The sequence below is a fragment of the Peptostreptococcus anaerobius 653-L genome, assembly GCF_000178095.1.
GTDB classification, from domain to species: domain Bacteria; phylum Bacillota; class Clostridia; order Peptostreptococcales; family Peptostreptococcaceae; genus Peptostreptococcus; species Peptostreptococcus anaerobius.
Window position 1 is genome coordinate 1 of the sequence record NZ_ADJN01000056.1, and the last position, 51,636, is coordinate 51,636.

At 36.5% G+C, this 51,636-nt stretch carries 44 protein-coding genes and 2 riboswitches; of the genes, 5 read left to right on the forward strand and 39 right to left on the reverse strand.

The genetic code is table 11. The annotated features are described in order from the left end of the window. Positions 1-785 precede the first annotated feature (785 nt). The 3 genes from pflB to HMPREF0631_RS06345 all read left to right on the forward strand — a co-directional run bounded on the left by pflB (position 786) and on the right by HMPREF0631_RS06345 (position 4,778). Positions 786-3,017, forward strand: coding sequence for a formate C-acetyltransferase (gene pflB, locus HMPREF0631_RS06335; RefSeq protein WP_002843988.1), 2,232 nt, complete (start codon positions 786-788; stop codon positions 3,015-3,017). Between the two features lie 72 nt (positions 3,018-3,089). Beyond that, complete coding sequence (pflA, locus tag HMPREF0631_RS06340; RefSeq protein ID WP_002843982.1) at positions 3,090-3,821, forward strand: pyruvate formate-lyase-activating protein; 732 nt, start codon at positions 3,090-3,092, stop codon at positions 3,819-3,821. Positions 3,822-3,842: 21 nt separating this feature from the next. Further along, positions 3,843-4,778, forward strand: a complete 936-nt coding sequence (locus HMPREF0631_RS06345; RefSeq protein WP_002843985.1) for a site-specific integrase — start codon at positions 3,843-3,845, stop codon at positions 4,776-4,778. Positions 4,779-4,872: 94 nt separating this feature from the next. Here the strand turns inward: HMPREF0631_RS06345 and HMPREF0631_RS06350 are convergent, their stop codons facing one another. From HMPREF0631_RS06350 to HMPREF0631_RS06510, 34 genes are all read right to left on the reverse strand, one after another. Then, on the reverse strand, positions 4,873-5,190 hold the full coding sequence (locus tag HMPREF0631_RS06350) for an AAA family ATPase (RefSeq protein WP_330360459.1): 318 nt from the start codon (positions 5,188-5,190) through the stop codon (positions 4,873-4,875). Further along, positions 5,159-5,554 carry a restriction endonuclease subunit S gene (locus HMPREF0631_RS06355; protein WP_002844012.1) on the reverse strand — a complete coding sequence of 132 codons (396 nt, stop codon included), beginning with the start codon at positions 5,552-5,554 and terminating at the stop codon, positions 5,159-5,161. The genes HMPREF0631_RS06350 and HMPREF0631_RS06355 overlap by 32 nt, the downstream gene beginning before the upstream one ends. 194 nt (positions 5,555-5,748) lie before the next feature. Further along, entirely contained in the window at positions 5,749-6,246 is a 498-nt protein-coding gene (locus tag HMPREF0631_RS06360; protein ID WP_330360460.1) for a restriction endonuclease subunit S, read from the reverse strand. Positions 6,247-6,366: 120 nt separating this feature from the next. Then, positions 6,367-7,974 (reverse strand): type I restriction-modification system subunit M, encoded by a 1,608-nt coding sequence (locus HMPREF0631_RS06365; protein WP_002843979.1) that lies wholly within the window; start codon positions 7,972-7,974, stop codon positions 6,367-6,369. Between the two features lie 23 nt (positions 7,975-7,997). Next, complete coding sequence (locus tag HMPREF0631_RS06370; RefSeq protein WP_002843998.1) at positions 7,998-9,203, reverse strand: restriction endonuclease subunit S; 1,206 nt, start codon at positions 9,201-9,203, stop codon at positions 7,998-8,000. Between the two features lie 5 nt (positions 9,204-9,208). Next, complete coding sequence (gene fic, locus HMPREF0631_RS06375; RefSeq protein WP_002843975.1) at positions 9,209-9,823, reverse strand: protein adenylyltransferase Fic; 615 nt, start codon at positions 9,821-9,823, stop codon at positions 9,209-9,211. Then, positions 9,824-13,102: a type I restriction endonuclease subunit R gene (locus HMPREF0631_RS06380; RefSeq protein ID WP_002843989.1), complete on the reverse strand. Its 3,279-nt coding sequence runs from the start codon at positions 13,100-13,102 to the stop codon at positions 9,824-9,826. It lies immediately after the preceding gene. Positions 13,103-13,225: 123 nt separating this feature from the next. Beyond that, positions 13,226-13,810, reverse strand: a complete 585-nt coding sequence (locus HMPREF0631_RS06385; RefSeq protein WP_002844016.1) for a restriction endonuclease subunit S domain-containing protein — start codon at positions 13,808-13,810, stop codon at positions 13,226-13,228. A 329-nt stretch (positions 13,811-14,139) separates the two neighbouring features. Next, entirely contained in the window at positions 14,140-15,153 is a 1,014-nt protein-coding gene (gene nrdF, locus HMPREF0631_RS06390) for a class 1b ribonucleoside-diphosphate reductase subunit beta (protein ID WP_002843991.1), read from the reverse strand. Positions 15,154-15,167: 14 nt separating this feature from the next. Then, positions 15,168-17,282: a class 1b ribonucleoside-diphosphate reductase subunit alpha gene (gene nrdE, locus HMPREF0631_RS06395; RefSeq protein ID WP_002843995.1), complete on the reverse strand. Its 2,115-nt coding sequence runs from the start codon at positions 17,280-17,282 to the stop codon at positions 15,168-15,170. A 357-nt stretch (positions 17,283-17,639) separates the two neighbouring features. Continuing rightward, positions 17,640-20,012 (reverse strand): L,D-transpeptidase family protein, encoded by a 2,373-nt coding sequence (locus HMPREF0631_RS06400; RefSeq protein WP_002843984.1) that lies wholly within the window; start codon positions 20,010-20,012, stop codon positions 17,640-17,642. A 309-nt stretch (positions 20,013-20,321) separates the two neighbouring features. Further along, positions 20,322-20,555 carry a D-alanine--poly(phosphoribitol) ligase subunit DltC gene (gene dltC, locus HMPREF0631_RS06405; RefSeq protein ID WP_002844013.1) on the reverse strand — a complete coding sequence of 78 codons (234 nt, stop codon included), beginning with the start codon at positions 20,553-20,555 and terminating at the stop codon, positions 20,322-20,324. 76 nt (positions 20,556-20,631) lie between these two features. Beyond that, complete coding sequence (gene dltB / locus HMPREF0631_RS06410; RefSeq protein ID WP_002844007.1) at positions 20,632-21,822, reverse strand: D-alanyl-lipoteichoic acid biosynthesis protein DltB; 1,191 nt, start codon at positions 21,820-21,822, stop codon at positions 20,632-20,634. Positions 21,823-21,831: 9 nt separating this feature from the next. Then, complete coding sequence (gene dltA, locus HMPREF0631_RS06415) at positions 21,832-23,415, reverse strand: D-alanine--poly(phosphoribitol) ligase subunit DltA (protein ID WP_002843986.1); 1,584 nt, start codon at positions 23,413-23,415, stop codon at positions 21,832-21,834. An 8-nt stretch (positions 23,416-23,423) separates the two neighbouring features. After that, positions 23,424-23,546, reverse strand: a complete 123-nt coding sequence (locus HMPREF0631_RS10300) for a hypothetical protein (protein WP_002843997.1) — start codon at positions 23,544-23,546, stop codon at positions 23,424-23,426. A gap of 85 nt (positions 23,547-23,631) precedes the next feature. Then, complete coding sequence (dltD, locus tag HMPREF0631_RS06420) at positions 23,632-24,837, reverse strand: D-alanyl-lipoteichoic acid biosynthesis protein DltD (protein WP_002843980.1); 1,206 nt, start codon at positions 24,835-24,837, stop codon at positions 23,632-23,634. A 212-nt stretch (positions 24,838-25,049) separates the two neighbouring features. After that, positions 25,050-26,228, reverse strand: coding sequence for a class I SAM-dependent methyltransferase (locus HMPREF0631_RS06425; protein WP_002844020.1), 1,179 nt, complete (start codon positions 26,226-26,228; stop codon positions 25,050-25,052). A gap of 152 nt (positions 26,229-26,380) precedes the next feature. Beyond that, positions 26,381-26,680 carry an MTH1187 family thiamine-binding protein gene (locus HMPREF0631_RS06430; RefSeq protein ID WP_002844003.1) on the reverse strand — a complete coding sequence of 100 codons (300 nt, stop codon included), beginning with the start codon at positions 26,678-26,680 and terminating at the stop codon, positions 26,381-26,383. Positions 26,681-26,729: 49 nt separating this feature from the next. Then, positions 26,730-27,278, reverse strand: coding sequence for a hypothetical protein (locus HMPREF0631_RS06435; protein ID WP_002844006.1), 549 nt, complete (start codon positions 27,276-27,278; stop codon positions 26,730-26,732). Positions 27,279-27,467: 189 nt separating this feature from the next. Continuing rightward, positions 27,468-28,763 carry a branched-chain amino acid transport system II carrier protein gene (brnQ, locus tag HMPREF0631_RS06440; protein ID WP_002844017.1) on the reverse strand — a complete coding sequence of 432 codons (1,296 nt, stop codon included), beginning with the start codon at positions 28,761-28,763 and terminating at the stop codon, positions 27,468-27,470. A 700-nt stretch (positions 28,764-29,463) separates the two neighbouring features. Beyond that, positions 29,464-31,443: a C39 family peptidase gene (locus HMPREF0631_RS06445; protein ID WP_002844001.1), complete on the reverse strand. Its 1,980-nt coding sequence runs from the start codon at positions 31,441-31,443 to the stop codon at positions 29,464-29,466. Positions 31,444-31,507: 64 nt separating this feature from the next. After that, positions 31,508-31,945 (reverse strand): RrF2 family transcriptional regulator, encoded by a 438-nt coding sequence (locus HMPREF0631_RS06450; protein ID WP_002843999.1) that lies wholly within the window; start codon positions 31,943-31,945, stop codon positions 31,508-31,510. A gap of 275 nt (positions 31,946-32,220) precedes the next feature. After that, on the reverse strand, positions 32,221-33,531 hold the full coding sequence (thiC, locus tag HMPREF0631_RS06455) for a phosphomethylpyrimidine synthase ThiC (protein WP_002843993.1): 1,311 nt from the start codon (positions 33,529-33,531) through the stop codon (positions 32,221-32,223). A gap of 119 nt (positions 33,532-33,650) precedes the next feature. Continuing rightward, positions 33,651-34,280: a thiamine phosphate synthase gene (gene thiE, locus HMPREF0631_RS06460; RefSeq protein ID WP_002844004.1), complete on the reverse strand. Its 630-nt coding sequence runs from the start codon at positions 34,278-34,280 to the stop codon at positions 33,651-33,653. Between the two features lie 48 nt (positions 34,281-34,328). After that, positions 34,329-35,159 (reverse strand): bifunctional hydroxymethylpyrimidine kinase/phosphomethylpyrimidine kinase, encoded by an 831-nt coding sequence (gene thiD, locus HMPREF0631_RS06465; RefSeq protein ID WP_002844022.1) that lies wholly within the window; start codon positions 35,157-35,159, stop codon positions 34,329-34,331. Positions 35,160-35,265: 106 nt separating this feature from the next. Continuing rightward, a riboswitch (TPP riboswitch) is annotated at positions 35,266-35,371 on the reverse strand. 126 nt (positions 35,372-35,497) lie between these two features. Further along, positions 35,498-36,424 carry an AEC family transporter gene (locus tag HMPREF0631_RS06470; RefSeq protein WP_002844008.1) on the reverse strand — a complete coding sequence of 309 codons (927 nt, stop codon included), beginning with the start codon at positions 36,422-36,424 and terminating at the stop codon, positions 35,498-35,500. Between the two features lie 108 nt (positions 36,425-36,532). Continuing rightward, positions 36,533-37,117, reverse strand: a complete 585-nt coding sequence (locus tag HMPREF0631_RS06475) for an ATP-binding cassette domain-containing protein (RefSeq protein ID WP_002843990.1) — start codon at positions 37,115-37,117, stop codon at positions 36,533-36,535. 40 nt (positions 37,118-37,157) lie between these two features. After that, entirely contained in the window at positions 37,158-37,946 is a 789-nt protein-coding gene (locus HMPREF0631_RS06480; protein ID WP_002843994.1) for an ABC transporter permease, read from the reverse strand. Continuing rightward, positions 37,918-38,916 carry an ABC transporter substrate-binding protein gene (locus HMPREF0631_RS06485; protein ID WP_002843976.1) on the reverse strand — a complete coding sequence of 333 codons (999 nt, stop codon included), beginning with the start codon at positions 38,914-38,916 and terminating at the stop codon, positions 37,918-37,920. Before HMPREF0631_RS06485 ends, HMPREF0631_RS06480 begins: the two co-directional genes overlap by 29 nt. Positions 38,917-39,087: 171 nt before the next feature. Then, positions 39,088-39,651, reverse strand: coding sequence for an alkyl hydroperoxide reductase subunit C (gene ahpC, locus HMPREF0631_RS06490; protein ID WP_002843996.1), 564 nt, complete (start codon positions 39,649-39,651; stop codon positions 39,088-39,090). A 168-nt stretch (positions 39,652-39,819) separates the two neighbouring features. Next, positions 39,820-41,274 carry a PH domain-containing protein gene (locus HMPREF0631_RS06495; protein WP_002844011.1) on the reverse strand — a complete coding sequence of 485 codons (1,455 nt, stop codon included), beginning with the start codon at positions 41,272-41,274 and terminating at the stop codon, positions 39,820-39,822. A gap of 69 nt (positions 41,275-41,343) precedes the next feature. Then, entirely contained in the window at positions 41,344-41,736 is a 393-nt protein-coding gene (locus tag HMPREF0631_RS06500; protein ID WP_002843974.1) for a GntR family transcriptional regulator, read from the reverse strand. A 371-nt stretch (positions 41,737-42,107) separates the two neighbouring features. Then, complete coding sequence (locus tag HMPREF0631_RS06505) at positions 42,108-42,680, reverse strand: xanthine phosphoribosyltransferase (protein WP_002844015.1); 573 nt, start codon at positions 42,678-42,680, stop codon at positions 42,108-42,110. Between the two features lie 21 nt (positions 42,681-42,701). Beyond that, positions 42,702-44,030 (reverse strand): nucleobase:cation symporter-2 family protein, encoded by a 1,329-nt coding sequence (locus HMPREF0631_RS06510; protein ID WP_002844002.1) that lies wholly within the window; start codon positions 44,028-44,030, stop codon positions 42,702-42,704. Positions 44,031-44,097: 67 nt separating this feature from the next. Continuing rightward, positions 44,098-44,194: riboswitch (purine riboswitch) on the reverse strand. 355 nt (positions 44,195-44,549) lie between these two features. Here HMPREF0631_RS06510 and HMPREF0631_RS06515 point away from each other — a divergent pair. Both HMPREF0631_RS06515 and HMPREF0631_RS06520 read left to right on the forward strand, forming a co-directional pair. Further along, positions 44,550-45,260 carry a YwaF family protein gene (locus HMPREF0631_RS06515; RefSeq protein WP_002843978.1) on the forward strand — a complete coding sequence of 237 codons (711 nt, stop codon included), beginning with the start codon at positions 44,550-44,552 and terminating at the stop codon, positions 45,258-45,260. Positions 45,261-45,270: 10 nt separating this feature from the next. After that, positions 45,271-45,891 carry an ECF transporter S component gene (locus HMPREF0631_RS06520; RefSeq protein WP_002844014.1) on the forward strand — a complete coding sequence of 207 codons (621 nt, stop codon included), beginning with the start codon at positions 45,271-45,273 and terminating at the stop codon, positions 45,889-45,891. Positions 45,892-45,979: 88 nt separating this feature from the next. On the opposite strand, the gene HMPREF0631_RS06525 is transcribed toward HMPREF0631_RS06520, so the two are convergent. The 5 genes from HMPREF0631_RS06525 to glpK all read right to left on the reverse strand — a co-directional run bounded on the left by HMPREF0631_RS06525 (position 45,980) and on the right by glpK (position 51,533). Continuing rightward, the gene (locus HMPREF0631_RS06525) at positions 45,980-46,651 is read right to left on the reverse strand and encodes a Crp/Fnr family transcriptional regulator (RefSeq protein ID WP_002843987.1); all 672 of its coding nucleotides are present in this window, start codon (positions 46,649-46,651) and stop codon (positions 45,980-45,982) included. A gap of 145 nt (positions 46,652-46,796) precedes the next feature. After that, entirely contained in the window at positions 46,797-47,162 is a 366-nt protein-coding gene (locus tag HMPREF0631_RS06530; protein WP_002844000.1) for a DUF1667 domain-containing protein, read from the reverse strand. Continuing rightward, the gene (locus tag HMPREF0631_RS06535; RefSeq protein WP_002843983.1) at positions 47,152-48,411 is read right to left on the reverse strand and encodes an NAD(P)/FAD-dependent oxidoreductase; all 1,260 of its coding nucleotides are present in this window, start codon (positions 48,409-48,411) and stop codon (positions 47,152-47,154) included. The genes HMPREF0631_RS06530 and HMPREF0631_RS06535 overlap by 11 nt, the downstream gene beginning before the upstream one ends. An 8-nt stretch (positions 48,412-48,419) precedes the next feature. Beyond that, the gene (locus HMPREF0631_RS06540) at positions 48,420-49,853 is read right to left on the reverse strand and encodes an NAD(P)/FAD-dependent oxidoreductase (RefSeq protein ID WP_002843977.1); all 1,434 of its coding nucleotides are present in this window, start codon (positions 49,851-49,853) and stop codon (positions 48,420-48,422) included. Between the two features lie 174 nt (positions 49,854-50,027). Next, positions 50,028-51,533 carry a glycerol kinase GlpK gene (gene glpK / locus HMPREF0631_RS06545; RefSeq protein WP_002844018.1) on the reverse strand — a complete coding sequence of 502 codons (1,506 nt, stop codon included), beginning with the start codon at positions 51,531-51,533 and terminating at the stop codon, positions 50,028-50,030. Between the last annotated feature and the right edge of the window lie 103 nt (positions 51,534-51,636).

The following is a 51,636-nucleotide window of genomic DNA, read 5'->3' on the forward strand; positions in this document are numbered from 1 at the left end:
ATCGTCTCACCTGACGACTTATTAATAATAACATATTCATTTCATAATGTCAATATGTTTTTTAAAGTTTTTTAAAGTTTTCCAACCGATACATCGGCACTCTGAAAAATCTTTTCTAAAAGCAAACTTGCTTCTTAACTTTTTAATATCACCGTGTATTACAGTCCTTATATACACTGTATCTCTCAGCGACAAGTAATACTATACACTCTTTTTTATATAAAGGTCAATAGTTTTTTACTAGTTTTTTTGCATATACAAATTGTAGATATATTTAAAATTTTCTAACTTTATTTTTAGATAAAAATTCTATTGAACTTTACATATTTGAATGTTATTATAAATATGAAAACTATAGATAATAATTATTAATAGGAAATGATTATTATCATGATTAATATTGTATACAATAAACAGTATGCATTTTATATATCTCGCTACATATTTATATAGATATTAGCTATGCTATCTATTCATCTTATGTAAATTATATAGAATCCCTTTTATATTTGTAAAAGTGTAGCTTTACATCCTTTTATATTTGTAAAAGTATAACTTTGCATTTATAGGTATACCCTGCATATTATTCTTTTCAGATGACAAATAGCTTGCTATATGGCGATTAGAGATTGCCTGAAAATAAGACTATAAGAGTCTTACATGATAAACAACTTAGTTTATACTAGTTGCCAAGATAAAATAACTTCTCTATACACAAACTTGGCAATTTAATATAAAACCACAACAAACACACTAATATACTTTTATTTAAGGAGGTTATTATTATGACTGCTTGGAAAGATTTTAAAAAAGGAAACTGGTCTGAAAACATTGATGTACTAGACTTCATCAACCTAAACTACTCTCAGTACGAAGGTGACGCTGAATTCTTGGAAGGGCCTACTGAAAACACAAAGAAACTTTGGGATGAATTAACATTCCTATTTAAAAAAGAAAGAGATAATGGTGGCACTCTTGATGTAGACGTGGATACAATATCAGGTATCGATGCCTATGCTCCAGGATATATAGATAAGGACCTAGAAAAAATCGTTGGTCTACAGACAGATGCTCCTCTTAAGAGAGCTATAATGCCTTATGGTGGTATAAGAATGGTAGAAAATTCTTGTGACGCTTATGGATTCAAGCTAAATCCAGAAATCAAAGAAATCTTCACTAAATATAGAAAGACTCACAACCAGGGTGTGTTCGATGTATATACTGAAGAAATGAGGAATGCAAGAAAAGCTGGTATCATAACAGGTCTTCCAGATGCCTATGGTAGAGGTAGAATCATAGGAGACTACAGAAGAGTTGCCCTATATGGTGTAGACTTCCTAATAGAAAAGAAGAAGGAAGAAAAATTATCTCTTGCCAATGAACCTATGACAGAAGATACAATTAGACTAAGAGAAGAAATTGCAGAACAGATATTAGCCCTTAATAAGCTAAAGAATATGGCAAACTCATACGGAATAGATATTTCTGGCCCTGCGACAAATGCACAGGAAGCAGTTCAGTGGCTATACTTTGCTTACCTTGCAGCTATAAAGGACCAGAACGGTGCTGCCATGTCAATCGGTAGAACTTCTACATTCCTAGATATCTACATTGAAAGAGACCTAGCAAATGGTACTATTACTGAAAAGGAAGCCCAGGAGCTAATCGACCACTACGTAATGAAGTTAAGACTTGTAAAGTTCCTTAGAACTCCAGAATACAATGACCTATTCTCAGGAGACCCAACTTGGGTAACAGAATCAATAGCAGGTATGAACTCTGATGGTAGATCTTGGGTAACTAAGAACTCATTCAGAATCCTAAATACCCTATACAACATAGGACCTTCACCAGAACCAAACCTAACAGTACTTTGGTCTACAAAGTTACCACAGGGATTCAAGGACTTCTGCTCAAAGGTATCAATAGACACTAGTTCAGTCCAGTACGAAAACGACGACCTAATGCAGGACTTCACAGGAGACGACTACGGTATAGCTTGTTGTGTATCTGCCATGAGACTTGGAAAGCAGATGCAGTTCTTCGGAGCAAGAGTCAACCTAGCTAAGACACTACTATACTCTATCAACGGTGGTATAGACGAAAAGTCAGGAGTCCAAGTAGGACCAGCACAGGCACCACTAAAGGACGAAGTGCTAGACTATGAAACAGTTAGAGCTAGATTTGAAGAATATTCAGAATGGCTAGCTGGCCTATACGTAAACACACTAAATGTAATCCACTACATGCATGACAAGTATTCATACGAGTCACTAGAAATGGCCCTTCACGACAAGGACGTATTTAGGACAATGGCTTGTGGTATAGCAGGATTATCAGTGTGCGCTGACTCACTTTCAGCTATCAAGTACGCTAAGGTTAAGCCAATCAGAAATGAAGAAGGAATAGTAGTAGACTTTGAAACTGAGGGTGAATTCCCAATGTACGGTAACAACGATGACAGAGTTGACGAAATAGCCGTTGAACTTGTAAGAGGATTCATGAACAAGATCAGAAAGCACAAGACATACAGAAATGCTACACATACTCAGTCAGTACTTACAATAACTTCAAACGTTGTATACGGTAAGAAGACAGGTAACACTCCAGACGGTAGAAAGGCCGGAGAACCATTTGCACCAGGTGCCAACCCAATGCATGGTAGAGATTCACACGGAGCCCTTGCTTCCCTATCATCAGTAGCCAAGCTACCATATGAAGAATCACAGGATGGTATCTCTAATACCTTCTCAATAGTGCCAGCTGCCCTAGGAAAGTCAATGGATGAAAGAGTAAAGAACCTATCATCTATGATGGACGGATACTTCACTCAGAAGGCCCAGCACTTAAACGTAAACGTACTAGACAGAGAAACTCTTCTAGATGCAATGGAAAATCCAGAAAACTACCCACAGCTAACAATCAGGGTATCAGGATACGCTGTAAACTTCATCAAGCTAACAAGAGAACAGCAGATGGACGTTATAAACAGAACATTCCACGGAAAAATGGCCTAGTCCACCCCAACAAAATAATATATAATACAGTAGGGGGCTAATCAGCTCCCTATTGATATTTGGAGGTATAAAATGACAAAAGGAAGAATACACTCATACGAAACATTTGGCACAGTAGATGGCCCAGGCATAAGATTTGTCTTATTTACACAAGGTTGCCCCCTAAGATGTAGGTTTTGCCACAATAGAGATACGTGGGAAACTGGTATCGGAACAGAAATGACACCTGATGAGGTTATAGATGAATACATGAAATACAAAACATACTACGAAACATCAGGAGGAGGCATAACTGTATCAGGTGGCGAGGCAAGCCTACAAGCAGACTTTGTCACAGAGGTATTTAGGCTAGCCAAGAAAAATGGAGTCCATACCTGTCTTGATACTAGTGGATTTGTAGAGATAGACAAAATAAAAGAATTGCTAGACTATACAGACCTTGTCTTACTAGACCTAAAACATATGGACCCTGAAAGATCAAAGTGGCTAACAGGAGCCAGTTCAGAAAAGGCCATGCAGCTTGCTAGATACTTAGACGAAAGAAATATCCCTGTTTGGTTAAGACACGTCCTGATACCAGGTATTACTGATTCAAGGGAAAACCTAGAACTTATGGCAGATTTCACAGCCAGCCTAAACAATGTCGATAGGTTTGAATTTCTTCCTTACCATGTCATGGGTGTACCTAAGTGGGAACAGCTAGGACTAGAATACAGCCTTAAGGATGTTGAACCTGCAACAAAGGATGATGTTGAAAAGGCCAAGAAGGTCTTTTTGGACATGGGTGTGGATAGGTTTGTATAGATGATAGCATAGGAGGTTATCATGGATACAATCAAAGAAAAGAAAAAGGAGTATTTCCACGAATACTATAGGAAGTGGATCTATATTTACAAGGAAGGTGCAATCAGAAAGGTAACTATGAACAAATACCTTATGACCCATTCATGGTTGGAACGCCTGGTCCCAAACCTTAAGGTATGTGAATTGACTAGAATTGAATACCAAAAACTAATCAACAACTATGCTCTATATCACGAAAGGCAGACTACTATGGATTTCCACCACCAATTAAAATCCTCTATCTTAGATGCTGTTGATGAAGGTCTTATAGATAGGGATCCAACAAGAAAAGTAATAATAAAGGGAAAACCACCAAGAATAAAAAAGCAGAAGTACCTAAATCAGTATGAGCTTCACAAACTATTAGACTGCTTAAAATTAGATGAATCTATTAGTTGGGACTGGTTTATAATGTTAGTAGCAAAAACAGGTATGAGATTTTCCGAAGCTCTCGGTCTGACTCCAAACGACTTTGATTTTTCTAGACAGGTATTATCTATAAATAAAACTTGGAATTACAAGGAAAAAGGTGGCTTCCTTCCAACCAAAAATAGATCATCTGTAAGGAAAATACATCTAGATTGGCAAACTATCATACAGTTTTCACAATTACTAAAAAATTTACCCAAGGATGAACCAATATTCACTATTAATAAAGATGTAGTGTACAACTCGACTGTCAACGCAATTCTTAAAAGAAGGTGTAATGAAGCTAACATACCAGTAGTTTCTATACATGGCCTGAGACATACACACGCATCTTTATTACTATTTGCGGGGGTATCTACAGCTAGTGTTGCCAGAAGACTTGGCCATTCATCTATGGCAACTACTCAAAAAACCTACCTACACATCATTCATGAATTAGAAAACAAAGACCTAGATCTGGTTATGAGATCTCTATCCGGACTTACATAAAAAATGCTACCCTAATAATGATGTACTAAAGTAAGCTACACTTTAATAGTGAGACAGTTTCTGCTGCCTCGCTATTTTTCAGAAGACCTTTTGTCTACTCATGTATAAGTAATACTCCAAAGTTTTTATCAGGATTAGTTGGTACCTTATTCTTCTTTACTTCAATCTTTGCTGATGACAAGGTTGACATCTCAAATATAGCAACTCTACAAGCCAATGTTTCAGATATATTTTTCATCATGGTGAATTTTTGAGAACCCGTCAAGCAATAATCACCTTCATTATTTTCACCCTTCAATGCCTTCTCATCCAAAATACTTTTCAATTCTATTGTAAGCGAAGGAATTCTTTGGAATATCTTATAATTAGGTGTTTTATTATCATTTGTAAATGATTTTATTGGTAATATTATATATACGCTGGTGAAGGGTAATTAGGTTGTCAAGCATATCCAAATGCTTACCTATTTTGTGTTGCTCCTCAATAGATGGAAGTGCTATTGAACACATACATAACTTGTCATAGTAAAAGTACAGACGCACTCCACCTTCTTGATATTTCTCAATCATTTTCTGAAAAGCAGCACTCTTAAACCAATGCCACAGGAACCTATCGTCCACATCAGCCGTTGTCTTAAAAACCTCGTATAGTGAGCTTACAATCACACTTTTATCAAGATTTTGGTATCCGATAGAACCAACATTTATTCTTGCAGGATTGTATGCAAACGAGTTTGGAGAAACAATATAATACATTGTTTTGTCAGCTTCACGCATAGTTCCACCATTCTCAAATTGCTCATTTTGTGGAACAAATCCGTTCTCATTTGTGATGGAATAACTTTCAAAAGGAAGATTATCCCTGTTCTTTTCTCCTGCTAAAAAAGTGATTTCTGTAAACTTACGCTGTTCCCAAGTTCTTGTTTTTATACATTTTCATTTAAAAATACGTATTTTTAGTTGTTTTTTATTTAAAACATATAAAGACACTTACGCTGGTGAAGGGTAATAAGGTTATCGATGTTGGCAAAGTATTGACCAATTTTCTCTTGTTCATCTGCACTTTTGGGTAACAATGCCTTAAACTTCGCAAATGTTGAAATCCAATGTCGCCCGTGACTAACGGGTACAAATCCGATATTTTGCAAAACATTGTAGGCACAATGTATATTGTCGTTTGGGTTATTTAGAGTAAGTAATTTCATCGCAGAACTCTTTACTTTAAAGGGAAAATCCACATAATGCGATGATGTTGTAAAATCATCAAAAATGATTACGGGACTTTCTTCACACGCTTGTTTTATTCCAAACTGTTCATCGGTATAACCTAAAATAAAACTTTGCCCTGCCGTCAAAACGGGTATTTCATTTTTATCGTCATACTCTGTGCTTTCAACAATATAGTCTTGCGGTTGCTCGTATTTGAACATTTCCCCCAACTTACGCTGTTCCCAATAATTAAGGAGCAGTTTCCTGCTCCTTAATAAATTAAAATATACTTACAGTATTTTCAATTACAAATTGAAATCCAATTAAACTAGCCTTAGAAATAAATTTTAAGCAGATCATATATTGTTGTTTACTCTTAACTACACTTCTAACCCTAGTATTCTAAGCTGTTCCATTATCTCAGATTCCAACTTAGCTATTTCCTTGTTATCTTCTTCAATCAATTTAGAAACAGCTATTAGGTCAACTGGTTCCTCTTCTTCAAATGTATCAACGTACCTAGGAATATTTAGGTTGTAGTCATTTTCCTTGACTTCATCAAGGCTTGCAACATACGAATACTTGTCTATAGCTTTTCTATACCTATAAGTAGATACAATCTTGTCTATAAATTCATCAGTTAGGGTATTTTGGTTCTTTCCCTTTACAAAATCACTACTAGCATCTATAAACAATACATCGCTCACTCCTCTGGCAGTCCTATCCTTTTTGAATACTAATATTGTTGTAGGTATACTCGTACCATAGAACAAGTTGGCTGGAAGTCCTATTACAGCATCAAGATAGTTGTCTTTTTCGATTAAGGTCTTTCTAATTACACCCTCTGCGGCCCCTCTAAATAGGACTCCATGTGGTAATACTATAGCCATTGTACCATCTTCCTTTAGGTGGTAAACACTATGAAGTATAAAGGCAAAGTCTGCCTTTGATGCTGGTGCTAGTTTCCCGTATCCATTGAATCTTGGGTCTTTTATCTTTCTTTCGTTGTTATCCCACTTTGCAGAATAGGGTGGGTTTGCAACTACTGCATCAAACCATTTTGGTTCCATTTTACCATTCTTGTCAGTGTCAATTGGCCAGTCCTCTTCAAGAGTATCGCCATTTTTTAGCGACATATTTTTATACTCAACGCCATGCATCATCAGGTTCATCCTTGCAAGGTTGTAGGTAGTAGTATTTAACTCCTGTCCATAAAAGTCCATAGCACCTACCCTATCTCCACCTGGCAACTCATCCCTGACAGTCAGTAGTAGAGACCCTGACCCCATAGTTGGATCATATAGATTAAAAGTCTTCTTACTAGCTACTCTACCTGTAGTCACTATCTTTGCCAATATCTGGCTGACCTGGTGAGGTGTGTAGAACTCTCCGCCCTTCTTACCAGCACTAGCTGCAAATTGTCCAATTAGGTATTCGTAAATCTCTCCTAGTATGTCTTTGCCATCTTCACCCTTGTATTCTACTTCATCAACTAGTTTTACAATGTTGTTAAGCGACCTAGCCCTTGCTGTTGCACTTGCACCAAGCTTTGAATCACCTAGGTTGATATCGTTGAAAACACCTGAGAAGTCTTCCTCTGCCCTCTCATTTATCCTGGCATTGTTGTTGAAATTATCCAGTAGCTTTTGGTAATCACTAGGTACTATCTTACCCTCATCAATTTTATTGCATAGACTCTCCCAAGTGTCATCTGGGTATATGGCATATCCTAATTCATCAGCAATATCCTTGATAAATGTATCTAAATCACCTGCCGAATCTCTCTTGTATACCTCGTTGTTAGACATACCATCTTCAGAATCTATGATACCATACTCAACCATGTAGTTTTCCTGATGTTCTGATAAGTATCTATAAAACATAAAAGCTAGTATGTAGTTTTTGAACTCAGAAGCATCCATGTTGCCTCTCAGTTCGTTGGCCATAGCCCAAAGTTTACTCGTAATTGATTGTACTTTATTGTCCATTTTTAGTTTCCTTTCTTAATTGTTTATACAAACATCTGCTGAAGCAGACCTTTTTTAAGTTCTTTTAGGTGGTTTAGTTTACGCTGATGAAGGGTGATAAGGTGGTCGAGGTTGGTAAAGTATTGTCCTATTACCGCTTGTTCGTTTTCGCTAGGAACCATTATTGTCTGATTCAAAAATTCCGGAATAACCAGTTCATTCATCATAGTCCCAGCTTTTGTAGAATTGACAAGTATTCTCCTCATGACAGATTCAGAATGTATATATTGCTTCCAAAAATTAACCGGCATTTCATTCAATGGTCTTAAAGTACTGAATCTTGGCGACATTATGCCTGTTCCAATATCATTCACAACGAATCTTCCAAAATGAAATTGTTTATTTGTATGGCCTTCAAAAGCAATATCCCCTACTCTAAGCACTTTGTAGGTAGACAATGAGCTTTCCGATGCACCATTGCCATCATCTTTGTAACTCATCGTTGCAACAGATATGGTTTTATCGTATCCTATTAGATTTTCGTTTCTTTCAGTATTGCGTTGATATAATTTCCCTAACTTACGCTGTTCCCAATCTTCTGTGAATCCAGGAAACCTTAGTTCTGGAACTTTTTCATTATTTTTAGGAAACATTTTTTGAAGTAGCCCTTTTTTCATTTCCTTCAAGTCTTCCAACTTACGCTGATGAAGGGTAATTAGGTTGTCTATAAATTTAAAAAAGGTTGAAATTTGTTTTTGTTCATTAATTTCTGGTAACCTAATTTCTGTTTTTAGAATATTATTGTTATATAATCTTTTAATCGTACTACCTTCAATTCCATTCCACTTAATACACTCATATACGTACTTCAAAAAACTATCTAACAACCTTGAATCGTGTTTCAACCATACAATATTGGAATCTTGAAAATACTCGTCTCTACCAGTGAATTCGACAGTTCTCCCTATAGTTCCTGAAGCAGAAATTAATATAGCCCCCTTTTCAGGATACGGATATTTCTTCTTGTATTCCTCGAATAATTCTCTAGAAATAAAAGCATCAGCTTCTCCTCCGAATGTACCAATTTTGAAAAAAGGAACATCACCTTCATCAAAAGTTTGTTCTTTAAATATTCGCTTACACATACCAACATTCCCTAATTCTCCCAACTTACGCTGTTCCCAATCTTCCGTAAATCCAGGAAATCTCAGCTTAGGTACCCTTCTTTCTTCTTTCTTTTTTCCATTCATATAATTCACCCCCTTATCAATTCTTCAGTCCTGTATACAGTGTAACCTTCATAGGCATAAGATGCATCTATGCCCTTCATGTATATTCCCCTATCATCGACCCTGTCAGTCAGAGCCTTTTCAATAATATACTTTATCTCCAAGTCTTTAATAGGACTTCTTTCCATAGCCATCAAGTAGTCTTCTTTATCAACCTTTGACCAGTCTACTACCCTGCCAATAGAATTTTTCAATATGCAATCTAACCAAATTCTCATAGACCTACCATTACCTTCTCTAAATGGATGGGCGACATTCATCTCTACATATTTCTCAATTATCTGGTCAAAGTTATCTTGGGGCATATTATCTATTTTCCTTAATGCATCATCTAAGTACAGTACTGGAGCAAATCTAAAATTTCCCTTTGATATATTTACACTTCTTATCTGGCCTGCAAATTCATAAATATCCTCAAACAGATATTTATGAATCTCAGCTAGACCATTAAATGTACCCACTTCAAATTGTCCTATTATTTTATTTTCAAACAGGCCGACCGCCTTCTCCTTGCTCATCTTTTCCTCTACCCTCTCAAGTTCAGATGAGCTTGTAATGTTTAATTTATTTTCTAAAACCATCTATTCACCTACAATCTCATCAGCCAAATTTAATAGAGCTTCTTTAAAACTAGTTCTGTATCTAGATCTTGACATTTCTTTTACTTCTTTTTCATATGCCATCTGCCCGTAAATCTTTACAGACTTCTTTAGTATTTCAGATACTTGATTGCCATCATTTAAGTCATTTTCTCCTAACTCATGATTCATTACCAAGTCTCTAATATCACTTGGAGATATCAGGTCTACTATACCCCACTTGATCCTAAAGTCAAGTAACTTCTTATCTACATTGACAATACTCGCTTCCTTTATTACCCTAGATGCTACCCCTGGCTCTGCCGGATACTTAAAGTTCATATCTGGTGTTGGATATTCACCATTGACGATAGCATCAGCCGCATCATTAATTTCCTTAGCACGTTTTCTATCCACCAGTGTATCTGTGAACTTTTCAATGTTCTTTCTTGTTTCCTTGGCTTCTTCAATCTTCTTCTCATGCACCTTGTTCAATAAGTCTGCTACTAGTTCATTTAGGTAGTCGTAGTTAACCCTTATTTCCTTTACATGGGTCATTTTTAACTCCAACTGATATATTGGTACTTCCTTGATATCTGCAAGTTCTTTTCTTAGTTTTTTTGATAGGTGGGTAGTAAGCGTCTGCTCCTGGTCTGGTGTCATACCTAGTGCATATATTAAATCATCTGGCCTATCATAATCAAAGCCTATTGATTCTCCTGATTCATCCTTTTCAGGGTCATACTGCTTTAACTTTGCCATACCTATATTATATTTCATCAATAGGTGATACATCTCTTCCTTGTCTTTTTCTAATGGTGGTGTGTCTACAAAGCTATCTGTTAGATTGTCTAATCTAGATACTATTTTGCTTACCTCTCCAAAGATGGTTTTGAACTTTTCAGCTATTATTCCTGGCTCTACTGGATCCACAATTTTCTTTTTCAAGTCAGCAGATGACTTTTCCGCATATATAGCCAATGCATCATTCATCAGTTTTTCATTCTGCTTTGGCCACCTGTAGTTGATTACTCTTCCCCAAGGCTTGTCCTGCATATTGTGAACTCTATTCGTCCTTGAATATGCCTGGATAAGCCCCGCTCCCTTAAGTGTTCTGTCTACATATAGGGTATTCATCTGTGGAGCGTCAAATCCTGTCAAGAGCTGGTCTACTACTATTACTAGGTCAAGGTTATTGTCATCATGACTAGCTTTTTTCAGTCTAGTAGCTACATCTTCAGTGTATAGGTTGACTGTAGTCATATCAAATTCAGTGCCAAATTCCTTGTTATAGCTGTCTATTATTCTTTCTAGGCTTTCGTTAGTATTTACCATTACATCATTGTTAGTAGTATTCAGGCTAAACGTTATTGCAACCTTTAGGGTAGGTAGGTTCTGACTTTTTCTTTCTTTATTTACCCTCTGGATTTCATCATAGTACATGATAGCCATCGGAATGGATGCCTTATTACCACCTACATGTGTAGTTAAGAGGGCATTGTACTTGCCATCATTAGACCTATTCCTCCAATTTTTAAATATATCTTCGACAACTAGTTTTATATGGTCAATATTTTCATCGTAAAAACTAGGCTCTATCTCATCATCCATGTCTTCTATAGTCATATTATCTATCTTGTTCTTTATCTGCCAGTCCTGCCAGTCTGGGTACCTATTGGCATAGAAAGATGGTAGGTACTTTTCCTTCATTTCAGTTTCATCTATCGTAGTCTGAAAATCTACCTTAAACCCTAGAACATTCTTATCTGCTATAGCATCCCTTATAGTATAGGCATGTAGGAGCTTACCAAATATATCTTCAGTCCTTAGTCCCTTTGTAGTCTTGTCAAACATCGGTGTACCCGTATAGCCTAGCCAGGCCCCCTTTGGAAAGGCCTTTTGTACCATATCAAACCCTTCTCCAGCTGTTGACCTGTGGGCTTCATCTACTATGAATAGTATATTTTTGTTCGGTGCCTTGAATAACTTTCTCTTTACTAGGGTCTGGAGCTTTTGGACTGAAGTTATTATGATTCCTCCACCTTTTTTTTCTAGTTGCTTTTTTAATGCTCCCGTATTTTTAGTGTCTGATATGCTACCATATATTTCTAGTTCACTCGTTTCAAAATTTGGATCATATGCCATATAAGAGTCTACTGTCTGTTTTGTTAGGGCAATCCTATCTACTACAAAGACAACCTTGTCTACATTCGCTAGTCTATTTGCCAGCCATGCAGTTTTAAAACTCGTAATAGTTTTACCTGAACCTGTTGTATGCCAAATATAACCTAGCTTGTTATCACCCATATCGAAATGAGTCTTTCTAATCTTTTCTATGGCTTCCTGGGTAGCATATACCTGATAGGACCTCATAACCTTTAGAGATTCCTTGTTTTTTGTGCCGTCCAGTATCATATAGTTTGTAGACATCTGGTGGGCCATCGGTATAGTCAACAAGGCATCAGAGAATTTTTTCCAGTCATTTACTGGCTTATTATCCTTGTCTTTCCAATAAAAGGAAAAGTCCTTGTTAAACTTGTCTGCTGTCGTATTCGCCATATATTTACATTCTACCGGTGTCATTGCAACCAAGAGTTGGACAGTAGAGAATATGTCTGAATACTGGTTTTCTATTATGTACTGGTGCATCTGGTTTAGGGCAAAGTCCGCTGGTATTGCCGCTACTTTTTCTTCTATCTGCACTATTGGTAGTCCGTTTATTAGGAGGGTTGTATCAAACCTCCTGTCCTTTTTTCCAGGTATCTTCGACGGTCTTTCGATTTGATTTACTACTTGGTATACAGTATTTCCACCAGCTATTTTATCTTGGTTGAAGACTTCTAGTGTCACAAATTTTCCCGTATCTAGGTAAAATTGAATTTGACAAACTCCATTCATACCAAACAAAAATTGCCCTGCTTCGTATGGTGTGCTCAACTTGCAAATTTCCCTTTTTACATTTTCAAACTCTGAATCTGACAACTTCTTGTTGTCAAGTGCCCCAGGATTATGACTCTCCAAAATAGCCTTGAAGTTCTGCCATAGGTCTTCAGTTGTCTTGATATTAGGCATATAGGTCCAAAGGTCACTGGTATTTGACAGGTATATGTCCAACCCATCCGATACCAGACTAGATTCTGTCCCCTTGCTAGCCTTATAGATTAGATTCTTCTTTTCTTTGTTGAGCTTGTCATTCTCTTCCTTTTCATATACAAATGACTTGGATTTTAGACCACCACTTAGACGATCAATTAATTTACATTCAAATTCTGTCTCGTTCATACTGCCTCCTTCTTCTCACACAATTCTAAACCTATCCATTTATTAATTAAAATTTTTATTATTTACCGTCTATCTTTTTAATACTATTAAATATTACTCTATCATTCTTTTTTACCTTTTATACTATTTTACTTTTGATAATTCACCTAATACTAATTTCTCCTGACTAGATGCTACTCGTGCCCTTAGTGCCGACAATTTCTTTTGCTTAACGTATACCTGACCAATTATTTTCTGCCTTTCTATACTTGGTAGTTCTCTTATCTCCAAATCTTTAACTTGTTTTTGACTATATTTTAAGACTTTAGATCCCTGAAGGCCTATCATTAGTTGTCTCTTTATATCTTGGGACTCATTTATGATATATAGCAAATAAGATTTGTCTATTTTATGACCTGGCTCCAGCACTATATAGTTTTGAGTGCATACTTTGCCAGCGTTTTCCTCACTAACAAAGGCACCACTTGCAGATATCAAACTAAACACTAAATCACCTTCATTCAGGACCACAAGATTATCAAATGTCCTCACCACTTTTTCCGCTTGATCACTAGACCTAGAACCTATCCCTGCCAAGTCATCAGCCAAATCAAATTGGTTATAAAATGTATAACAAGGTGCATCCACCTTGTCGGTTTCAATTATCCTAAACTGGGGACTACCACTTTTTACCCCCACCAATTTATCCAGTTTAATCGTTTTTTTCAAGTTATCACCCTATTTCATATTATTTTTGTTTCATTTGTACTAACCTTTGATATCATATGAATTCATTTTAATTTCTTGGTTGCTACAACTTTAGTTTTATTTTTACTCAGTAAATAAACATCATTCAAATTTTGTAATTTATATAAATTACTATATTATATATTATAGATCTTTATGGAAAAAATGTCAATAGATATCCCTATATATTTTTGTAATTTTTAAAAATCACATTAAATTATGTGTTATGTGATGCCTTAGAACCAACAAATACTTCATACTCTTTAATCACTATAAGATAAAAAGCTGACCTTTTGGGTCAGCTTTTTGACTTATATATTATCAAATTTAAAATCTTCATCCTCAAGGTCTTCATAGATGCCCTTCTGGTATCCATTACCCTTAGTTGAGAAAAAGTCATGGGTCTTTGTCTCAGTAGACAAACCATTTAGGACTATGGCATTGACCGGTTCTACCTTGTAGAACTCTTCAAAGCCTAGGTTAACTAGGGCTGAGTTTGCATTGTACCTTAGGAAATTTATAACCTGGTCCTCTAGGCCTAGTCCTTCATAAAGCATCCTTGTGTACTTCTCCTCATTTTCCATAAGCTCCTTCAAAAGTCTATAGACAGCATCCTTCAACTCATTTCTATCATCATAAGAAAACTCTCTAAGCTTTTCCTGGGCTAAGAGGCCTATATACTTGCCATGTAGCGATTCATCTCTCAGGATAAGCGATATAATCTCTCCACTTGCTATCATCTTTCCTTGACCAGCTAGATATAGGGGAAAGAAAAATCCACTATAGAATAAAAATGACTCTAGAAATACACTTGTAGCCATAGACATGTATAGACTCTTTGGATCTTCTACATTCTTGTACTGCCTCAAGACTATCTTAGCCTTGTTCTGTAGTAGTGGTTCTTCCTCGATCCACAAGAATAGGTCATCAATCTCATGCTTTGATAGCAAGGTTGTAAAAATACTTGAGTAAGACTTGGCATGGATTTCTTCCATTGTACCCATAAATGACAGGACTGCCTTTCTCTGAAAGTTCTCAGTAAGATCCATCATTGATGGTATACCGTCATTTCCCTGTTTCGTATCAAGTAGGGTAAGACCTGCAAGGACTCTCTTATACAGGATCCTCTCTGATTCTGTAAGTTCAGCCCAGCTAGGTATATCCTTTGATATAGGCACCTCTTCTGGCAGCCAAAACTGCTTTACATTCTGGTCCCAAAAGGCCTGAGTGAAATCATCGTCCTCTGTATCCCAGTTTACAGCCTTATGGATAGAATTATTTATATTTTGTATTCTCTCTTCTCTAGTTAACTTTTTTTTACTCATCTCTTCCTCCAAAACTATACAGAACAAGACAGACACTCATTATTTAACTCCCTAAGCATCTTTGTCCTAGTATAATACAAACTCTTTAAGCCTTTCTTGTAGGCATATATATAGTACCTAGCTATATCCCTAGTAGTCTTGTCGTCTGTTACAAACAAGGTAGTGGATATCCCCTGGTCAACATGGTCCTGTACTGCTGCTACAACATCTATGACCTTTAGCATATCTGTATTGTAGGCTGATTTATAGAACAGTAGGTTCTCATTAGTCAAGAAAGGCATAGGGTAGATTGTTGTCGAATCCCCATAAATCCTCACTTCTATCTGCTCTGTTATAGGCATAACTGACGAAGTGGCATTCTGTACATATGATATAGACTGAGTTGGAGCTATAGCCATCAAGTAGGCATTGTATATACCAACCTCTTTGACTTGGTCAAGCAAGTCTTTCCAGTCTTCTTTCCTAGGTATCATCATGCCCTCAAATAAGGCCCTTACCTTGTCTGTTTTTGGTAGGTAGTCTATTTGATAGTACTTGCCTAATACATCTGAGGACTCTCCTTTTGAGTACTCAGATTTTTCAAAACCATCAAAAGTCTGTCCTTTTTCCTTGGCTATCTTCATAGATGTCTTGATTGCATGGTATCTCATCATAGCAAAGAAGACATTACAAAAATCTACCGCTTCATCAGAATCATATCTAATATTATTTTTCATTAAATAACCATGTAGGTTCATGGCCCCAAGTCCTACTGAATGAGACTTGTCGTTGCCGTTTTTAACTGTTGGTACTTCCTCTATATTAGTCCTATCGCTGACATCTGTCAAGAACCTTATAGCAACATCTATAGCATGACCCATTTCTTTGCCTTCCATGATATTGGCTATATTTAAAGATCCTAGGTTACAAGATATGTCCTGCCCCCACTGGCTGTTTTTTGAACCGTAGCCTTCTATATGAGATGGACTCTGATACTGGAAGATCTCACAACACAAGTTTGACATCCTTACCATGCCAAGCCCCTTTAGGGTGTGGTTTTTGTTGGCTGTATCTATATAGACTATATAAGGATAGCCTGATTCCATCTGTGTCGCAGCTATTCTAGTAAGTATTACCCTAGGATTGATCTCCTTCTTTCTGATGTCAGGATCGGCAACAAGCTTGTCGTACCACTCGTTCATATTCAGGTCATCAAGATGTAGGGCATATTTTTTGTAGATTGAATGAGGATAAAAGGCATAGCCGACCTCATTTTTTTCTGCCAACTTCATAAATACATCTGGTATTATAGCACCTATTGATAGGGTTGCCAATCTTACCCTTTCATCTGCATTGATCTTCTTAGTATCCATAAGGGCGTCAAAGTCTGCGTGAAGTACGTTTAAGTAGACTGCTCCTGCTCCCTGTCTAGCACCCATCTGGTTAAAATATGAGAAAGACTGCTCAAGCATCTTGGCAACTCCTACTACTCCACCACTGGCACCCTCTATGCCCTTGATTGACTCTCCTCTAGCCCTAAGTCTTGTAAGGTTAAGGGCTACACCACCACCTATTTTTGACAAGTGGTTGGCTGAAGCAACAGCATAAGAAATACCCTCACAAGAGTCCTCAACTGTAAGCAAGAAACAAGATACCAACTGACCCGCTCTCTTTCTTCCTAGGTTTAGGAATGTAGGTGTAGCAGGCTGAAATTCCTGTTTTATAAGTCTCTTAGCGACATCTTTTGCTACCCTAGTGTCACCACTTGCTATGGCTAGTGAACAAATAAGTATCTTATCCTCATAATTCTCTAGGATTTTTTTACCATCGTCAGTTTTAAGGGCATAATTTTCATAAAACTTGCTCGCACTCATATATGACATAAACTCAAAGCCAAAACTACATATGTACTTATATAATTCATCAATAAATTCCCTGCTGTACTTTTCTATTATTTCTTTTTCATAATATGCGTTTTCAACAAGATAATCTATCTTTTCAAGTTCACTAGCAAAATGCATAGTTCTTTCATATATGGAGTCTTTTAAGTAAAGGGCTAGGGCTTCCTTGTCCTTTTCAAGTTGGTACCTACCATGTTCATCCCTCACTATTACTTCGTTGTTTAGTTCAATATATTTTGTGTTAGCCATTATCCTTCTCCTTATAAATTCCAAAAATAAATCCGTTTATTTCTATTTATAAATCTCTAATTACAGACATAAATAGAATCTCTTTTCACCTTCTAATATATACCCAAGCACCTCGAATATATGCAATCACATTCCCTATTTTAGCACATATTAAAATCAATATACAGTATTGACAAGGCGTATATTTTATGTATCAATACTATATTTAGTATATGTAAATGCTATCATGGACTTATTGATACTACTTGTAGGTCAAAAAATAAACGTTGATAGGATCAACCACAACTTGGTGATCAAGGCTATCAACGTTATATATTACCTCTTATTTAATTTTAATCATATAGATTAATTTACCTACTAGTCATGTACTACTACAGGCATTCCCTCTTTAGCTAAATTGTATATCTGTGCTACCTTGCTGTAAGGAGTATTTATGCATCCATGAGACCCAGCATATAAGTATCTAGATCCACCATAAGCAGCCTGCCAACTAGAATCGTGGATACCTATATTTCCATTAAAAGGCATCCAGTAAGCAACTGGTGATGCATATCCCGGTCCTCTAAGAACTGCATTTCTTGTCTTATAGTTAAGTGGATAGATTCCAGTAGGTGTAGCATCTCCATTATATGGGTTACCAGATACTATAGGTGTTGATACTTGAACTTCACCACCCTTTACATACCACATATGCTGCTTAGACAAGTCTATTTCTATGAATTCATCTCCCATGTCATTCTTCTGTCTAGATACAGCTGTTTGAGAATATATAGGCTTCCTATTATTTACATTCTTTTTCTTTTCTATTATCTTGTATAGTTCATCAGTCTCTTTTTCCCTGTTGATCAACCAACCATATATACCACCGCTGACTTTTAACTTGCCACCAGTTGATGCTGACTGTATTTCTCTTGTATCTCCATATGTAGAATACTTTCTGCTAAGACCTCTTACAACTTCCCTAACCTTGTCCCTAGATAACTTGACATTGTATTCTCCCTCTTCATCAAGGTCGAACATAGATACTATATCCTGGCCAGGAATCTGGTGCTTTTCATATTCAAAGTCATATACAATCTTTGTATCTGCATAAGGCTTGATTGTAGCAACTGCCTTTTTTACCTTAGTAGAGTCTGCATTGTATTTTTGAGCCTTATAAACTGAATCTGGATAACTAGCCTTAGTCTTCTGGGCCAATATTGACTGATCTAAGAACTTGACAAGTTTTGATTTTATAGGAGTTGATCCCAACTCTCCCTTGTCTATTGTCACTTCCTTCTTAGATTCATCATATTTTGGAACAGCACTCTTAGGAGCTACTATCTTTTTCTTATCATTGATATGTAAGTCAGCAAGCTTAGAATCCAACTTATCCTTATCGTACTTTATATTCAACTTGCCATCATACTTATAGTCAGTAAAAAATGCAAGTGGCCAAGCTAGAGAGCCTTGGTCTTTTTTAATCTTACTTGCACTGTCATCCTTTACGAATTCAAGACCTATATCTGACCCCTTTATAGAATCTTTAACATTTTTTCTACCAGTTATATCTATAGAATATGACTCAGCATTTTTAGATGCTATATCTTCTACACTTGAAGGAGTCTTAAGACCTGCATCGATGCCATTTATCTTTGTATTTGGAAAATACCTGCCATTAAAAATAAAACATCCTACACCATATACTACGAGTATAAGTCCTAATAGTCCAAATAAAAACTTATTAAATCCTCCACCTCTTTTGCTATTCTCAGTAGCTATAATTCCGGTAGATTTACTTTCATTATTCATAATACTATTGCCTTCTTTCACTTTCTTATTTGAGTTTGATTTTTTATCTATTTTTTCTTTAATTGGTTCTTTATTTTCTTCTTTTTTGAATTCCTTATTATCAGTCTTTTTAGGCTTCTTTTTCTTTTCTGCATACTCGTATAAGTCATCAATCGTGGCCTTATTGACAGAGTCTACAGAATCCAACAACTTTGAAGTTTCATCTTTCTTATTATATTCCATAGCAACTATATCTCCATCTTTGTCATATAAATCCTTTTTGTGATTATTATCCTCTGCCTTATATGGTAGGTCAGACTCTAATTTACTATCTTGCTTTTCAGACCCTAGTTTCTTACCTTTGATATCAGAGTCAGCCTTGGCTTGCTTCCTAGATTCGGCAACTTTGACAACATCCTCAAAAGGAGCCTTCTCAATATGTATCTTTTTAATAGCATTGATATTATCCTCTTGACTCTCCTGAGTCTTTGTGTCCAAATTAGAATTAGGAATAATGCCACTTTCTTCGTCTTCAAGAGTTATGATATCATCAACAGTCATAAAACTAGAATCATCAATTCCGATTGACTTTTGTTTTTGCTTTCTTTCAAAATACATTCTCTCATCTTCAACCGAAACTATCTTGTCGGCAGTTATCGTCCTAGCTGATGAACTATTCACCATAACCTTGTTAGGATTGCCAATCCCAGTTTTAAGACTTTTGTCTAGTATATCCTTAACATTTTCCGGCCTATCTGCCAAGTCTTGTCTAAGCTTATCCTGATTAGATGGCTTTTTGTTTTCTATATTAATATCTATATTAGTATTTTGTCCCTGACCAGTCTTGCAGGATTTATCTATTAGAGGCTTCTTAGGAGCACTGCCATCTTTTTTAAACTTAAATACTTTTTTAGATTTCTTCATTTCCTTTTCAAGTTTTTTACGCTCTACTCTCGACATTCCCTCTATCCTTTCATAGTATTTTCGTGCCTGTATTTCATTAGTACAATTTTACACACGGTATTTCTTCTTCTGAAATTATTAAATACCTTAACCTATATTTCATTAGTACAATTTTGCACTATAACTAGTTTACCACAAAAGTCAAATATTACACCCCTAATTAACCAATTTGTTACAAATTTTATATATTTCAATTTCAATATTACAAGAATACTCTTCTATTTTACTTTATATCATTAAAAGAAAATAAATTTCTATATAAAAAAATCTGGGTATAGGCTTTATCCCCAGATTTTTTTCAATTAACTATCTTGATTCTAAAAAAGAAATCAAGTTGTTTACAGTAGCCATATCTTTTCTTTCAAGGTCAGTAGGCTGTAGGGAAATTCCCAACTTATCCTCTATACCTAGTAGAACTTCTATTATGGCCAATGAATCTAGCATCTCATTTTCAAACATGTCTAAATCCATATTATCTCTTATTTCGTCTGTATCTAATATTTCTTCAAATATTTCAATTACTTTTTCTTTAATGTCCATTATTGATCTCCCCCCTATTTAACTTCTTCAAGTATTTTATGTTAAAATCCTTTACTATAGCTTACTTATCACCCTATTATCTAGGTAAAAATTTCCAAATTCCTCCTGATGGTATATAGTAATTTAAAAATCCTGAGAATATCAGCATACCAAAGCAAACTATATGGAAGGTAACAAATATCTGTATTCCCTGATAAATTTTATTCTTTTTGTACTTTTTGTGTATCTTTGATGACTTGGTAAACATATCATTAAACACTAGCATCAAGCCTTGGTATATACCATATGCTATATAGTACCAAGTAAGCCCATGCCAAAATCCCATAGTAGTCATAGTTATCATCTGGGCTACATGAGATGCAGTGGCCCTCTTTTTAAACCTCTTTTTTCTCATAGAATCAAGGACAAACCTTGAGAATAGGTAGTCACCAAACCATCTTGAAAGAGATATATGCCATCTTGTCCAGAATTCCTTCATGTCCTTACTAAGAAACGGCTTGTCAAAGTTGTCCGGTGCGTGAACACCAAATATATAACTCGTTCCGACTGCAAGGTATGAGTATCCAGCGAAGTCAAAGAAAAGGTATAGTGTGTAGGCGTACATATAATTGATTATAGGTAGTATGCCTACATCCGGTTTTACCTTGCTGACCCAGAACATATGTAGGACTGTAGCTATGGCAAACTTGTACAAAAGACCCATAGCAATCTTTTTAAAACCTGGTAGCAGGTATTCGTCAATATATACCTGTCTAGGTATAGCAGTATTTATCTCTTCTTCAAACCTTCTAGACCTATCTATAGGTCCAGAGCTCAAACTCGGGAAGAACAAGATAAAGTAAATCATATCCAGTGGCTTGATAGACTTTATACTTCCATCATATATTTCTATTATTATCTGTATAGCCCTAAAACTCAGATAGGATATACCTATAAAGCCTATAGCTCCCATAGGAGTCTTTGGACTTATCTTGTTGATTAATAGGGGTAGCATAGCAGAAAACAAGAACAACCTATAAGTCCACTTATTCTTGCTATTTTGCCTGATCTTCATATATATAAGGATAGTGGCTACTTCCCATATCATAAATGCCAGGAGAACACCAAACTGAACATTTATACCCACTATTAGGTATATCATGAGACAGGTTATGGTCATGGCATAGTATTTTATTTTCTTGCCCATTAGGCCAAGCCCTATAGCAGGTATCATAGTTAGAAACAAGATATACATGTATAGGTATCCTTCATATTGCGAAAAAACCATCTTATCCTCCTATAGCACTTCTTCAGCTATCTTTTTTCTGTCTATCTTACCATTTGTATTCATAGGTAGCTGGTCCATAACTACAATTGATCTAGGTATCATATATTCAGGCAAAAACTGACCCAACTCTTTTTTAATTGCAATAGAGTTTTTCATGTTACCTAGGTCGTTTTTAACCTTTAGGGATACAACACCCTTTAAGAATGCTATTTTTTCATTCTTATATACAGGTAATACTACAGCATTTGATATGTTAGACAGCTTTCTAAGATTATTTTCTATATCTTCAATCTCAATTCTGTATCCATTTAACTTTATCTGGAAGTCTTTCCTGCCTGCATACTTTATATTCCCATCATCAAGAATCATGCCTAGGTCACCTGTCCTATATGCCCTTCTTGAAAGGTCTATATCTTCTGAATTATCCCCATCATAGTAGAATGCTTCCCTAGTCTTTTCTACATTCTTAAAATATCCCTTAGACACAGATGGACCTACTATAACGATCTCACCCTTTTGACCCTTGTCTAATGGCTTGCCCTCTTCATCGACTATCTTAATCTGACAATTAGGCATTGGAACTCCTACTGGTAGGGGTAGTCCAGAATTTAAATGGTCTTCATTTATAACTACATGGCTAATACCAACAGTTGCTTCAGTTGGTCCATAGCCATTTATTACCTCTGCTTTTGGAAGTCTCTCCTTAAGCTTTCTAGCAGTCTCAACGGGAAGGACTTCACCGATAAACAACATCTTCCTAAGCTTAGGTAGTAGGTCTTCATTGAATTCATCAGATGCTAGGCACATACCTGCAAAGGATGGTGTAGACACCCAAACCTCCATGTTGGACTTTTTCATTTCCTCAAGTAGTCCCTTAAAGTCAGAAATCAAGTCCTTAGGCAAACTATAAAGAGTTGCTCCATTGCATATGCCTGGATATAGCTGAGATACACTCAGGTCAAATGAATAGGCTGGCTGGTCCATAACCACTATCTCCTGACCATCTATACCAAGTATAGGGCTCATCCACTCTACAAAGGAATCCAGATTGTATGTAGATATCTGTACTCCCTTTGGCTTGCCTGTAGAACCAGAAGTAAATAAGATATATGAGTTATCATCACCATCTACCCACCTTTGCCTGTCTACTGGACATTTAAGCTTATCATCATCACTGTCTAATATCCCTACTAGGTCCTGCCTATTTATTATCTTTATTCCACTGTACTTTTCTAACTGCTTGGAATCTTCATAGAAGTATTCTCCATCTGAAAAATCAAATATAACCCTTGGCTCAACAGCTTCAACTACATCAGATACCCTCTGTTCTGGAAAACTTATGTCCATAGGTACATAGGCATTTCCTGTCTTTAGGGCAGCTATCATACATACTAGTATATATATATCTTTATTGGCATAAATAGCCACCGGTCTATCATCTATCTTGTTATTTATCATATAGTTGGCAAGTATATCGGACTTTTCATCAAGTTCCTTGTAAGATAGCTTCTCTCCCTTACAAACAACTGCCAACCTATCTGACTGCGAATATTTTTTTACGCATTCTACTATATTTATCATATATTTATTCATGCTCCCCTCTAAAACTCATTATATATAAATGGCAACTCCTTAAAAGGTAAGAAGGTAAATACCAATATGCAGGCTATTACAGCCAAGGTAATTACTAGCGACATTATCATATACTTCTTTTTTTCAATCATAATCTTCCCTCACAATACTAACCAACTGGTACTAAGACCAGATATGGATTCATCATCAAATCCTTCTAATAAAATACACCTTCAGTTATTTTTCATATATATCGTATATCTGTTTACATACGTCAGTCCATCCAACTGTTCCCAGATGCATAACGTCTCTTAAGAAGTACCTACTAGAACCGCTATTGCTTTCATCTATCACCCTAAATCCATAAGGTGCAGTTACTTCCTTAACTTTTGCGAAGAATGCAGCTCTTTCATTCCTGTCAATTCCCACATAGTCATAGAACTGGTCTACTACTGGTATCAGAACTATTGTCGGCTCAACACCTGTCTCCTTGCAAGTATCGAGGAATATCTTATAGTCATAAAATTCTTTAGCATCAAGCATATTTACATAGTTATACATGCCCTTATAAGTTCTTTCCTTATTCTTCATGTACTCCCTAAAATAACCCTTATCTATAAACATAGGCTTACCATCAAATATTCCTGGCTTCTTACCTACTCTAAACTCGGCATCCTTTATAGCTTTTTCCCTTTCAGCCTTCCAATCTATGGTTTTGCGTGGCATATTAGGATCTTTGTTAGGTAGACCCACAAGTGAAGAATAAAGTATTCCCTTGTCCTTTAGTCTAACCATACTCTTTCTCAAGGAAAAATACGGCTTCATAGCTGTCATAATAAGCCTGTTAGCACCATTTTTCTTTACAAATAATTTGGCGTAAAGCTGTTCTTCCTTAAAGTCTCCAGTACCTTCTAGGAGCTCTGCTACCCTCTGTGCATACTTGACCTTAGTCTTATGAGATATCTTTGGATTTTCTAGGTACTTATAGAAAATAACCGGTGAAAACCTAGTCTGAAAACGGTCTGGCCTCTCACCTTTCTTATCCATAAACCACTGCATAGAAACCAAAAGCACTACTTTTTTATTTTTAGACTTATTAAAACTACCTACCATACTAGCGTGTTGAAGGTCTTGTGTATAGGCCCTACCACTAGTAATTATTCCGTTCTTTGTCCTTCCAGTGTTAAAGAAATTATCTGGGTGTTGGTCTGTAGAGTGACTAAGCTCTGAAGACCCCATCATCAATATATAATTTCTATCTGTCAGGTATTCATTTGCATAGTAACCCTTGTCCTTTACCTGAGATTTTGTATCGTAAAGCATACCATAAAGATTTTTTTCATTTAACATTCTTACATTTTGTTTATTTAAGTATGAGTTTAGCCCCACACAAAAAATTCCCGCTATAAAAAGTGGAAACAATAAATACTTAATCCTCTTCATAATCCCCTCATCGTCTTTTATTATTTAATTAAAATTCCATATATATAGTAATAAATTATTTATTTATATATGATATATCAAAATCCTATATTTTTCCTAAATCAATTTATTTAGTTATCTAAAACATATATTTGTTCCTAGGTAAACTTACAAATATCTTGTTTTTTAATTTTTTACTAAATTAACTTATCCTAGAATAAAAGAAATATAGGCTATATCAACTGGTCATCTTTACACAACTTGTATAAGGTTTGATCGAAATTAAATTCAGACCTTAGGGCTTCAACCTCTGAAAGTGACTTAGCCTTCTTTTCTTGGCTAATGTTTGTTTTGACAGCCCTTATAAGGAGATTCTTTGGAGAATGAGCTATATCTATAAATTCTAGTAGCTGAGTCTTATAGCCCAAAGCCTCGAGTATGTTCGCCCTAACTGAATCTGTCAACAAGGCCGATACTCTTTCCTGTATTATTCCATACCTAGATATTATATTTAGACTACTAGGTCTTATGCTTGCATTTATCTCATGCTGGCAACAAGGAACAGAGAATATCATCTTAGCCTTCCACTTTATAGCATTGTAAATAGCATAATCTGTAGCAGTATCACAAGCGTGTAGGGTAATAACCATATCTACCTTATTCTCGTACTTGTATCCATTTATGTCCCCCAGTTCAAAACGAAGCTGGTCATAGCCATATTTTTCAGCTACATCATTACAGTAGTCAATTACATCTTTTTTAAGGTCAAGACCTGTTATTTTGACGTTCATATTCTTAATCTCTGTGAAATAATAGTATAGTACAAATGTCAAGTAGGACTTACCACAACCAAAATCAAGTATATGTAGGCACTTGTCACTTCCCTTTTGGTAATCCTCGCTTATATTCTTGATTTCATGGTCAATAAGCTCAACAAACCTATTTATCTGCTTATACTTATCATACCTCGAGTTAACGACCTTGCCATCCTTTGTAAATACACCAAGGTCCTTTAAGGCAGGTATGTCCATACCCTCTTCCAAGATATAGTTTTTCTTTTTATTGTGACTTGTATTTATCTTTATCTGGTTCTTTTGAGACTTCTTTGAGAAAAATACCTTGCCTTTTTTAGATAATCTAAGGTCAATACTGTAGTCATTTGACTCAGCAGACAGTTGCTTATAGTCTTTAATTACTTCTTCTAGACTTTGGCCAAGTGAGTCCTCACCTATATTTTCATGAAAGACCTGCTTTTTTGTGAATTTCTCGATTTGGTATTCAACTTTTCCGCTAATCGATTTTAGGCTATACTTAACCTTTAATATTTCATTTTCCTTGCTCTTAGGACATGATACCACTATCCTAAGTGGCTGGGCCTCTACAATCTGGTCTATATATTCTTTATCTATCACTTTTTCCCCTTTCTTTAAATCAGTATACTTCTATATATACAACTGTATCTATATCCATATTATCATAATTAATAAGAGTGGCAGATACATATCTATCTCCACTCTCACTAAAATACAACTTATCTACAATCTCTTAATCCTCTAACTTAGGTCTACAACTTACTCTTTACTGAGGCAAGTTTTTGCTCCATGCTGGCAACCTTGTCTCTTCTATCGTCTACCTTGATAATTGAATAAACCCTGTCTACACCCTTGTCAAACACATCTTCCTGTATCTTTCTTACTAGGGCAAATATTTCATCTATATTGCCTTCCATAACAGTTCCCATTGGATTAAGCATATACTTAACTTTGTCTTGGTCTGCTAATACCTTCTGTGCTCCTGCAACATACTTACTTGCACTTGTTGTTCCTGTTCCTAAAGGGCAAACTGTCAACTCAACTACTGCCATATCAAACACCTCTTTCATAAATTATATTTTAAAATTTAAATACTCTAAACTATTCTGTCTTTTCACTACTTGGATGTCCTGCTTCAATCCTAGCAACTTCCTTTAGCTTGGCCATCTGAAGCATAGCAGCCAAGAAAACAGCAACTACACCAAAGGCATAGACATTAAACGTCCTCACCTTGTCATATACGCAATACACTACACCGATAGCCAATAGCAAGGCACCCAGACTAAAGAACTTCTTCAGTTCAGGCTTTTTGTATGACATATAAATATAATACACAGAACAGATAGTCAAGACCCCACCTATAAACAACAAGACAGGTTGAGTGAATAGATTATCCATCAAGAACTTGTTCTGTTTTATGAGACTTCTTCCTAGTCTCCACTTTGGATTGGCAAAAAATGTCAATAAAGAAGCTATCATTACAATCACCGTCTGTAATAGTGATACCATAGCCAATCCCTTGTCAGTATTGACCCTTACGTCCAATGGTACATTCGTCTGTAGGTTTTTCTTATTTCTATTTCTAGTATTTTTAGCCTTGTTGGCCTTTTTCTTTGATTTTCTCTTTTTTAAGTCTTTTTTAGCTGTCATCTAAATCTCCTAGCATCTATTTTAATTAATTTATAATTGCTTTCCAACATCTATTATAACACAAATACCCCTACCATACTATAAAAAGAGACCATCTTTACCCCTATGATTTAACCTTATACCCCCATAATACACCAAAAAAAGAAGCCCACAGTATATAACTGAGGGCTTGTATCTTCTATTATTTTATTAAATAAACTCGGCTGCCTTTACCTTTGAAGGTATAAATTTACCTATAACACCACCTATGATAGCTGGTACTACCCAGTTGAATCCTAGGAATCCAAGTGGTAGGTTGTTTACAGGTGCTAGTGATGGTATACTTGCTGATAATAGTGTAAGAGCACTTGTTATCACAGTAAATAGTACAGACACCTTGTAGATGTTGTCGTTCTTGATCTTGTCATTGAAGAATGCAAGAACTATTAGAACTATTGTTGGTGGGTATACTATTGCAAGTATTGGGCTTGCTACCTTTACTAGTCCAGATACACCTAGTGTAGCTGCTGCTGTAGAGAATAAACAAACAAATAGTACAACTCTTTCATAAGTTACCTTTCTACCTGATAATTCTGATAGGTAGTCAGCTGTGGCTGATGTAAGACCTATTGAAGTTGTCAAACAAGCAAGTGACACTGCTATTGCAAGTATTGTCTTACCTGTGTTACCTAGAAGAGCTTTAGTAATATTAACTATTACCTTAGCAGCCTGTACATCTTGGTTGTATACTGTAGATACTGTAGCACCTAAGTAAGTAAGTCCACCGTATATTAATGCTAGACCAACACAAGCAACTATACCAGCCTTTATAAGAACTGAAACCTGATGTTTAGCATCTGTGTAACCCTTGTTTATAAGAGTTAATATTAGAACTGAACCAACTGCTATTGATACGAAACAGTCCATTGTCTGGTAACCATCCGCTACACCTCTAGCGAACACCTGGTCAATCATTGGAGCAGAGTTTATTGGTCCAACTGGTGTTATAATACCTTTTACTATGATTACAGAAAGTGCGATTATAAGGAATGGTGTAAGTACCTGACCTATAATGTCTATAACTTTTGATGGTCTTACCGTTAAGAAGTAAGTAAGTGTAAAGAATATCACTACAACAAGTAAGATTGGAACACCTTCACCAAATAGTGGCTGGATGCCCATTTCGAAAGTAGTAGCACCAGTTCTAGGTATTATTAGAAGTGGTCCAACACACATTATATCTGCGAAACTTAGTAAAATTGCTGGGACCTTGCCAATTCTCTCAAACAATGACATAATCTTACCATTACATAGAGCTATAGCTATAACTGCTAGTAATGCTAGACCAGCATCAGCAAATGTGAATCCTGCGAACCCTATCATCCACTGTGGTCCTGATATAATTCCTAAATATGGTGGAAATATTAGATTTCCTGCTCCGAAGAACATAGCGAATAGTGCAAAACCAAAGGTTAGGATGTCCTTAATGCTTCCATTTTTTTCCATTTTGAAATTCTCCCTTCATATTACCTTTAAACACAAAAAATACAAAAAATATTATTTCATTAAAATATAAGTTTGACTTATTTTTTAATCCATGTTTTTATTATAATTTTGCTTTATAAAGTTGTCAAGCTACTTTTTATAGTAGAACTTTTTTTTGTTAATCTTATGCTTTTTAAGAAATTATGGGATTTTATTTACTTAATAAGGTCTTTAATCATTCTTACATACGTTTTCATAGAATTATCACCTTATCAATCTATACATTTTGTTATTTACTTAATTAATCTTTGTTGAATGTCAACTTGAAAACAATGTGAAAACGTTATCGAAACACCCTGTGTTTATTGATTTAACTTATAGTTGCAACTTATTATGCAATTATAGAAATATTTCAATTGTTATAAAAATAACGCTAGAATTACTAATATATATTATATGTTTTTTAGTGTTTCTTTTATCTTTTCTAGTTAAAAACCAAAAAAAGTATTCTTTAATTTAGTATATTTAATTTTATTTCTGGCAATACAATAAATCAAAAAACTATTTACAATGTATAATACTATAAATACAATCAAAAAAAGGGCTAACTAATATTCAGCCAACCCTTTATTAAGCGATTTTACAACAATATTTGAATTATGCTAACTACTAATTTATTTTTAAAGGACTTGTAATTAGGCATAAGACTAATAATTGTTAATTATTCTATATCTTGTATTATGCTTGGATCCGAACTGTCTCCATCCCTATCAGAGCTTTGTTTTTTATCTTCATTGTCTCCAGTTGAGTCTCCACCTCTTGACCTAGAAGTTGAGACATCTTCATCAGATGATTTTATCCTACTAACCCCCCAAATCTTTCTTAGGTAGTTTTTAAGCTCATCAAATGACCAAGCCTTATTTGTATTTACGATACTGTTAGGGTCATTAATCAAAAAGTCTCCATCTGAATTATAGCCCTTTATTACAATTATATGCCCTCTAGTAGAAAATAGACCTGGATTTAAACTTGCTATCAATACATGACCACCATCAAGAGATTTCTTCATCTTGGCCTCTACTGGTAATACATCAACAGATTGTAGGTCAAACTTCTTTATACCGTCTTCAAACAACTTCCAGCTTGTAGTATTTGTATTTGATACATAATTGTTATCCTGACTATACTTGGCTATATCATATGGGTTTACAGCGGACTTAGAATCAAAATGTCTGATAACCATGGCCAAAGATGTAGGACCACAGCCTGATAGACCTATCATTTCGCTTCCGTAATTCCTATACCCCCATCTTCTATCCCATTGTAAGAACAGAGGTACTTCTCCATCTACATGATAGCTTGATGTAACATTCTGGTCAAGTTTTCTAGCATTATACTTTTCCTTATCCTTGTAACTGTATACATAATCAACTGTCTCATTATTTCTTAAAAGTAGATCTATTAAATCTTCAGGATAAGAACCTATATTCTCAATTATATACTCAAGTCTCTTAGCTTCGTCATAATTGAGTTTAGACTTGATATTTTCAAGCTTTTTCTTCTTATCTTCAAGGCTCACTTTCTTTTGAGTAGTTTTAGGACTAGTCTTTTCCTTGGCCTTATCCTTAGTTTTACTTGTTTCAACCTTAGTAATAGGATTTTCTCTCTTGTAAGTCATATATTTATCTGCGGCTGCAGCTATAAATATACCTATCAAGGCAAGAAGGATAAGCAAGGTAACTATTTTCTTAACATTTAGCTTACTTGATTTATCTTGTCTTCCCCTCTTGTATACCTCAGCCCTAGATGTACCCACATTGCCAATAGACTGGTTAACTCTCCTAATTGCTTCTTGCTCCTGTCTCTTGGCCTTTCTGGACCTCCTGCTCTCTTTTTTGTCCCTGGCCTCCTCAGCCTTCTTACGTCTCATTATCTCTTCAACAGCGGACTCCTGAGCCCTTACTTCATCCCTGTAATAGTCTTCCTCAGGTTCTACTTTTTCTAGGTCAAACCTAAAGTCCTCAAGATTTATCTTCTTAGTCTTATTTTTTAAATCTTCTATACTATAACTATTATTAGGTTCTTCTATACTAGTTCTTTCAAAATCAGAGTACTCTTTAAATATTTCGACATCTGACTTGTCCATAGAGACCCTTTCTTTGGCCTGTATTTTTACAACCTCAGGATCATTATTAAAGTCATCAATCAAGACCTTTTCTTCTTCACTTGAACTAGCCTTCCTCCTAAGCTCATTTAGGATTTCATCCAGGCTCATATTTTTAGTGTCTTCCATTGTGGATTGCTTTGACGCCCTTTTTTCTCTTTTTAATTTTTCAAGACTTAGCTCCCTATCCAGCTCTGGTGTCTTTCTTTTTGAAACAACAGGACTAGACTTTTGCATAGCCAAGCGCCTCTGGTTTTTTATTGATTTTTTTCTCTCCTGTGCATTCAGTTCCGCTTCTTCATGACTGACCTCTCTTACAGTCGACTTTATATGGTCGTCTATAGACTTTACGGTCTTTTGTACTTCTATTGGCTCACCATTTTCATCCAAGCTAGTATTTGACAAATTCATGCTATTGTTGTAGAATGCATCTTTTTTCTTTTCTATATCTTCATATATATTGGCATACTTATTATTTAGTTTTGAATTACCCTTAAAAGTATACTTAGTCTCAAATTTCGATTTTTTTGAAGCCATACTTGCCTCCTTTCACTCTACTCATAACCTATAATACCATAATTTTTTTTATTTGTACATTCTACTAGTCGCCCTGCTCAAGCCTTCTTTCTCTTATTTCCTCTAACTTGCCATCTATATCTCCAAGGCTTATTTTCTCAAGCAAAAATACAACTTCTTCATTTAGGTAGGCAAACAAATTGTCTACATACTCAGACATACCACTAGCATATATACACTCTGAATCTATATCTCCTGAATGCCATTTAGACTCCACTATTGGTTGACCTATCGCATCATATATCTGCTTAAGATTTATATTTTTTCCATTTTCAACAATTTGGTATCCACCATTGACACCAGCTTTGGTCTCTACTAGATTAGCTCTCTTGCACTTTGCCATCACCTTCCTAATCCTTACCGGGTTGGTACATAGGTTGTTGGCTAGGGCCTCACTTGACCAAGATTTAAAATCATGGGCCAAAAGACACAGTGCATGAATAGCTATTATAAATTCACTCATTCAGTTCACTTCCTATTAAATTCTATAACAAATTTCTTTACTAATACTAAATACATTCTCTCCACCATATTATACCACACTATCTAGCAATTAAAAACATTCCATCAAAAAAGAACCCATAATAAGTCTATTTCTGCCTAGGTTAGGTATTTATATCTAGTCCTAGTATCAAGCATAGGTTATTCGGGCCCTTTTCTGGTTTATTTGCATAAAATGGTATTGGTTACTTGCCCCTCATGGTATGAGGTCTCTTACCCATTTTAAGGTCTATTTAGTTAATTATCGTCTCTAAGTATGTTTAGGTCCTCTCCAGACATTATCTTCTTCATTGTCCTCATTGAACACATCTTACCACACATAGTGCAAGTGTCATGGTGCTCAGGAGTAGACTCTTCTCTATATCTTCTAGCCTTTTCTTTATCAATAGCCAAATCAAACATGGCATCCCAATCTATATCTGCTCTTGCCTTTGCCATCTTGTTGTCCCAATCTCTTGAATGAGGAACCTTCTTGGCAATATCTGCAGCATGGGCAGCTATCTTAGTAGCTATTATACCCTCTTTCATATCTTCTAGGTTTGGTAGTCTTAGGTGTTCTGCTGGTGTTACATAGCATAGGAAGTCTACACCTGCAGCGGCTGCAATAGCCCCACCTATAGCTGATGTGATATGGTCATAGCCTGGTGCAACATCTGTTACAATTGGTCCTAGGACATAGAATGGTGCGTTGTGGCATAGTCTCTTTTCAAGCTTAACATTAGCTTCTATCTCGTCAATTGCCATATGACCAGGTCCCTCTATAATAACCTGTACATTCTTCTCCCAAGCCCTTAGAGTAAGTTCTCCAAGAGTTGTAAGTTCCTTAATCTGGCAAGCATCTGTAGAATCATCTAGACATCCTGGTCTCAATGCATCACCAAGGCTAAGTGTAAGGTCGTACTCCTGGCATATGTCTAGCAATTCATCATATCTTTCAAAGAATGGGTTCTCTGCGTTGTTTAGCTCCATCCATGCATACATCAAAGAACCACCCCTAGAAACTATGTTAGTTATTCTCTTGTTTCTCTTGAATACATCCATAGCTTCCCTGTTCATGCCAGCGTGGATAGTTACAAAGTCAACACCGTCTTTTGCGTGCTTTCTTACAACATCCAAGAATTCATCAGCTGTTATGTCCTTTAGTTCCTTATCATAAAAACCTATAGCATCATACACAGGTACAGTACCTATCATAGCAGATGACATAGCTATTAACTTCTGTCTGAACTCTTCTGTCTTACCAAAAGAAGATAGGTCCATTATTGCTTCAGCCTCCATTTCTATAGCTTTTTTAACCTTTTCAAGTTCCTTGTCTACATCTGGACAGTCTCTTGATATACCAAGGTTAACATTTATTTTTGTGCTTAGACCAAGACCAACACCTTCTGCAAGTAGACTCTTGTGGTTTTTATTTGCAGGTATAGCTATTTCTCCCTTGGCTACCCTTTGCATCAATAGCTGTGGATCCATATGCTCCTTTTCAGCTACCCTCTTCATCTGTTCAGTTAATATTCCCTTTTTTGCTGCATCAATCTGTGTAGTATACATTGTATCCTCCTAAAATTTAAATCAATATTGTTTTCTTTATATTTAATTAATTATTGCCAATCACTATAAATAGGTTGATATTACTTCTCGCTAATAAGTTTAATATAGCAAGCAAGCGACTACCTATTGTTAATCTTATCAAAAATCTGCCTAGACCTAGCCTCACAATCATCACTTGCAAGTATGTCCGATATTATACAGACCCCATCCATATCATAGGACCTGATCTTATCCACATTATCAAGACCTAGTCCACCGATTGCATATTTCTTTATTCTGACTCTTTCAAGTATCATATCTAGCTGAGACCTGTCTAGGAGCACTGCGTCCTTTTTAGACGGTGTCGGAAAAAATGCTCCCACACCAATATAGTCAGCTCCTGCCTCTTGAGCATCAAGGGCTTGGTAAATGGTCTTGGCTGTTATACCTATTATCTTGTCTGGACCCAATATCTCTTTGGCTACCTCAATAGGCATATCCGTCTGACCTAGGTGGACACCGTCAGCACCTATGGCCTGGGCTATATCCAACCTGTCATTTACTAGTAGGGTCACCCCATAGTCTTGGCATAGCTTTTTGAGTTTTAGACCCTTTTGGTAAAAGTCTCTAGTAGATAGGTTTTTCTCCCTTAGCTGAACTATGGATACTCCACCCCTTATGGCAGCCTCTACCGATTCAAAAAAGTCCTTGCCCCTACAAGCAGCCTCATCTGTTACAAGGTATAATATTTTATCACCTATATTTGCCATATTTTATCATCTCCAATATTCTAGTTGTTACAAACAATCTCTAGGACCCTAGTCGCCCTTTATCATATCTAATTTATCGTATATATCCCCCATAGGATTGGTAGGACCTGCCCCCCTGCCTATATCTAGTGAATGTTCAATAGCCTTGGTTATAAAGTCTTTGGCCAATGACACAGCTTCCTTTAATTGGTAGCCTAGTCCTAGATAGGCGGCAATGGCAGAAGATAGGGTACAGCCAGTCCCATGGGTATTTTTTGTATCTATCCTTTTGTTTTTGTAGTATATCAAATTGTCTCCATACAAGAGTAGGTCACAGGCATCGTCCTCTAGGTGGCCTCCCTTGATCAGGACTGCCTTATTGGTATGATTTAGAATTTTTCTACCTACATAGACCATATCATCCGTATTCTTTATTGAATAATCTTCATCCGGTTCCAATATAGATGCTATTGCAATAGCCTCATGGATATTGGGTGTAACAAGGTCAGCGATTTTAAATAACTTCTCTATCATAGCACTCTTGGCCATTTGGTCTATCAGGTCATATCCTGAAGTAGATATCATGACTGGGTCTAGGACAATATTCTTGGCACCATACTTGGTCAAACCCTCGTAAACACTGTCTATAATAGAGCTCTCAGACAGCATACCAATCTTTACTGCATCTACTTCTATATCAGAAAATACAGCACTCATTTGGGAAGAAACCATACTTGGAGATACATTTTCCACACAAGTCACTCCCATGGTATTTTGTGCTGTAATCGCCGTAATAACGCTCATACCGTAAGTCCTACAAGCAGAAAAAGTCTTCAAATCTGTTTGTATACCTGCGCCACCTGATGAATCAGAACCAGCTATTGTGAGTATTTTTCTCATAGTCTCCTCCTTATTTTTTTGACAAGATCAAAGATGATATCCGACTGAAACTAGACTTATAATCAATAAAATCATATAAAAAAGCACCTACCCGTCTGATAGATGCTTGGAAAGTTCTACAAATTCCTACGCTGGCATTATCCAGATCAGGTCAAAGGTCAAGGCTCAATATCCTTATCTCAGCCGATTTATCAGCTCCCTATAGATATATAGTTGTCTGTCTACGTTTATATAGTACCATAGTAAGAAAAGTATTTCAATGATTTTTATAAACAAAGTGTTTTTTATAAACAAATAGTATAAAAGGGCAAGACCATACAATCTCACCCTCAGTATCACTAAAGCATACCAGCTAGAACCGGTACTGTAATTATACTTATTATTGTTGTTATAAAGACGCACTTAGACGAGAATTCTATACTCGTGTTATACCTCTCAGCCATTATAGTAGTAAAGGCTGGTGCTGGTAGTACAGCTGTAAAATATAGGATTGCTAGCGGCAAATCCTTGTTGGCATTTATGCCCAAGCCCTTGTAGGCAAGTAGCATGATGATCGGTATAATCACCATTCTTATGGCAGTTAACCTATATACTTCACCATCTGTAAACATGTTTCTAACATCATACCTAGACAGGGATAGACCTACTACTATCATTGATAGGGGCACTGTCAAGTTAGACACATATGTTATCAAAGTTACAATAGGCTTTGGTATTGCTATTTGAGTAAAGAATATTATCAGACCAATCACTACAGCTATATTCTGCTTTGTGATTATAATATTCCTCAATCTCACATGTTCATCTTTTCCGTAATTCAAGTTTGTCATCTTAACGCCTATCGAGAATATAAGTATATTCTGTACTATATTACCCATAGCCATCAAGAATAGACCGTCATTTCCGTATAATGCATACATTAGAGGATATCCAATAAAGGCATTATTGGAAAATACTAGGGCAAATATCCAACTTCCCTGCTTTAACTTGTCTACCTTTAGGATCTTGGACAGGCCATAAGAAATACCTGTCATAACCAAGTGGAAAATTAAGATACATAGACATACCTTGATAGTATCACCTATCAACCTCTGGCTAAATGGCCTAATCAAAGACACAACTATCGTACATGGGATACTTACATCGATTAGAATATTTGTGATGTCATTAATAGACGAGTGGGCAACAATCTTCTTTGTCCCCATTATAAATCCCAGGAATAATAGCATGAATAATATTAAAACATTAATAAAAATTACCTGCACATTATCATCTCCTTAAAAAAAATACCTTGTTAGTATACCACATATCCCAATAGGATTCTAGGTCAAAAACAAGGTTTTAGCAAAGTTTAAGAATAATCAAGATTATTGTTAGTCCATGCACTTTAGGAATACATTATCCTTTAATTTTTTTCTAAAATACCTATATTCACTTTCATCATGACTGACGATAATGGCACTTTTTGTCTTGTCTATTATATAGTCCATGACTATTTTCTTGTTATTTTCGTCTAGCCCCTTAAAGGGTTCGTCCATTATAAAAATATCAGACTCATAAAGCGATGCCCTCAAAATTGCTACCCTTCTCTTTTGTCCACCACTCAAGTCTCTTACCCTCTTTCTGATGGACATATCCAGTCCAATTTTTTGCATTTCACTTTTTAGGTCATTTTCAGAAATTGAGTCATTTACCAGTTTTATGTTGTTGTAGATACTCATATTCTCAAGAAGACTATCAGCTTGACCAACATAGGATACCCTTGAGCTTGATATAGGAGTCACGCTGCCAGCCTCGTAGCCTTCTAGTCCCATTATAATCCTAATAAGACTTGTCTTGCCACAACCAGATGGCCCCATCAAAAAGTTGATTTTGCCTCCATAAAACACATGGCTAAATCCATCAAAAACAGTATAGTCCTTGTATCTTTTACATAGGTTATTTACCTCTATATCCATAGTCACATCCCTTTCAATAGTAATTTGCAATTAAATATACCTAAAGTTCCAAGCTCTCAAATATACATCCTAATACCTTCATAAAGACCCACTTAAATAATAGACTGAGAAGTATTATAGTGATAGTCCATGCAAATAGCTGGCTAGTGTTTAAATATATCTTTGACTCGTACAATTTCTCACCTATGGTATTGGTTGGCATACCTATGACTTCCGCTGCTATACCGGACTTCCAGCAAAAACCTAGACCAACCTCGCACGCTGCCCTAATAGATGTCTCTATCCGTGAAAAATATATATACCTAATCTTCTTGTAGGTGCTGACCTTGTATACCCTAGCAAGGTCCAATATTTCCCTACCAATAGAAGATAGACCACCATATACATTCCTATAAAATATCGGACTCACCATCAAAAAAGACACCAGTACAGATAGGTTTGAGGGCTTGATCCATATAAGAAATATTATTATAAACGACACTACAGGAACAGTCTGGATAGTCAAGATCAGGGGTTCAAGTAGAATCTTTATAGTCCTTGACCTATAAGACATAATTGCAAGGCCAGTCCCCAGAACAAACCCTAAAAATAGGCCTAAAAAGACCCTTACAAATGAGTTAAATATCGACTGCCAAAACGATATATCAGCAGCCATCACAAACATAGTCTTTACAGCCAAAAGAGGAGACACCAATAGTATCTCCTGATCGACAACCATACTTAGAATCTGCCATACCAATAGCCAGAATATAAGCGACAAGGTATACTTTATGAACTTGTCATGCCTCTTATCAAGCACCTTATTTCTGAATATAGTAGAAATCTTCACCTGGCAACTTTCCTCCTACAGATTTTGGGTTAGCATCAAAAAGCACCTTTAGGTACTTGTCCATGCTAGTCTTCATTTCCTGTCCGTCTATATATTTGATATTGCATTTTGGGATGGCAAGCTTGGCAATTGGACCCGGTACGATCTTTTTGTCACCAATAAGCTTCGACGCATCCTCTATGTTAGTATTCGTATATTCAATAGAAGCCTTGTACTTCTTTAGGAAGTCTCCTATCTTTTCAGGGTGATCCTTAATAAAGTCCTTCTTGGCAACTACGACACCAGTTACAAGGTTAGACTTGCCACCGTTGATCTTATCCCATTCCTTAGTCATATCAAGGGCTATATTTAAGTCCTTATTTTTTGCCTTGGCAACACTTACAAAAGGCTCAGGCAACATAGCTATTCCATTTGGATCATTGACTAGGGCTGCTAGGGCCTCAGTGTGTTCAGTCTTATAGACTATATTTAGGTCCTTGGCTGGATCTATCTTGTTAGACTTTAGGATATAGTTCAATACATACTCTGGACTAGCCCCCTTACCACTAGTGTAGATAGTCTTACCCTTTAAATCAGATACATTCTTTATAGACTCATCCTTGGACACAATATATAGGACTCCAAGCGTGTTGATAGATAGGGTCTTTATGCCACCCTTTGTATTATTGTAGACAACAGATGCTAGGTTGGCTGGCACTGCTGCTATATCAACCTCACCCTTAACAAGTTTTGGAGTTATTTCATCAACAGAATTGGCAATGGTAAATTCATATGCCTTGTCCTTACTAGTCTCCTCATCCTTGATAAACTTGACCATGCCCATAGATGTAGGCCCCTTTAATAAAGCTACCCTAGCTACTACTGGTTCCTGGCTTGGCTTAACCTCTTCCTTGGCAGACTTTTGACCACACGCCACAAGAGAGGTCATGACCATTATAACCGACAATATAAGCGATAATTTCTTTTTCATAATACACCTCCATATTTTATTACCTATTCTTATTTTCAATTATACTATTCATAGCTAGTATCTGCAATCATATATAAAAAACTGGTGCATATCTTTTAGACTCATGTGAGTTTTAGATAGCACCAGCTCCTCTTAAAAATTTATTATAATATTTTGTTGGTAAATCTTTTACTAGATCTTTCCTACTAGGTCTAGGCCTGGCTTTAGAGTTTCCTTACCCGGCTTCCACTTGGCTGGGCAAACCTGGTCTCCGTACTTAGTTACAAACTGAGCTGCCTGAACCTTTCTCAGTAGTTCACCTGCATCTCTACCAATTGGTGTGTCGTTGATTTCATAAGCCTTGATCACACCATCTGGGTCTACTACAAATGAACCCCTAAGTGCCTGACCCTTGCCTTCGATCATTACGTCAAAGGCTCTAGCTAGTATACCTGCAGGGTCTGCAAGCATTGGGTACTTGATCTTTGCTATTGATGGTGAAGCCTCTGCCCAAGCCTTGTGGACAAATTCTGTATCACAAGATACTGAGTATACTTCACAACCAGCTTTTACGAATTCCTCATAATTGTCAGCTAGGTCGCTTAGCTCTGTAGGGCAAACAAATGTGAAGTCTGCTGGATAGAATACAAATACAGACCACTTACCCTTTATTGATTCATTAGTTACTTCTTCTATGTTACCTGAATGAAAAGCATTTACCTTAAACTCAGGAACAGTCTTATTAATTAAACTCATACTATTACCTCCTTTTTAGTAATGATTACTGCTTTCTTTTATATACCCATTATATTTTTTCGTAATCATTTTTATTGAAATATTTAAATTAAATTTAATCCTGCTTTATAGAGTTTGCTTTGCTTACAGGACTATACTTAACTGTGGAGATATCCTTAACAAGACTGCTTATTTTTTTGATGATATATTATCGTATATTTTTTTGACATCTAAATCATCATCACTAGATATATAAACAAACCTATCCTTCAACTTAATTTTCAAAAGCGGCCTTTTACTGCTGTTTATATACAGCATTAGCTTGCCCTCTTTTTTGCCAAGGTAGTGTCCAATATCTATATCACCTATGCTGACACCATTTGTTCTGATTACAGAAGTATCCTTCAAGTCGTCAACAAGGCTCATCTCCTCTATATCAGAAAGATCAAAGCTTGTCTTGTAAAAAGACGAACTTACACTTACCCTATCACCATTCATAACTAGTTCTATATTATTTGAGCCACTTGTCAGACTAAAAACAAGTACCATAGACCCTACAAGTATTAGACCAAGACCTATATTTATGACCTTGGCAGACTTTTTAGCCATATTAAATGTAAGGTTAGTCGAGCTAAACCTGTCCTGGACCATCAATTTTTTGCTATCTGGATTATAGTAATATCCCTTCCTCCAATAATAATCATCGTCCACATACTCAATGTCTTTGGCTAGTCTTAGTATATCATCTCTCTTAGTATCTACAAGCTTGACAACATATATAGTGACTATACTTGTCATTGTCAAAATACCTATATATATTATAATATCAGAATTGTATATCCAACCCTTCATAGATATAGCCACCAGCATATATACATGGGCTACAAGGTTTAATACACCACCTATAAGCATGGCAAAAGACCAATACCACTTGTCTACCATGTTGGCCCTGTAGTTTATATCGGTGTTATCACAATAGACTATGTTAGCCTTTTTTGCATGCCACTTATGCAAGATATAATACGTTACAGCTATAAATAAGCCAAGTCCAAATATCAATACCAAGGTCATCCTAATATCATTTGCTCCTGTTAGGCTACTGGCATGAGTCATATCTTTAAATACCGACCTATAAATGAAGGACTCCATAAATATATCCAATACTATATAGGAAAATATCAATATAAAAGCTAAGTGTATGTTAGGATTTATGTACATCCTATGCCCCATGGCTGAAACCCTAGTATCTACCTTCACTAGGTTCTTGGTATCAGAGTTAATCCAGCCCTTATTCTCTTTCAAGGAATACATCGACCTCATTGCAGATGTAGAAAAAAACTGACTATAGGCACATATGACCATAATCCAAACCATAAACACCCTTATAAATATCTCGGTGTCATACCATATTAAGAAAATAGTGAAAACAACCCCAAACAAAACAATCTTGTTGAGAACCCTAAACCTCTTTTTGTACTTATCCACTAAAGACACAAGGTCTTGATCTTCAATAGATTCTTTTGGAACGTGCATACCAAGGATCATACCGTTCCTATAATCAAAAACCCCCTTTAAAGAATGCTTGATTGCAAAATAAACAATCAAATTACATATAGCAAATATTATAGTTAAAGCAATTTCCATATCCATACCTCCCCCTTAATTGAGTCAATAGTTTTGTCGATTTTCTTTTACTCTTCAACTTCTCCATAACTATACTCCTTCTGCACTAGCAAGCTTGAAATTGGAAAATGCATCTTCACACATCTTCATAAATTCTTCCTTGCTAAGGCCCTTGACACTAGCCTCAGCCGATAGTAACTCTAGCTCATCTTCTAGCTTGTCTTTGAAGTCAATATCAGCATACTGGTTTGTAGCTACAACGGCCCCCCTTCTTCTGTCAATCTCTATAAAACCTTCAGATTTCAAAATTTGGTAGGTCTTATTGACCGTCATAGTATTGACCCCAATGTCCTTTGCCATTTGCCTTACAGATGGTAATCCCTCGCCAAGCATAAGGTCTCCTCTGCCTATACCCATTACAATCTGGTTTCTCAGCTGAACATATATGGGTGTAGTCGAACTGGTATCAAGTGTAATTATCATAATTGTCCCTCCTAATCATTATTTTTGTCGTGTATGTATTATTATATATAATACTTAATTGTTACAATCATACGTCTATAGGCTCCTTAATTACTATAGCTATTCTAGTAGATATAAGTTTTATTGTTATACGTGTATTAGTTTGTATAATACTTAATTGTATTACTTATTATAATACTTAATTGAGAAAAAAAGCAAGAAAAATATTTAAATAATGTATTTGATATCAACTTATCTGCATAAAAATAGCGAGGTAGCCGAAGCTGTCTCGCTAATAAAGTCTAACTTTTTATGTTTACATAATTTGTTGAATTTAGCATTTTTTATACTTTCTAAGACTTATGAATCAGCCCCAGTAAATTTCCTACTAACTATCTCTTAAATTTTACACTATCCTCAGTAAACTCTTCTATCATAGCCTGACTATATACATCATAACCCATCTCTCTGAACTTCTTACCTCCGTCCTGGAAAGATTTTTCGATTGCTATACCTATTCCCTTAACCTCAGCTCCAGCCTGGTCACACAAGCCAACTAGACCATGTAGAGCCTGTCCTGTAGCCAAAAAGTCATCTATTATTAGAACCTTGTCATCCTTAGTCAAGAAGTTTTTGTCTACCTTGATATCGTACTCTTTCTTCTTTGTATAAGATATCACCTTGCTTGAATATACATCATCTGCCAAAGTAAGTGACTGAGACTTCTTGGCAAATACAACTGGGCACTTAAAATATGTCGCTGCTGCAAATGCAACTGCTATTCCTGATACTTCTAGTGTAAGTATCTTGTTAATACCCTGTCCTTTAAAATGTTCATAATAGTCCTTTCCCATCTCCATAAATAATTCTGGATCTATCTGATGGTTTAGGAATTTGTCAACTTTTAATATGTTTCCTGGTAGGATTCTTCCGTCCCTCAAAATTCTTTCTTCTAATAACTTCATTTTCATTCCTCACTTAAAATATTAATTAGTTTTTCTCTTGTCTACCAATATGATATTTAGTATCAAGGCTGCCAAAGTACCTGTTGAAATACCTGAAGATAGGATCATCTTTAAGGCATTTGGTAGTCCCTGTAGTATTTCTGGCTTGACTGTAACACCTATACCTAGTGCAAAGGCAACAGATATTATCAATAACTCACGGTCTCCAAGATTTATTGATGATAAAGTCTTGATACCCTGTGCTGCAACAAGACCGAACATTATAACTCCAGCTCCACCTAGAACAGGTGATGGCATTACTGCTATTAGGGCACTCAACTTTGGAAATACACCTAGTATAGTAAGTATTATACCAGCAATTATCATTATATGTCTACTCGCAACTTTTGTAAGTGTAATCAATCCAACATTCTGCGAGAAGGCAGTGTTTGGCCCAGCACCTAACATACCTGATATCATAGAACCGATACCGTCGCAAAGTACACCGGCTGCTGCTCTATCTGAAGTGATTCTTTCATGTGATGCTTCACCTATAGCCATCATTATACCGACTGTACCAATTGTTGAAACAAGATAAGCTGGAACAAATGACAAGGTAGAAGCCATGTCAAAGTGGAAGCCATATCTTAATATGTTTGGTATAGCTATCCAATCAGCATTGGCTACTGAAGCAAGGTCTACCATTCCTAGAGGTATACACACTATATAACCGAATATCATACCTATAAATACCGCAGCAGTAGATAAGATTCCCTTTCCGAAGTGGTTTAAAAATAGGGTGAATAACATTATTACAAATGCAATAGTCAAGTTCTTCAATGAACCGTAGTCAGGAGAACCAACACCACCTGCTGCCCAGTCTATACTTACTGGTAGTAAAGTAATACCTATTAGAGATACAACTGTACCTGTGATTAGCGGTGGGAAAAACTTCATCAATGGCTTTATAAACCTACTCAAAATAATTTCTACAAGCGAACCTGTGATAGTAGCTGCTACTATACCAGCTATACCAAACTTGGCTCCTACACTGATTGACGGATTAACAAACGTAAAGTCCGTTCCCATCATCCCTGATACTCTCGATCCAACCGGACCTAGACCCCTTGACTGCAATATTGTTGTAAGTCCTGATGCGAATATTGTAGCACCTACCATTATAGTAGTCTGCTCTACACTCAACTTAAGGGCTGCACACACAACTAGTGGCACAGCAATTATACCTGCAAAAGCAGCTAGTATATGCTGTAGCGCCAATAATATTGATACACCTAGTGGTGGTACAGACTCAATAGAATACTTCAATTCTTCCATAGGTCTATCTGTAATGTTTTTTGTCTGATCTTCCATTTTACCTCCTAGATTCCCTCATAAAATATTTACCAATAAAAATAGGCTCCTAGCTACTATGAGTCAGAAGTCCACGTTTCTGACTCATAGTCCCTGATTAAGGTCAGGGGTAGAGACACTCCACCAAATTTGGAGCATATATGAGCCTATATTAACTTATAATAAACTATTATATACAAAAAAACGAAAATTGTCACCATAAAACACAAACATTATTCATGATTTTCAATTTAATATTGGTAAAATAATAAAAAATGGTACATATCTCCTACTACCTGAACCTAAAATATATTCATATCTAAATAATAGCTTTACTCGATTAAAAATATATGTTAAACTAGAATATGTACTTAGGCTAGACGGGATATGACCCTCTAGCCAATATTTTCTTTAATTAATAAAGGAATTCTAATGCTTAAAGTAATACTATAGTCTAGTGGATTCGTATTAAAAAGTTAGACTATATATTAAAAAGATAATTATAGATAATTATAATAGTAGAAAAATAGGAGATTAGTTATGAATATGGAATATTTTTTTAGGGCAGTACAAGACCCAAACTTTTTCATGCCATCTTGGATGAAGATTTCAGTAACAGTAGGACTAATAGTAGTAATGCTACTAAGTCTATTTATAAAGAACAAGGAAAGAGCTATCAAGATAGGTCTATGCCTATCATTATGTCAGCAGTTTATACTCTACTCATGGTATATAGGTACAGGCTACCACCTTGCAACAGAAGGCCTACCCCTATTCCATTGTAGAATATGTATGCTTGGTCTAGCATTTGCCTACTTCGCAAAAAAGGAAAAGCTAGTCAACTACTTCGCTATTCTAGGGCTAATTTGTGGAAGTATGGCATGTATAGTAGTAGACCTTGATCACTTTGTATTCCCACACTGGACAAACTTCTCATATGTAGTAGGCCACTATCTACTAGTATTCAACGCATTTATGCTAGTTAGGGAAAGATCAAAAATACAGGTTAAGGACATCATCATCATAACACTAATAATGAACCTATTTATACTTGTAGCAGACCTTAGTCTAAAGGCAAACTATGGCTTCTTGATGAAACTACCTAGTTCACTTAGCTTCGTTCCTTTGACAGGAGTATCTGTAGGAGTATTTATAAGCCTACTGATGATACTTGTACTTGCAATATTTAACAAGGTACTTCCTTACAACAAGTTACTACTAGAAGACGAGGAAGAATATATCAGAGCATAGAGGAGAAACAATGAAAAACAAGAAAAACAATACTCGTTGGAGTGTACAAGTTGCACTTATGGCAGCCATCATTATCCTATTGGCAAATACTCCACTGGGAATGATTCAGCTACCTATCATCAAGGCGACAACAGTACATATACCAGTTATTGTCGGTGCAATAACACTAGGTCCAGTCGCCGGTGCGATACTTGGTGGTGTGTTTGGACTGTGTTCACTAGTTAGCAACACTATGGCTCCTAGCCTACTGTCCTTTGCATTTTCACCATTTCTTAGTACAACAGGTCTAGTGGGAGTAATCAAGGCACTTTGGATATCAGTTGGATGCAGAATCCTAATAGGATTGGTCGCAGGCTGTGTCTGGACCGGATTGAAGGGTCTAAGGGTCAATCAAACAATATCCCTAGTCATAACAGGATTTGTTGGATCAATTACCAACACCATACTGGTAATGTCCAGTATATATTTGCTATTTGCCCAACAATATGCTGCAGCCAAGCAAGTGGCTATATCAGGAGTCTTCAAGCTGATAATGGCAACTATACTAGGATCTGGAATACCAGAGGCACTCGCAGCAGCTGTGATTATAGCACCTATCTGCAGGGCTATATTTAAAAACTTGAAATCATAGGCATAGGTTGAGAATTATTGAAATTTAAGATAAAAATAAAGGACTGATTCATAAGCGTTAAAAATCGCTTTTGGGTCAGCCCTTTTTCTTATGCCTTAAAATATCTCTCAGTGTCCTTCATATTGACGTAGAACTTCTTGCCCTTTCTCTTTACTATACCTCTCTCAAGGAGTATCTTCAGGGCTCTAGAAAGGGATTCTCTCTGACATCCCATGGTCCTAGCTATATAGGTCACAGATAGGTCTATGGATATAAGGACTAGCCCATCCTCTTGGTCCATGCCATGTTCTAGGGCAAGCCTGTAGAGCTTGGCTGCCAGTCTCTTGTCTAGGTTGGATGTGACAGAGTTCTTGAGTTGTCTGTATAGCCTCCTGATCCTGTTCTCCATGTAGAGGATGCAATTCCTAGCAAGTATGTAGTCGCTCTGCATGATGGAATCAAAGTCCTCAAACTTGATCCTCATAATCTTGGAGTTTTCAAACCCCCAACACTCGACTGCAGAGGTGTTCTTCCTCATGATAGGCTGGTTGATCATGTCCCCTGGCTTGAGGGTAAAAATGATCCTAGACTCACCGTTCTCATTGCACTTGGACAAGGTGACCATGCCCTCCAGTAGAAAATATACATAGTCCAGCTTCTCCCTATCCATATATAGGCTCCTATTCTTCTTTAAACATATCTCATCAGATAATTCGTATATTCTCTCAAGTGTAGAATCTGATATGCCTTCAAATACACCAATATCCTTAATTTCAATCATAATATTCCTCCACTAAGTACATGATATCATCAGAGTATATAAAAGTAAATAGAAAACAGAACGGTCGATAGTGCTGACCGTTCTGTCTTGTTGTTTGTTTAATTGTATCCTAGTACTAGTCTATATGCCTTGTAGCTATTGTTGGCTATTTTTTCCCTATATTCCTCGTTGCTACTATGTTTGATCCTGTTCCAAGAACGTCTTCAATCAAGATGTCCCCTACCTTGATTGGGGCCTTTACCTTATGCTGGTTTATTTCCTTCATCACATCAAATATCAGCTCTTTTGGTATCTGCTTGTCTGTCTTTACTGGCACAAGGTTTAAGAATCCGTCTTCTACCCTGATTGTAGATGCGATATTACGCTTAGGCGCTATCATTTCCTGCTGGGCGTAATTTTCTCCCCTCTTACAAGTGTTGCCTGTCACCTTGTACTGGTCATCTTCCCTTGTAACTGTCAAGTGACAGCCTACAGGACATACTATGCAAGTGAACTCTCTCTTATTTTCCAATTTCTTCCACCTCCACTATTATCTTGTCGTTTAGGTCTTTTATATCCTCTGGGCTAAGTGGTATGTTGACCATTTCAGATGGTATCATTGCAGGCATCTTCTTTGTCTTGATTACCTTGTCTCCTATGCTGACCTTGACCTCAACCTTTTTGAATGGCTTTCTTGACCTAAAGAATAAATTGGCTCCATCCTTGCCACCAGCTACAACATAGTTTGGTATTACATAGGATATTCCATTTCCTGCCTGTGTTTCAAATAGGTCCTTGCCATCGGAATCGTTCATCCCCTTTATATAGTCTGCTGCATTTTTGCCAGCAACCCTAGATTCCTTTGTAACAAAGTCCACTATATCATGGACATGGAGTACGTTACCACAACTGAATACACCATCCATGCTTGTTTCCATATTTGATTTTACTTTTGGCCCATTTGTCACCTGACTTAGCTCTATACCAGCATTGACTGTCAATTCGTTTTCAGGTATTAGGCCTATAGATAGTAGCAGGGTATCGCATGAGAAGTATTCTTCTGTGCCCTCTATTGGCTGCCATTTTTCATCAACCTTACAGATAGTCACTCCCTCTATCCTCTCCTTACCGTGGACCTTGTTTATATTGTGGCTTAGGTATAGTGGTATATCGTAATCGTTTAGGCACTGGGCTATATTTCTGTTAAGTCCACTAGAGTGTGGAGATATCTCAACAACGCACTTGACCTTGGCTCCTTCAAGTGTCATCCTTCTAGCCATTATAAGACCTATATCACCTGAACCGTAGATAACAACTTCCTTACCTACCATTAGGCCTTCCATATTCATCATTCTCTGAGCCATACCTGCAGTGTATACTCCAGCTGGTCTATAGCCGTTCATAGCTACTGCACCTGCTGTTCTCTCCCTACATCCCATAGCTAGGACTATAGACTTTGCACCTATATTTACAAGTCCGTTTTCGCTCATAGCTATTATCTCTTTGTCTGGTGTAAGCTCTATGACCATAGTATTTAGGATGTATTCTATTCCAAGCTCGTCTACCTGGTCTACAAACCTCTGGGCGTATTCAGGTCCTGCTAACTCTTCCTTGAACTCATGAAGACCGAATCCACTGTGGATACACTGGTTTAGTATACCGCCCAATTCCCTGTCTCTCTCTATAATTAAGATAGAATCTATTCCATTTTTTTTAGCTTCAACCGCAGCTGCAAGTCCAGCTGGACCTCCACCTATCACTACTAAATCGTAATTTAACATATTTCCCCCTATTTTTTCAAATGTCTTTCTACTATTTTTGAACCAGAAAGGTCTTTTCTTACTTCTGTAGGATCTATATTCAATTCTCTTGCAAGAATCTCTATTACCCTAGGTCCACAAAATCCGCCCTGGCATCTTCCCATACCGGCTCTTACCCTTCTTTTTACTCCATCTACTGTCTTTGCTCCAGCATTTCTCCTGATAGCCTCTATTATCTCGCCCTCAGAAACTGTTTCACACCTACAGATGATCTTTCCATAGGCTGAGTTTTCCTTTATCTTTACAGCCTTTTCTTCGTTTGTAAGCTCGGAGATTCTAACTATGCCCTTTCTTTTTGGATTGTAGTTAGACTTTTTCTTTGTATCCATTCCATTGTCTATTAGGATTTCTTCTACATATTCAGCTATTGCAGGAGCAGATACTAGACCTGGAGACTCTATACCTCCACAGTGTACTAGGCCTTCCATATTTTTAGATGCATATATCATGAAGTCGCCTGTGTCTGGTTTTGCCCTTACACCAGTAAATACACGGATGGTATTCTTAGGATTTAGGCTAGGTACAGATAGTTTTCCTAGTCTATCTATTACTGCAAGTGATTCAGCCTCTGTTGTAGTATCTTCTACTGTTCCTATCTTGTCTGAAGTAGGTCCTATCATAGTGTTTCCGTCATATGTTGCAGTTACTAGTACTCCCTTACCCCTCTCAGTTGGAGTCTGGAATAGGACTGTATTTAGGTTGTCCCCCTTTTTCTTGTCAAATAGTCTATATACTCCCTTTGTAGGTATTATGTTAAAGTCAAAGTCCCCACCCATGTTGGCAACCTTGTCTGAGTATAAACCTGCTGCATTTATAACGTATTTAGCCTGGTAGTCTCCCTTGTTAGTCTTTACAAGTATACCCTCTGAGTTCTTTTCAAGGCCTATTAGCTCTGTCTCAGTAAATAATTCTACCCCATTGTCCATTGCATTTTCCATCATGGCATAAGTAAGGTTGAATGGGTCTACAACACCTGCTGAACCACAGTAAAGGGCTCCAACTACCTCATCTGATACCTTTGGCTCTATCTCTTTGACCCTCTTGGCATCAATTATTTCTAGGTCCCTAGCGCCATTTGCAAGACCCCTCTGGTATAGTTCTTCAATCGTTTTCATTTCCTCTTGACTAAAGGCAAGGACTAAAGAACCTATCTTGTTAAATGTAAAATCTAACTCCTTGCTAAGTTCTGGGTACATTGCATTACCCCTTACATTCATCTTGGCCTTTAGTGTTCCTGGCTTACAATCGTATCCACCATGGACTATGGCTGAATTTGCCTTTGTAGTCTCTTGGCATATTTCATAGTTTTTCTCTATAAGAGCTATCTTCTTATCGTATTTTGATAGGGTTTTGGCAACTGAACATCCAATTACACCGCCACCTACAATTATAATATCGTACATATTACCTCCATAAAATTAAAAAAGAGTACACAAAACAGGTTGAATCTATTTCGTGTACTCTATTAATTCAATAAATATATTTTTATTAATTTTTCTTACATATTATATAACATTATATCACAAAACTGATTTGTTTGCTAGTTATCTTGTAAAGTCTATTTGTCTTCTAAATTACTATTCGTCTTCTTTGTCAACCCAATCCATAGATCTCTCTACAGCCTTTTTCCAGTACTTGTAGTTCTTTGTTCTCTTTTCTTCTGACATTTCAGGAAGGAATTCCTTGTCTATTGCAAATTCTTCAGATATTTCTTCTAGGTCCTTCCAATATCCAACTGCAAGACCTGCAAGATAGGCTGCACCTAGGGCTGTTGTTTCAAGAGTCTTAGGTCTATGAACCTGTGTATTTAGCATATCTGCCTGGAACTGCATCAAGAAGTTGTTGGCAGATGCTCCACCGTCAACTCTTAGATAAGCAAGTGGTAGACCTGCATCTTCCTGCATTGCATCTATTACATCCTTAGACTGGTAGGCAAGAGATTCAAGTGTAGCTCTTACAAGGTGCTCTCTCTTAGTTCCTCTTGTAATACCGAATATTCCACCCCTAGCATACATATCCCAGTATGGAGCTCCAAGGCCTGTAAATGCTGGAACTACTACTAGTCCATCTGTATCTTCTATCTTGTTGGCATAGTATTCAGACTGTGGTGAGTCATATACCAATCTCAATTCATCTCTTAACCACTGGATGGCAGCACCAGCTATAAATACTGATCCTTCAAGTGCATAGTGAACCTTGCCATCTATACCCCAAGCTATAGTTGTAAGTAGGCCATTCTTTGACTGGATCATCTCTTCACCTGTGTTCATAAGTACGAAACATCCTGTACCATAAGTGTTCTTTACCATACCAGGTTCAAAACAGTTCTGTCCAAATAGGGCTGCCTGCTGGTCACCAGCTATACCTGCGATTGGTATCTGGGCACCACCGTATGTACCAGTATCAGTATGTCCGTATACTTCACTTGAGTTTCTAACTTCTGGAAGCATTGACTTAGGTATATTTAATCTTTCTAGGATTTCATCATCCCACTTTAGTTCCTTGATGTTGTATAGCATAGTTCTTGAAGCATTTGAGTAGTCTGTGACATGGACCTTACCCCTAGTCAAGTTCCATACTAGCCAAGTATCAACTGTACCGAAAAGTAGTTCTCCTCTTTCAGCCTTTTCTCTAGCTCCCTCAACATTGTCAAGGATCCAAGCTATCTTTGTACCTGAGAAGTATGCATCTACTACTAGACCTGTTTTGTCCTTTATCTTTTCTGTCCAGCCTTCTTCTTTTAGCTTTTCACAGTAGCTAGCTGTTCTTCTACACTGCCATACTATAGCATTGTAGACTGGCCTTCCAGTGTTCTTGTCCCATACTATTGTAGTCTCTCTCTGGTTTGTTATACCTATAGCTGCTATCTGTTCTGGTCTTATAGCTGACATCTCTAGAACCTCTCTAGCAACACCAGACTGAGATGCCCATATTTCCATCGGATCATGCTCAACCCATCCAGCCTTTGGATATATCTCCTTAAATTCCTTCTGGGCAACGTTGATTATTTCACCCTTTTTATTGAAAATTATTGCTCTAGAACTAGTTGTTCCAGCGTCAAAAGATAATACATACTTTTCCATTATTCAAATCCTCCTTTTTATAATTGAGTAACCTGTCTTTTTTGTAATTAAGCAATCTGTTATTTTATACAAGATTACTTATGATCTGGTAAGCTATTTTTCT

What these genes read in the sequence shown, in the direction of transcription:
- pflB (WP_002843988.1), top strand. Translation starts at nt 786, where the DNA reads ATGACTGCTTGGAAAGATTTTAAAAAAGGAAACTGGTCTGAAAACATT.
- pflA (WP_002843982.1), top strand. Translation starts at nt 3,090, where the DNA reads ATGACAAAAGGAAGAATACACTCATACGAAACATTTGGCACAGTAGAT.
- HMPREF0631_RS06345 (WP_002843985.1), top strand. Translation starts at nt 3,843, where the DNA reads ATGGATACAATCAAAGAAAAGAAAAAGGAGTATTTCCACGAATACTAT.
- HMPREF0631_RS06355 (WP_002844012.1), bottom strand. Translation starts at nt 5,554, where the DNA reads ATGCGTGAAGCTGACAAAACAATGTATTATATTGTTTCTCCAAACTCG.
- HMPREF0631_RS06365 (WP_002843979.1), bottom strand. Translation starts at nt 7,974, where the DNA reads ATGGACAATAAAGTACAATCAATTACGAGTAAACTTTGGGCTATGGCC.
- HMPREF0631_RS06370 (WP_002843998.1), bottom strand. Translation starts at nt 9,203, where the DNA reads ATGAATGGAAAAAAGAAAGAAGAAAGAAGGGTACCTAAGCTGAGATTT.
- fic (WP_002843975.1), bottom strand. Translation starts at nt 9,823, where the DNA reads ATGGTTTTAGAAAATAAATTAAACATTACAAGCTCATCTGAACTTGAG.
- HMPREF0631_RS06380 (WP_002843989.1), bottom strand. Translation starts at nt 13,102, where the DNA reads ATGAACGAGACAGAATTTGAATGTAAATTAATTGATCGTCTAAGTGGT.
- nrdF (WP_002843991.1), bottom strand. Translation starts at nt 15,153, where the DNA reads ATGAGTAAAAAAAAGTTAACTAGAGAAGAGAGAATACAAAATATAAAT.
- nrdE (WP_002843995.1), bottom strand. Translation starts at nt 17,282, where the DNA reads ATGGCTAACACAAAATATATTGAACTAAACAACGAAGTAATAGTGAGG.
- HMPREF0631_RS06400 (WP_002843984.1), bottom strand. Translation starts at nt 20,012, where the DNA reads ATGTCGAGAGTAGAGCGTAAAAAACTTGAAAAGGAAATGAAGAAATCT.
- dltC (WP_002844013.1), bottom strand. Translation starts at nt 20,555, where the DNA reads ATGGACATTAAAGAAAAAGTAATTGAAATATTTGAAGAAATATTAGAT.
- dltB (WP_002844007.1), bottom strand. Translation starts at nt 21,822, where the DNA reads ATGGTTTTTTCGCAATATGAAGGATACCTATACATGTATATCTTGTTT.
- dltA (WP_002843986.1), bottom strand. Translation starts at nt 23,415, where the DNA reads ATGAATAAATATATGATAAATATAGTAGAATGCGTAAAAAAATATTCG.
- HMPREF0631_RS10300 (WP_002843997.1), bottom strand. Translation starts at nt 23,546, where the DNA reads ATGATTGAAAAAAAGAAGTATATGATAATGTCGCTAGTAATTACCTTG.
- dltD (WP_002843980.1), bottom strand. Translation starts at nt 24,837, where the DNA reads ATGAAGAGGATTAAGTATTTATTGTTTCCACTTTTTATAGCGGGAATT.
- HMPREF0631_RS06430 (WP_002844003.1), bottom strand. Translation starts at nt 26,680, where the DNA reads ATGGCAGTAGTTGAGTTGACAGTTTGCCCTTTAGGAACAGGAACAACA.
- HMPREF0631_RS06435 (WP_002844006.1), bottom strand. Translation starts at nt 27,278, where the DNA reads ATGACAGCTAAAAAAGACTTAAAAAAGAGAAAATCAAAGAAAAAGGCC.
- brnQ (WP_002844017.1), bottom strand. Translation starts at nt 28,763, where the DNA reads ATGGAAAAAAATGGAAGCATTAAGGACATCCTAACCTTTGGTTTTGCA.
- HMPREF0631_RS06445 (WP_002844001.1), bottom strand. Translation starts at nt 31,443, where the DNA reads ATGGCTTCAAAAAAATCGAAATTTGAGACTAAGTATACTTTTAAGGGT.
- HMPREF0631_RS06450 (WP_002843999.1), bottom strand. Translation starts at nt 31,945, where the DNA reads ATGAGTGAATTTATAATAGCTATTCATGCACTGTGTCTTTTGGCCCAT.
- thiC (WP_002843993.1), bottom strand. Translation starts at nt 33,531, where the DNA reads ATGTATACTACACAGATTGATGCAGCAAAAAAGGGAATATTAACTGAA.
- thiE (WP_002844004.1), bottom strand. Translation starts at nt 34,280, where the DNA reads ATGGCAAATATAGGTGATAAAATATTATACCTTGTAACAGATGAGGCT.
- thiD (WP_002844022.1), bottom strand. Translation starts at nt 35,159, where the DNA reads ATGAGAAAAATACTCACAATAGCTGGTTCTGATTCATCAGGTGGCGCA.
- HMPREF0631_RS06475 (WP_002843990.1), bottom strand. Translation starts at nt 37,117, where the DNA reads ATGGATATAGAGGTAAATAACCTATGTAAAAGATACAAGGACTATACT.
- HMPREF0631_RS06485 (WP_002843976.1), bottom strand. Translation starts at nt 38,916, where the DNA reads ATGAAAAAGAAATTATCGCTTATATTGTCGGTTATAATGGTCATGACC.
- ahpC (WP_002843996.1), bottom strand. Translation starts at nt 39,651, where the DNA reads ATGAGTTTAATTAATAAGACTGTTCCTGAGTTTAAGGTAAATGCTTTT.
- HMPREF0631_RS06495 (WP_002844011.1), bottom strand. Translation starts at nt 41,274, where the DNA reads ATGGAAATTGCTTTAACTATAATATTTGCTATATGTAATTTGATTGTT.
- HMPREF0631_RS06500 (WP_002843974.1), bottom strand. Translation starts at nt 41,736, where the DNA reads ATGATAATTACACTTGATACCAGTTCGACTACACCCATATATGTTCAG.
- HMPREF0631_RS06505 (WP_002844015.1), bottom strand. Translation starts at nt 42,680, where the DNA reads ATGAAGTTATTAGAAGAAAGAATTTTGAGGGACGGAAGAATCCTACCA.
- HMPREF0631_RS06510 (WP_002844002.1), bottom strand. Translation starts at nt 44,030, where the DNA reads ATGGAAGATCAGACAAAAAACATTACAGATAGACCTATGGAAGAATTG.
- HMPREF0631_RS06515 (WP_002843978.1), top strand. Translation starts at nt 44,550, where the DNA reads ATGAATATGGAATATTTTTTTAGGGCAGTACAAGACCCAAACTTTTTC.
- HMPREF0631_RS06520 (WP_002844014.1), top strand. Translation starts at nt 45,271, where the DNA reads ATGAAAAACAAGAAAAACAATACTCGTTGGAGTGTACAAGTTGCACTT.
- HMPREF0631_RS06525 (WP_002843987.1), bottom strand. Translation starts at nt 46,651, where the DNA reads ATGATTGAAATTAAGGATATTGGTGTATTTGAAGGCATATCAGATTCT.
- HMPREF0631_RS06535 (WP_002843983.1), bottom strand. Translation starts at nt 48,411, where the DNA reads ATGTTAAATTACGATTTAGTAGTGATAGGTGGAGGTCCAGCTGGACTT.
- HMPREF0631_RS06540 (WP_002843977.1), bottom strand. Translation starts at nt 49,853, where the DNA reads ATGTACGATATTATAATTGTAGGTGGCGGTGTAATTGGATGTTCAGTT.
- glpK (WP_002844018.1), bottom strand. Translation starts at nt 51,533, where the DNA reads ATGGAAAAGTATGTATTATCTTTTGACGCTGGAACAACTAGTTCTAGA.